A 57,671-nucleotide genomic window follows, 5' to 3' on the forward strand; every position below is an offset into this window, starting at 1 on the left:
AGATTGGAGTAAATATGAAAATCAATTAAAATCTCGTCTTTCTAATGTTCTCAGCACGCTGAATTTACTATCTTCACATATGTAATTTATTGGATAAAGTTAAAAGTGATAAACCAATCCAAACTCTAAGCCATATATGCCAAACCTATTGGTAATGGTTGCAGTTGTTGATTCAACACGTGCAGTTTCATCAACTTTACTTCCTCCACCGGCAGGAATATATCCTTCACCAGCTAGTATCTTTATTCCTGGTACAATATCTTTAAATTGGTTATCAAGGATACCAAAATAGCGTAAACCAGCAAATGCTTGAGTTTGTGCTGTAAGTTGGTGATTGATACCAAGTTTTGCTTGGTAAGCCAAGGCATATCTGGTTTTTCCTAGAAATTTAACCCTAGTTACACCTGCACCAATACCAACATATGGGGTGAATGGCATTTTTGCTATATTAAAATCACGATATACATTGACCATTCCAGCTAAGTTATTAAAACCTTCATTTTTCATCTTAAATGCAGCTCTGAACTCTGCCTCAACACTACAATTTTCTTGAATGTGAATATCAACCTTTCCACTTCTTCAAGGTGAATTGCATTCCGCTCCAGTAGACGCATCATTGTGACGACGAAGTTCAATATATCTTGCTTTTTTCTTATCTGAATAATCTTCATCATATAAGTTAGTCTGAGAATATAAGCCTTCAAACTCAACTCTCATATTTTTGAATAAATACCCTATTGCAGCACTACCGGCAAACCCTGGAACATATTTAGGACTGTATCCAGCTTCAATTCGCTCCTTCTTATTAAAACTAAAAACCCCTCTGTTATATTATCACCTGCATCTTCTTTTCCTTCTAGAGAACCTATTGCATTGAAGAATGCTCCAAAATAGTTAGCTTTGATGTAAACATTCTCTAAGTTATTTATTTTATCATCGTAAGATAAGCACCCAAATGAAAAAGTTAGCAAAACCAATAGATATGTGAATTTAAATCTTTCGCCCACCACAAAGCCTCCCTGCATAATTTGTCATTCCATTATTATAGTATGCTTCTATTTTTTATGATAGCAACTTTTTATTGCGCTCAATCGTTTTAGATTTATAATGAAAGTATTGTAATTTAAAGCAAATCAATGACTATTGCAATTCACGAATTAGAGAGGATCATCAAACAATCGTTCCCCGACGCTGATATAAAGATTCATGATCTTGCTGGAGATGATGACCATTATCATTTAAAAATAAACTCCAAGTGTTTTCTTGGAAAGACAAAAATAGAACAGCATAAAATGGTATATAAAGCTCTGGAAGGTCAGTCTATACACGCCTTGCAACTGGAAACTAATACTTAAAAATAAGGTGAATTTATGAGCAATTTTGAACAAATAAAAAAAGATATAACAGAAAATGATGTGGTATTGTATATGAAAGGCACTTCTGATTTTCCTCAATGCGGATTCTCTGGACTCGTCGTGTCAATCCTAAAAAAATTGAACGTGAAGTTTAAGTATATTAACGTGTTGGAGAATGATGAAATACGTGAATCTATAAAAAAGTTTTCTGATTGGCCAACAATTCCACAATTATATATAAAGGAAGAGTTTATTGGTGGTTGCGACATCACTCGCGAGATGTACGAAAAAGGCGAACTGCAAAGTTTATTGAAGGAAAAAAATTATTGCGGAATAAGTACCAAGAAACCAGTGCCCAGACGCTGGATAACGTAGTATAGCTATGAAAAAGGATCTTATGTCTTAAACCGTATCCGTTCAGGGGAGCGGCAAAATAAGGTAGACAAAGCAAGATAATAATGTTGATGTTAACACTATTGTCAAGTTTACTGGCCTTTCTATTAGTGAGATTGAAGAATTAAGTGTGAGCGGTTACAAATAATTTACCATTTCTTCTGGTTTCACTATCCTTTCAAACTCTTCCTCAGTGAGCAGTTGAAGTTTTGCTGCTGCTTCTTTTAGAGTGATATTTTCTTTATAAGCAAGCTTCGCTATTTTTGCTGCATTGTCGTACCCTATATGCGTATTTAATATAGTGACCAACATCAACGACTGATTCAGTAAATCTTTTATCCTCTCTTCATTTGCTTTAATACCAACTACACATTTTTCTGTAAAATTTAAACTTGCGTCAGCTAAAAGTCTTATAGACTGCAAAACATTGTAAATTATCACTGGCTTAAACACATTCAATTCAAAATGACCGTTTGAACCACTAATGGTTACAGCAACATGATTTCCCATAACTTGAGTGCATACCATAGTCACCGCTTCACACTGAGTTGGATTCACTTTACCTGGCATAATTGAAGAACCAGGCTCATTTTCCGGTAACATTATTTCCCCAATTCCGCATCTTGGACCAGAACCAAGCAACCTTATATCATTTGCAATTTTCATTAAACTGACTGCTACTGTATTGAGTGTTCCACTGAGCTCAACTAAAGCATCATTTGCTGCTAGCGCTTCAAATTTATTGCCTGCTGAAGTAAATGGAAGGTTAGTAATTTCTGCAACTTGGCTTGAAAAATCTTCAGCAAAACCCTTTTTAGTATTGAGTCCCGTGCCAACTGCAGTGCCACCTTGTGCAAGCTCATATATATCACTTAAAGTTGATTTTACTCTCTCTATCCCCTTTTTAATCTGGACTGCATAGCCAGAGAACTCCTGTCCTAGTGTTAGGGGCGTTGCATCTTGCAGATGAGTACGTCCTACTTTTATTATATCTTTAAATTCCTGAACCTTATTATCCAGCACCTTATGCAATTTTTCAAGATTTGGAATAAGCAAGCAGTTTATTTGCTCTGCTGCTGCTATATGCATTGCTGTTGGAAAGGTGTCATTTGACGACTGACCATAATTCACATGATCATTTGGATGTATTGGAGATTTACTACCCAAATTACCACCTAAAATCTCTATTGCACGATTGCTGATCACTTCATTCATATTCATATTAGTCTGCGTTCCGGATCCGGTTTGCCAAACAACAAGCGGAAATTCATTATTAAATTTGCCATCTATTACTTCCCTCGCGGCTGTGCAAATTGCGTCCCCTACCCTATCATCTATAACACCATGTTTCATATTAACACGCGCTGCTGCAAGTTTTACTATTGCTAATGCTTTAATCAGAGGCTCTGGCATTTTTTCTGTGCCAATCTTAAAATTTTCTAAAGAACGCTGAGTCTGCGCTCCCCAGTAATGTTCACTTGGTACTTTTACTTCCCCTAAGCTGTCTGATTCTATTCTCGTCTTTCTATCCATATTTTCCTCCTGGTGTTATGCAAACTGGTTCACTACATAATTTTTTCATGCCTACTTCTTAGTTAATTAAATCATACTAGATCCAAGTAGTCAAGTGTACGAACATTGCAATTTTCAGGTAACTTGCATGGTAGATGTACAACTGTACGAACATTGTCTAGCAGGAGGGTGTCATCCCAGCGCCCCATAAGTGTTGAAAGTAACACAAAAAAGACATAAAGAACTATTATTGCAAGAAAATGGAGGCAATAATGGATCAAATAGAAAGAGTACTAAATTTAATAAAAGATGAGGATTTAGAAAGGCTAGGAAAATTAAGTGAAGTAGATAAATGTAATACTAAATTGTTGGGCAAGATTATATTTAAAGGTCTAATGAAGTTAATATTAATGGGGCAAAAAACAAGCCTAAGAGCGCTAGAAATGGTAATAGACAGGTGTATAATGGATAAGAATAGCGATAAAAGTACAGTAACATACAGTGATTTGTCAAAAAGGTTAAAAGTTATAAATCCAGAATATTTTAAGGGAGTATATATTGATTTGATGAGCAAGATTAAAAAGCTATTACCCCAAAAAACATCAAATAACTTACATAAGTTTGATTCGACGATCATAAATTTATCGGGATATCTCATAAAAGATGGGCTAAAAATAGGCGGTAAAAGTAACGACAGTCAAGTTAAAGTGAGTGTAGGATTAAAGGATCAATTGCCGACAAGTATAAGATTTTGTAAAGGACAAGAAGAAAGTAGTGAAGATATGGCATTAGTGAGAGCAATTAATGAAGCTAAAGTTGAAAAAGAGGATATTTTATTATTTGATAGAGGAATCAGAAAAGTTGGAACTTTTGCCGAATTTGATGAAAAGGAGTACAAATTTATCACAAGAGTTAAAGTAGGAAGAAAACATGATGTTATAAGCAGGAACAAAGTTATAAGAGAACAAAAATCGGATGGATCAGAGATTTTAGAAGATATAATAGTTAATCTTTATCGTGCACGAGGTAAAGTGGCAGAAAAGCATGATCTACGGCTAATAAAAATCAGAAATAAAATTGGAGATGAAATATGGTTTTTGACAAACTTGTTTGAAATGCCAGCTTATGAAGTAACAGAGCTATATAGGCGCAGATGGATATAGAAGTGTTCTTTAAATTTATAAAGCAAAATCTTGGATATAAGCACTTTTTAAGCCATACTATGAATGGCATGAAGGTGTATATTTACATGATTATTATTACGGCTTTGTTATTTCTTGTTTATAAAATCAAAAATAATCTACATGGGTTCAAAATAGCATTACTGCAATTCACATTGGATCTAAATGACTCTTTTATACGTTCGATTGTTTTACTGTCGGGAGGTAATTTACATGCCGTTGATCATCTCATATCACGTTATTTTTGATACTTTCAACACTTATGCCCAGCACCCCTATGATGTCATCCGAGTAGCCAACACTGGTTTCCATCCAAGACGGTGTCATTCCAGTGCTTGACACTGGAATCCAGACTTTAATTGTTATACTTGTAAATAATCTGGTGAAAATAAACGTTCATCTCAAAATGCAGTATTTTTGTTGAAATAGCTCAACTGGATCCCAGTGTCTGGGCACTGGGATGACACCATAGGAGGCTACTTGGATGACAAAAAAAGGAGCACTGACCTCTCTTGGGCTCTTTTAGCTACAAACGTTAAGAAATTTACCAAATGAAAAAAAAGGCAAAAGAAGCCCTGGGGTTATTATCCGCTTTAAAATATTGGCGTTTTTTATGTTTTAAACGCTTGACAAGCGGAATTCAGCTGCTTTTAATTGCAACTAACCTACGCTGCAAATGTTTAAGAAGTTTACTAAGCAGAAAAAAAGACAAAGAATCCCCGAGTTAGCTAGTCTTTTACTATCTCTGTCGAGTATTGGCATTTTTTGATGTCTTGTAACGCTTTATAAGCGCGTTCAGCTTATTTAGATAAAAATCTAGATGTAGATGAAGTTTTGTAAAGACATACAGTATCTATATACTGCAAAAAATTGAACATAAGACGCCGATACATTAAGTAATCCTTACCTTTTAATCTGCAGATTGGCGAAAGCAAATACAATAGCTTCAGTTTCATGATAAGGGGGCTGGCGAAGGGTGTCAAGTAAGTTTTTCGTTTCTGACAGCTGTTAACGTGCTGCCAAAAGCTATGCAAAAAGTCTATTGACAAGTGATTAAACTATAATGTAGCCTATCGCCATATATCCTGGGGTGGGTTATTGTGAGGCTTTTTCACTTTTTATTCTTATTAATGTGTTTTTCTCTGTATTACTATGCGGGTTTTATATTTTCGCCCTGCCCAAAAGCTACGGTTTGCTTTTCACCTGGAGAAGATTGTGCTGTGCCGATAATCAGCGTAATAGATCAGTCTAAAAAATCTATCCTAGTTCAAGAATATACATTTACTCTTGAAACAATTGCAAAATCTTTGATCAATGCTAAAGAACGTGGCGTTGATGTTAAAGTCATCTTAGATCAATCGCAACTCTACTCAAAATATAGTGTTATAAATGAATTATTTTCAGGTGGAGTACCAGTTTGGATCGATGATAAGCCAAAAATTGCTCATAATAAGATAATGATTGTTGATAATCAAAAAGTTATCACAGGGTCGTTTAACCTGAGTAAGACAGCTAAAAAAGGAAATGCTGAAAATTTATTAATTATTACAGATTATCCTGAATTGATTCAGCAGTATGTGAAAAACTGGGAGGCACGAATGTCACAGTCTTATAAATATGCTCCCAACTAATCAAAAGTACTTGCTTAAAATCAGTTCTAAAAACAGCAAGAGAGAGAGCTTTTTTGATTGACTGGCATAATGATTATGATATAATAAACCAAAAGTTTAAGGAATAAAGTAATGGATTATACAAATGATGCTGCCGGTAGCTACACTGCCGTTCATGATTTTTTTCAAAACAATGGTGTTGGAGATTACAAAGTTCAATGCAGTTATGGTGGGGTACCGTATGCTACTGATGAGTACGTGCATTCTGGCGATAAATTTTGGAGTAATAATTTTATAGACTCACATTTTGGAAGGGAAATAAAAATGTATCCTCGAAGTGAACTTTTAGCTAAAGAATATGATGGAAGTACGCTGCCAGTTTCAATATCACTAGATAAGGATTTAATAAAAATAAAGGAATGTCAGAAAAAAACGAAATTTGTGGAACTAGAAAGGGAGTCAGGCAATTTAGTGTATGATAAGCAACAGCATGTAAAGTGTTACACAACGAAGCTATCATATGATGATGTGCATATTTACAATAACGATAAAGTTTCAACATTTAGCATAAAATACGACGTGCCAAATGATCCGAAATACAGTTTAAATATAACATTTACAAAGGTTAATGATAATAAATCAGGATTTTGGCAAAAATTTAAAAACATGTTTTAACGTGACCATTCACTGGTTTTTACTCAATCAACCAACAACAGTTAATATCAAATTTTTATAATTAAAAAATATGCTATTTTTTAAAACTTTCATTCTCCTTGACTCTGTCAACTTCACAAAACAACTCTTGGACCAAATGTATCTGGCATAACACCTTTTGGTAACTTGCTACTTCTTTTTTCCCCGCATCTCCGACAACGGCCATTGATATTCCACTACATAAGGCTTGATTTTTGGTAGATCAACTTTTTTATGAATAATACTATGCTTCTCCTTAAGTTGACCATTTCCCCTAAACGCTATTAGCTTCCTTAAAACTTACATTAATGCCTATTTTGCCTAAACTGAAGCGTCTTTTCCAATTTTTTCTAGCATCAACTCAGCAGCTTTTTGTTCAGCAATCTTTTTACTAGAAGCGCATGCAGAAACTTTACCATAATCTTCTATGCAAACTGATATAGTAAATTCAGGATTGTGCGCTGGTCCAGTTTGTTTTACAAGCTCATACTCTGGTAAAGGCAATTTGTTTTTCTGAGTCCACTCTTGCAGTGAGGTTTTAGGATCTTGAGGGGGGTCAAGCATGCCTTTAGCTAACTTTTCCCAATATTGGATAATAAATTTTTCAACATTTTCAAGCCCGCCATCAATATAAATTGCACCTATTAGTGCTTCAAGCGAGTTTTCTAAATTTTTTAAGTTACATCTCCCTCCATTGCAGCGTTCACTATTATTCATGATGATAAAGCTGCCTAATTTTATTTCTTTAGCAACATTAGCAATGGTGTTGCCACAAACTAAATCCGTCTTTCTTTTTGCCAATGCTCCTTCTTTTTCTTCAGGAAATAGTTTAAACAGTGTGGCAGATACGACCATATTCAAAACACTATCGCCCAAAAACTCTAGTCTTTCGTAGCTTACAATCTGGTTTTTGCTATTCCTTTTATTTACGCTTGGGTGAGTTAGCGCCTCTTCTAATATTGCATAATTTGTAAATTTATAATCAATGATCTTAGATATTGCATCATTCAAACTCTTCATACCCATTATTTAAAAGAAAAACACTTCCTACCACACCTTTATACCAAAGAATTAGTTTTGTTTTATTAAAATAATACCAATAACTTCCAAAATATACAGTTTAATAGAGCTCTTGCATAGCCATTATTTGAGTAATGATTCATCGATGTTATTCCAGTGTCGGCTACTTAGGTGACAGAGAAGATGTTTAATGTATACAACCCACCACCTCACTAATGTTACTAAATCCATCTCTCCTTATTAGTTCTGCAAGTTCTAGATTAATTTTGTTTACAACTTGAGGTCCGTGGTATATGAGAGCAGTGTACAACTGCACCAAAGAAGCTCCTGCCTTTATTTTTTTATATGCATCAGCACCACTTGAGATTCCTCCGCACCCTATCAACAATATTTTGCCCTTAGTAAATTTGTACATATCGCCCAATAACTCGGTTGAAAGTTTGAACAGTGGTTTGCCACTCAACCCGCCACTCTCGTTGTGGTGGGAATGCAGATTATCTCTACTTACCGTAGTGTTGCTTACTGTTAAACCGTCAATTTTATATTCCAATGCAAGCTCAGCGATATTTTCTTTCGTTTGCTGATCTATATCTGGAGAAATTTTTAATATTATTGGTATGGATTTAGAATTATCAATTGATTTCCGGATGGATTTCAACAATTCCGATAATTCTTGCTTATTGTGCAGATTGCGTAAATTAGGCGTGTTTGGGGATGAGATGTTCAGCACTATATAATTGCTCTTTCCATATACTATCTTTATTAGGTCAACATAATCGCTGATTTGGTCCTTTGATGTACTGTTTTTTCCTATATTGATGCCAAAAATGCAGTCATCAAGCTTGGTTTTATCTATTTGTTTAAGAAAGTAGTCTATTCCTTTATTGTTAAATCCCAATCTGTTAATTACCCCTTGATCTTTAATTAACCGAAAAATTCTTGGTTTTTTGTTTCCATATTGTGGATTACGAGTTACAGTACCAGTTTCAATAAATCCAAAACCAAATGAAAGCATAGGCCTTATAACTTCTGCATTCTTGTCAAAACCTGCAGCCAGACCCACGGTGCTTCTGAGCTTATTACCAAAAAAATTCACACTCAAAGATTCTGGTAGCTCTATAGGATTCTTATAAGGTATTTTCTTTAATGCCATAATTGCCAAAGAGTGAGCAACTTCGGGCGGCAGTAAAAACAATAAATCACGTAATATCATTTTGTAAAACACTTTGCTTATTTTTAGTTTATTTTTTACCATGAAACGCTATAAGAGTATAACCATAACTTGAAAAGAAATTGATTTTACTTATGAATAATTTTCTCTATAGGTTACACACTTAAAGCTACTGTTGAATTGAGCAACTTTTACAAGATATAGAAAATGAAAGAGGCCGGGACCGGAATTGAACCGGTATAAAAGGATTTGCAGTCCTCTGCATAAGCCATTCTGCCACCCAGCCGTTTTTTATGTGTAGATATCCATTATATCTTTTAGCATAGATAAAGCTTCCTCCCTTTTGCGTTGGAAAGTGTTACGTCCAATGATTGAACCATTACCACCACCCTGCTTAATTTCTTTCGCTTCATTGCATATGTCATTCACTGATTTCGACTCGCCACCAGAAAAAACTACTATTCTTTTTCCTGCAAAACAAGATCTTTTAACATATTCAATTCTTTTAGATAATGATTCAATATTTTCTGTTTCTATTTTCTCCCTTTCCAAATATTTAGTTGGAAGTTTTACTTTTATTATATTAGCGCCAAGCAAAGCTGCCATGTGTGCAGCATAGGCAATAACATCAACCGCTGTTTCACCTTCTTTGGAAATTCCTTCACCGCGTGGATAAGACCATAGCACTACTGCAAGCCCATAAGATTTGGCTTCAGCTACGATTTCACGGGCTTCTTCCATCATATCGAAACACTTAGCAGAACCAGGATATATAGTAAATCCAACAGCCAAGCAGCCCAAACGCAGTGCATCTTTCACAGAAGAGGTTATTGCTTGATCAGAAGTCAGATTCTTCGAATGTAAGGAGTTGGAACTATTAAGTTTCAAAATAAGTGGGAGCATTCCAGCATAAGTTGAAGCACCAGCTTCAATCATACCAAGTGGAGCAGCATATGCACTTACTCCCGAATCAACTGCAAGCTGAAAATGATAATGTGGGTCATAAGCATCAGGGTTAACTTCAAAACTTTTTATTGGCCCGTGTTCAAACCCTTGGTCTACAGGGAGAATTACTAATTTGCCAGTGCCGCCAAGCTTTCCATGCATGAGAATACGAGTAAGATTTGCTTTTACCCCGGGGTTTTCACTTTCGTAGTGGTTTAAGATTTGTCTTATTTCTTTACTCATTAACGCTATGAAGTTCATTTAAAGTATAGCAAAAACCACAGTTGAAGCAAAGATCTTTTTACATTCTTTCTCCTGCAGCCATACCTATATTTAAAGGTGTAACGTTAGGATTGGTGGTGTGCTGTCGTGGCTTTTCTTGGATTAAATCTCCAAAATACATTTTGACAATAGGAAGAACAAGTGGCATAAGCACTAGCTTGTAGTCATACCATGCAAATTTTTCTTTATAACGCGAATTCTGGATTAAAGGAGAATAGAAAAGGCAGAAAACAGGGTAAACTCAGCAATTATAAAAAAATAGATGAGGTTACCCATGGAAGATATAACAAAACTGTTTTGTTTGGTCGATGATTTTTGCAGAGATATAGAGAAAAATTTTGCAGGCAAACTACTGCCAAATGGTAAAAAACCCACAAGAACAACGGAAATTGAGCACTCTGAAATCATGACAATAATCCTGCTATATCAACAATCTCCGTGTAAAAATTTCAAAACTTTCTATCTACACTACCTAACGTTGCTCTACAAATCAGAGTTTCCAAAGTTGCCTTCATATACCAGGTTTGTTGCTCTAAAGCCTAGGGTTTTGTGGCATTTAGCAATGTTGTTGCATTGGCTTTGTGGACAGTCAGAAAACACTGGAATTTCATATATAGACACAACTCCCATTGCAGTTTGTCATGCAAAAAGAATATCCAAAAACAAAGTTTTTGCTGGAATTGCAAAATTAAGCAAGAGTACTTACGGCTGGTTTTTTGGTTTCAAATTACATATGGTAATCAATGAAAATGGTGAAATTCATGCACTTACGCTAACAAAAGACAATGTTGATGATAGGATACCTGTGCCAAATTTGACGGAAAAATTAACCGGCCTTTTGTTTGGTGACAAAGGTTATATTGCAAAAGAGCTTTTTCAGAAGCTGTTTGACCGAGGTTTGAAACTTGTTACCAAGGTGAAAAAAGGTATGAAAAATACATTAATTTCGCTAAATGAGAAGATTTTACTGAGAAAAAGGTCTATCATTGAGACTGTTTTTGGTTACCTAAAAAATAGACTAGAAATTGAACACACTCGCCATAGATCCCCTGTTGATTTCTTGGTTCATATCTTTTCTACTCTCATCTCCTATTCCATCAAATCCAAAAAGCCTTCTATTTCCTATACTTCCTTCCTTAATCCAGAATTCGCGTTTAAAAAGGGCTTGAAAGTTTTTTGGCGCAATAAGTACCTGATAGAGTTTCTGCCTCATTACACCAAATAAAACTGAAAAATTTAAACGATACTCAGTAATTTGATCTGGGTTCCAAGGCCCTTGTGCATCACACATATGAAGCGATAATATATTGCACATGACCAAGTTTGCCCAAAATTCTTGTAATACAGCCTCTCCAGAAAAATTCTCTAACTCTGCCCCTACTTTGAGTCGTTTCCTCTATGTGCCACCTTAACACATAAGCTTTGCTCCAAAGTCTCGGTCAAAAACTCTGTTTCTCAGTTGGCTAATGTCAGCACTATAACTCTTACTTTCTGTCCTTTCATTTTATTTTTTAGCTTTAGAAAAAGCTTGCTTTGAGGGTACATGTCAATGGCTCCATAAGTTCACATTCTATTCCCAAACTTTTTTTAACTAACTTTAAAATCATAGAAAATACTGTCGAAAAAGGAAGTTTTCTTGTTCGTGTAAAACTCAACACAATGGATTTTCTGAAAAGTTTTCGAGTATATTGCATTTTTAATTTGTAAGATAAGATCTTTTCCTTTTTGCATGCCTCACCTAAAAAAGACACATTTTAAACTTTTTTGTTGCAATAAAATAGAAACAAAAGTGCTGTCCCTTGCACTCTTTGGATAATTTAATGATAAAAAATTTAGAGAGAAATTTTATACACTATCGCTGATATTTTTCCTTAAGTTGACACCATTGCCTGAACGGATACAACTTAATTTTTAATCTGCAGGAGTCAAGTTGAGAATGTCCAATTTTCCACTTTCTTTATAGCATAACATACTTCAGCGCCTCTTGCTCCTCTTGAAGTCCAATGGGCTCACCACTTATGTGTAAATTAATCGTTAATGTTGTACACGTTCTTTTCTTTTTCTACTCTCTCTTGCTCTTCAATACAATATATAGCAAGCGGATTAGCTTTAAGTCTTTCGACTCCTATTTCTTCTCCTGTTCCATCGCAGTAACCATAAGTGCCTAATTTTATTTTTTCTAACGCCTCCTTAATTTTTTCTTTTCTATCTTTTCGACGCTTGATTAATTCCTCGTTTCCACTATCTCCATCAGAATAGTATGTATCAATACTATTCTCTTCTAGTTCTTGTTTCTCCAGCTCAGCGAGTATTGACTGTAACTTTAAGCTGAAGTATTCCAGTTGTTTTACGCTCATATATTCTTCATCTTCTGAAGGAGTGTAATCTTCTGGTGACTTTATTTTTGGTAACTTTTCCATAATTGCATTATCAAAAAAATAATAAAACCTATATAATTTATGAACAAAAAATTATACTACCTCAAAGTAAACACTATAATTTATAATAAACATTTAAAAGCCTAGTATGATCGACTCAGTAAAAAAATTAGTAATAGATGATAAGAACTTTACCTATATAGTATGTATTTTTATCATAATGTTAAGTTTATCTTCATTTACACTTGAAAACAACAATAAACAAGAAGTTATGTTAATATTAACATGGATATGTGCTACATTTGTTTTGCAGATTTCTACAAATAATTTGTTTACATCTGATTATCATGATGGAATATTAGAGCAAATCTTTGTACAGCCACTCTCTTCTAGGCTTATAGTTGCTTATAAAATTTTCGCTCACTGGTTATTATTTGGGTTACCGATTTCAGTAATTTCTTCCATATTCAGCTTTGCAATTCTAGGCAATAGTATTGAACACTCAATAGCAGTTGGAGTGTCTTTATTATTTAATACGCTGATAATCATTAATATTTCAGCTACTGGAAATGCATTGATGATTGGTCAAAACAACTTAGCATCAGGAGTATCGCAAGTTCTTGTTTTGCCAATGATAATGCCAACCTTTGTATATTTTAAAATGCTAACTCAATTTGAAAATTTATCCTTGAATATTTATACACTACTAATCACCTTCTTAGTTTTTGTTATTTTGATTGTTAACAGCACCATAACTACTCACATGGCACTAAAATTTGCTGTGGAACAGGATTGAAAAATCTTACTGTTATTCAGTAGACTTCTTGCATAACCTAGAAAAAAGGCAAATAGTTATTATAGATTTAGGTTTATCGACAATTTGAAAAACCTTCATTCCAGCATCCTTCCCTGTCATCCAAGTAGCCCTTCGTTGTCATCCCAGTGTCAAAAACTGGGATAACAGCTAACCTGACAACCGTCATCCCGCTACTTGTTAGCGGCTAAGAGATACCGTGACGGTATGACGGTTCGCGGTGGCATGACGATAAGCCTCATCATCCCGCTACGTGTTAGCGCCGCGGCGGTATGACGATTCGCAGCGGCATGACGAGAAAGGGGCTACTTACGCAAATTCTGGATTAAGGAAGGAAGTATAGGAAATAGAAGGCTTTTTGGATTTGATGGAATAGGAGATGAGAGTAGAAAAGATATGAACCAAGAAATCAACAGGGGATCTATGGCGAGTGTGTTCAATTTCTAGTCTATTTTTTAGGTAACCAAAAACAGTCTCAATGATAGACCTTTTTCTCAGTAAAATCTTCTCATTTAGCGAAATTAATGTATTTTTCATACCTTTTTTCACCTTGGTAACAAGTTTCAAACCTCGGTCAAACAGCTTCTGAAAAAGCTCTTTTGCAATATAACCTTTGTCACCAAACAAAAGGCCGGTTAATTTTTCCGTCAAATTTGGCACAGGTATCCTATCATCAACATTGCCTTTTGTTAGCGTAAGTGCATGAATTTCACCATTTTCATTGATTACCATATGTAATTTGAAACCAAAAAACCAGCCGTAAGTACTCTTGCTTAATTTTGCAATTCCAGCAAAAACTTTGTTTTTGGATATTCTTTTTGCATGACAAACTGCAATGGGAGTTGTGTCTATATATGAGATTCCAGTGTTTTCTGACTGTCCACAAAGCCAATGCAACAACATTGCTAAATGCCACAAAACCCTAGGCTTTAGAGCAACAAACCTGGTATATGAAGGCAACTTTGGAAACTCTGATTTGTAGAGCAACGTTAGGTAATGTAGATAGAAAGTTTTGAAATTTTTACACGGAGATTGTTGATATAGCAGGATTATTGTCATGATTTCAGAGTGCTCAATTTCCGTTGTTCTTGTGGGTTTTTTACCATTTGGCAGTAGTTTGCCTGCAAAATTTTTCTCTATATCTCTGCAAAAATCATCGACCAAACAAAACAGTTTTGTTATATCTTCCATGGGTAACCTCATCTATTTTTTTATAATTGCTGAGTTTACCCTGTTTTCTGCCTTTTCTATTCTCCTTTAATCCAGAATCGCGTTTATAGGAGATGCTGCTGCTTGTTGACCTTCAGACTGGTTTATGGTTACGTAATTTGAGTTTATATCCGTCTTTTGCAGATTAACATTTAATAACTCTGATATTTTTTTTCCTTAGCTGGGGATCTTCACTAGCAAAATCTTTAATTTCTTTCTTTTTTTCCTCAACCTGAGCCATAATGTGAGTGAAAGAGTCATCGGTTATTTTGCTATCATTATTGTAATGATGACGTGATTCAGTATAAAAAACTTCACTTTTTTCAATTACCCTATCGCCTTGTTCTCTTATTGCACTAATTACTTTCTCTTTAAATAAACTACAAATAACATCTATTGCTTCTTTGGAAAAATGATCTTTTTGAAGAGAGTCGCGCAGTCTTTGCATAGGAGTTTCTAGATATAGTTTGCTACAGTAAGGAAAATGTACTTCGGTTTCCTTTACTACGGGTACGGAGATGTTTTGAGTATATATTTGTTCTTCATTTTTACCATTGACAGCTACACCACTATCAGTATGTACTTTGTTTAACTTCCTTTTTTTAGGAGGTAATTGTAGTGGCTTTTCTTGAAATGATGATCTCTTAATATCTTGAAGATTTTGGTATATAGGTTCTTCTTTCTTCGAATTTTCATAAATTGGTTCTTGTACTAAATTAGGACTAATAAATTCTTGTACTTTTTTTAGATAATCAACACCTTCTACTATTTTGCTATTTTTTTCTTTAGGTACTTTCACACCTTCAAATTCAATATTATTTATATCTTTTATATTAAGACCATTTTCTTTAAGCCATCCCTCTCTTTTGCTCATTGATACAACAAACTCCTTAATCTTTTTAATATTTGTTATATCATCATCAACCAACATCACAGTTTTTGGTAACTGACCATGCTTGTCTTTATATTCCACAATTGCCTTACAAATATGCAAATTCTTTCCAACCTCACTTTTTTGTTTTTCAACTGACCCTTGCAACCGAGTATCATAATCTTGTGGAAATCCACAAAACACAGAAATATTCTCTGCTTGTTTTTCAGATAAGCCCAAATGATTCTTTATAACCCTTCTCACAGCATTTGGATATCCTGTGTATGATGCAATATTCACTTCTATTCCTTTTGAAATTGCAAATTGTAATACAGGTTTTAGCTCCTTTTCATTTTTTATCCCGCCTTTATCCTCTATAAATTTTCTTATGTCGGCATCAGTCACTGCATTACTTTGAGTAGGATTAAAGTCAACTTTTCCTAACCAGCGAAAAGTATTATGCATGTGCGCATTAGTAATAGTTTGATCGAAGTCAAATATTAATAGAGCATTATTTCCTTTAGCCATACCTTTACCTCTAACCCTTATAAATTAAGGATAAAGGATAACATTAACAGACTAACTATTGATTAAGATACTTGAATTACTTTTTCAATTTTTCAACTTCGCTGATGGGTAATCCTGTTAATCTAGCAATAGTGGTAGTGTCCATTTTATCAGCAAGCATTTCCTTTGCCACTGCTATTTTAGCCTGTTTTTCGCCCTCTTCTCTGCCTTCTTGTCTACCTTTATCTCTAGCATCATCAAGACGTTGTTCCCAAATAGCAGCTTCTTTCTGTACACTCAAAACTCTTTCTTCGTATGCTGCTAGATCCTCTTCTTCCCAACTAAACTTGTCTAATTCATCATATGCTAGCTTTATTATTGGTGATTTTTCTGCAATATCTTTTAGGTCTTCATCTGTAGTATCTTCTGCGTACTTGAAAAAAAAGCACCAGCGCTCTATTGTACTCTCTAGCTGCTCTACTTTATTTTTTGCAAATTTAGGCAACTCAATAAAGACAAATTGAAAATCTTTTAAGTAATGTCCGTTAGTCTTTATATCACGTATATTGTGAGTAGAAATATACTCAACCTCTGTAGGAAATAGCGTACTATTGGAAATAGCAATAAAGAATACTTTCTTAAAATCAATGTAATTGCCTGATTGTCTTGAGTAGGCTTTGGCAGCATAAAGTTGGGCACGTTTTTCAAAGCACTTGTCTCTAGCGAGCTGCATCTCCGCAATATATCTATTCCCGAAAGAATCCTTACAGAGGACATCAACAATACTCTGTTTATCAGAAGCAATCTCAGGATCCATAATAGTGCTAAGAAACTTAACATCTTGAATTGTGTTAACACCAGTAAACCCTAAGATGTCATTTAAAAAGTGAATAAGAATATTCTTATTTTTTTCAGTGCCGAACACTCGTTTGAAGGGCAAATCATATTTAGGATCGAGAAATTTAGAAAAAGCCATAAGAAATCAACCTAAAAAGCATTGATAATTATACACAATTCTGAAGAAATATTCAACTCTTTTGTGTTTAAATCTTATTTTTTTAAACTTTGGGTATGTTAGAGAAAAAAACGACTGTCGCAGATGGCCCAAGAATAGCACCCTCTGCTTTAGACGTCCATTTGGTACATCTTTTACAACCTCTTCTGTAAAGCGCCTTATAAGCCCAGCAAATGAATTCATGGATTTAGGAGCTATAAAGAGCTTTAAAAACACTTATTTTTGGTGTGAGAGGTTAACCTCCTAATAAAAATACGAGCCCAAAAGCTCAATTACGATTTACCTAACATCGTGAGGACAGGTTCATTAACCTCCCACACCTTTACATGATAAAGATCTTGAAACTTAATGTCAACATTTCAGTAGCAAATTTATGTTAAATCTATATCCTATTAACGCAAATTCTGGATTAAGGAAGGAAGTATAGGAAATAGAAGGCTTTTTGGATTTGATGGAATAGGAGATGAGAGTAGAAAAGATATGAACCAAGAAATCAACAGGGGATCTATGGCGAGTGTGTTCAATTTCTAGTCTATTTTTTAGGTAACCAAAAACAGTCTCAATGATAGACCTTTTTCTCAGTAAAATCTTCTCATTTAGCGAAATTAATGTATTTTTCATACCTTTTTTCACCTTGGTAACAAGTTTCAAACCTCGGTCAAACAGCTTCTGAAAAAGCTCTTTTGCAATATAACCTTTGTCACCAAACAAAAGGCCGGTTAATTTTTCCGTCAAATTTGGCACAGGTATCCTATCATCAACATTGCCTTTTGTTAGCGTAAGTGCATGAATTTCACCATTTTCATTGATTACCATATGTAATTTGAAACCAAAAAACCAGCCGTAAACGCGAATTCTGGATTAAAGGAGAATAGAAAAGGCAGAAAACAGGGTAAACTCAGCAATTATAAAAAAATAGATGAGGTTACCCATGGAAGATATAACAAAACTGTTTTGTTTGGTCGATGATTTTTGCAGAGATATAGAGAAAAATTTTGCAGGCAAACTACTGCCAAATGGTAAAAAACCCACAAGAACAACGGAAATTGAGCACTCTGAAATCATGACAATAATCCTGCTATATCAACAATCTCCGTGTAAAAATTTCAAAACTTTCTATCTACATTACCTAACGTTGCTCTACAAATCAGAGTTTCCAAAGTTGCCTTCATATACCAGGTTTGTTGCTCTAAAGCCTAGGGTTTTGTGGCATTTAGCAATGTTGTTGCATTGGCTTTGTGGACAGTCAGAAAACACTGGAATTTCATATATAGACACAACTCCCATTGCAGTTTGTCATGCAAAAAGAATATCCAAAAACAAAGTTTTTGCTGGAATTGCAAAATTAAGCAAGAGTACTTACGGCTGGTTTTTTGGTTTCAAATTACATATGGTAATCAATGAAAATGGTGAAATTCATGCACTTACGCTAACAAAAGACAATGTTGATGATAGGATACCTGTGCCAAATTTGACGGAAAAATTAACCGGCCTTTTGTTTGGTGACAAAGGTTATATTGCAAAAGAGCTTTTTCAGAAGCTGTTTGACCGAGGTTTGAAACTTGTTACCAAGGTGAAAAAAGGTATGAAAAATACATTAATTTCGCTAAATGAGAAGATTTTACTGAGAAAAAGGTCTATCATTGAGACTGTTTTTGGTTACCTAAAAAATAGACTAGAAATTGAACACACTCGCCATAGATCCCCTGTTGATTTCTTGGTTCATATCTTTTCTACTCTCATCTCCTATTCCATCAAATCCAAAAAGCCTTCTATTTCCTATACTTCCTTCCTTAATCCAGAATTTGCGTTAGGAGAGGAATACCCACTGCTGCTTGGTGTAGGCAATTGCGATGATAGATCTTGTGTGGGCTCGAGACTGTCCATATCTTGACCTATATCAGTAAAAGCTTGATACAGAGTTTTTCTGTTGATAAAAACTTCTTTATTTTGTCCAACTAACTTTAATACTTCTTCTGAACTCGTTATTCCTCCAAATTTTGGCTCACCAATAACACTCTGTATACCACCAGAATCCAATTTTACGGTCATGCTACAGTCTATGCTGTTACCTTCAGAATCCTTAGCCTGCCAATTAATGGTCATTTCACATGAGCTTGAACCAGTAAAATCATAGTGCCTCTCATTGCCATTTTTCTTGCTTGCGGTTATTTGACTATCTTTCCCTAAAGATATATTATAAACCTTACCTTCACTGCTGGTCCTTAAAATATTGCTAATTTCTATTGGTTTTTCTTCATTTTCAAATCTAATTTTGAAGTCATTATCCTTTGTTGGATACACTAAGAAATTTTGACCAGGCAGAGACGACTTAAGTTCTTTATGCATTGCGTCTATTGATTGCTCAAATTTTTGGAACTCCTTTTCCCACTTTAAATTTATCTGTCCTGTAATGTTCTCATTTTTGCGTAAAGGACCAATAAAGTACCAGATGAGATTTTCTTCCTTTGGTTTTTTTATAAAATCCTGAAGATCGTTGCAAGATTCAATGACACTTAAAATATCATTTTTCTTCTGTTCATCCACATCTAAGCTTTGACTTTCAGCTATAAATACATTTTCGTTTTCCACGGCATAATTTTACATTTTTAGAAAGTATACTATAATATTAACAAATTTCTTTAAAAAGTCAACTAATTGTTTGATAAATAAACTTGTGCATTTGGCCAAAATGTTATATAGTAGTCACTTCAAGAAGTACAGTATGGACAATACCATTATAAGAAAATACGATATTAGAGGTATAATAGGCAAAGATTTGCAGATTAATGATGGGTACGAAATAGGCAGAAAGTTTGGCCAAACCGTAGCTAATGTTTGTGTTGGCTGCGATAGTAGAATAGATTCACCAGGTATAGAAAGAGAATTAATTAGGGGCTTAACTTTATCCGGTGCAAATGTTATACGCGTTGGACTATGCTCTTCACCTATGCTTTACGCTGCAACACAAATCACACAGGCGGATCTTGGTATCATAATAACTGCCTCTCATAACCCCAGCGAATATAATGGCTTTAAATTTTTTAGTAATAAAAAAGTCTTCTCAGATCAAGAGATAAAGGAAATTATAAGCAGTCCAATTAAAAACAGCACAAGAATTGGAAGCTTAATTAACATAAATATATATAGTGAGTACATTCGCATATTAAAAAGTGCAGTGAAGAATAATACTACACAGAAATTAAAAATAGCCTGGGATTGTGGAAATAGTCCAGCAAGTGGAATCATAAGGTATATTGAAAAGATCTTGCCTGGTCATACGCACATCGTAACCAATAATTCTATAGATGGGACATTTCCACTGCATGATCCAGATCCCATAGAGGAAAAAAATCTCGCTCAATTAATTGACGTTGTGAAGGAGTATGGATGTGATCTTGGCATTGCGCTAGATGGCGATAGCGATAGGGTGCGCTTAATTGATAATAAAGGCAACGTTGTTTCCAATGACCATTTATTTATAATTTTTGCACGTGAAGTGTTGGAGGAATATCCAGAAAGCAAAGTTATTGCTAACGTAAAAATGAGTATGAAAGTGCATGATTTTGTTAGCAAGTTAGGAGGGCAAGTTATTACCTGCGCTACTGGACATTCACTAGTTAAGAAGAAGATGGTAGAGGAAGAGGCAAAGTTTGCTGGTGAATTAAGCGGGCACTTCTTCTTTTCTGAGCTAAGTTTTGATGATGGGCTATATTCTGCTGTTAAAGCAGTTGACATTTTGCTTAAGAAAAACCAAAGCCTATCTCAGGTGATTGAGGATTTACCGAAGTTATATATCACTCATGAAGTAAAGATTGTAGTGAAAGATGAGAAAAAATTTCAAATAATTGAATCAATAAAGAAAACACTGGAGAAGCAAAACATTGTATTTTCAGATCTTGATGGTGTTAAGGTAACCGATAATAAAGGTTGGTGGCTTCTTAGGGTATCAAATACGCAAAACTGCATTACAGCAAGATGCGAAGGAGAGACTTTAGAGGGTTTTGAACTTACTAAAAAGGTTTTGTTCCATTACATTGATGAAGCAAGGTCTTTAAATTGTAGCTACTCACAGAAATAAATTTGATTTATAAAATTGACATGAAAGTATAAAGATAAATAGGCTAAATGTACTTATCACCTGGTCAGGCTGCAGCATTATTTCGTGTAACCGTTTGCGGGTCCACTTAATTCTGCAATTCTTTGATCTCACTCATGGAGAGGCCAGTAAACTTAACAATAGTGGTGACATCAACATTATTAGCCAGCATTGTTTTTGCAACTTCAATTTTTCCTTCCTTTTTAGCATCATCAAGTTTTTGTTCAAGAACAGCCCGTTCATCACGAATACGTTTTATTTCCTGTTCGTAGGCAATAAATTCTTTCTCTGACCAGTTGAATCTATTTAGTTCTTCATATGCCTTTTTAATTATTACATCACTACCTATTATCTTTTCCAATTCTTCTTCGCTAGTTTCATCTGCATATTTAAAATAATAGATCCATTTTTCAACTATACTCTCCAATTGGTCTTCTTTAGTTTTAGGAAATTTTGGTAACTCAATAAATGTAAAATAGAAATCTTTTAGATCATGCTCATTAGTGTCTTCATCTCGAATATTATGCTTTGATTTGTACTCAGATTTATTAGGAAAGAGAATACAATCAGCAATAGCTATAAAAATGATTTCTTTAAGATCCTGATATTGATCACCTTTATCATCTTGCCTTGAATAAGCTTTAGCAGCGTAATATTGAGCGCGTTTTTCAAAGCCTTTAGTTTTGGCAACTTGCATTTCGACTATTACTTGCACCCCATTTTCATCCCTGCAAAGAACTGACCTTACCCAGAAAAAGTGGAGAGAAAGAAAAGAGTTTTTTTGGGTAAAATAAAATTTTGGAGGATTAGAAATGGTAAGAGAATATACAGCAGAATTCAAATTGGAAGCTGTTAAACTGGCAAATGAACAAAGAAAGGCAGGTCAAACAATTACAAAAACAGCAAAGGATTTGGGAATAAAGGGTGGTTTATTAGGAAAATGGATAAAGAAACACAACGAAAAAAGTCGGCAGCAGAAGCATTTCCAGGTAGAGGTAACATGGCTCCTTATACCAATTCCCATTACAGGGCAAACAGATGGACAATGATGGAAGAAAAGCCATACTGAAGCAAGTAAAATAGCGAGGTTTAAATGGCATTAAGATCAAAATTATTGGATGAAAAAGTAGTAGAATCAGCAAAAGAAATGCTGAAGAAAGTAAGGAATAATGCATATGTTTCAAAAAAAACTAAATGCTGTAATTGCAGCAAAAAAGCACAGTATAACGGCTGTAGCAAAAATATATTGCATTTCAAGAAGCGCACTAACTTCGTGGGTAAAACTCTTGAAAATTGGCAGAGAAGAAAAACTGTTTGCTCCTTCACAACGTCGTAGAAAAACTAAATTAAATCAGGCTCAACTACAGCAAATTGAAGAGTGGATAGAAGAAAATCCTAATATCACCATTAAAGAAATGAGAATAAGAATCCAGGAAAAGTTCGGATTAAATATCAGCAAATCTACAGTACACCGCCATATGCAAAAGATGAAATTCTCATATATTACACCAAGACCAGTTCATAATGGACAAGATAAAAGCAAACAAGAGGAATTCAAAAAAAAATCTCAATGGAGCTATTAGCAAGTATCCAGAAAAGAGCTATTTTTCTTTGATGAATCACAGTTTGGCACACATTCAAAAGTTGGACATGGGTGGTTTAAAAAGGGGATTAGAACACAGGTTAAAACAAAATTAGGTAGGCAAAATTTCTATCTCTATAGTGCAGTTAATCCTAGAAATGGAGAGAGTTCTAGCTCAAATGTCAACACTGATTGCATGAACATATTTCTTGAGCAAATTTCGCAATATCTAGAAACACGAGAGGCTTTTCTCGTTATGGATTGTGCTAGTTGGAAAAAATTTAAAGGTACCTAAAAATATCGATATTATATACCTACCTCCGTACTCACCTGAGCTAAATCCTGTTGAGAGACTTTGGTTATATATAAAACAGAACATTTTGCGCAATAAAATATACGATACAATTGCTCTACTTGAGGGTGCTTTGTGCAAATTTATTACTTCTCTTGCCAGCTCCACAATTAAACAACTCTGCAATGTTTCCTATTTGACTGGACAACAATGAGAATTGGTATTAGAAATTTTTTATAACAAACAACGTCACTATTAACTATTGCATTCCAGAACAATTTGATGCATCATTCTTTTTGTAAAAAACATTCCAAACTTTCTCTCCACTTTTTCTGGGTAAGGTCAAAAAAAGGCTTTGCTAAAAAATGAAATAGATGTTTTTAGATTTGCCAGACGTGCCAGAAAATTGCGAAAACGTACATGGTATTACTTGAAACGCGAATTCTGGATTAAGGAAGGAAGTATAGGAAATAGAAGGCTTTTTGGATTTGATGGAATAGGAGATGAGAGTAGAAAAGATATGAACCAAGAAATCAACAGGGGATCTATGGCGAGTGTGTTCAATTTCTAGTCTATTTTTTAGGTAACCAAAAACAGTCTCAATGATAGACCTTTTTCTCAGTAAAATCTTCTCATTTAGCGAAATTAATGTATTTTTCATACCTTTTTTCACCTTGGTAACAAGTTTCAAACCTCGGTCAAACAGCTTCTGAAAAAGCTCTTTTGCAATATAACCTTTGTCACCAAACAAAAGGCCGGTTAATTTTTCCGTCAAATTTGGCACAGGTATCCTATCATCAACATTGCCTTTTGTTAGCGTAAGTGCATGAATTTCACCATTTTCATTGATTACCATATGTAATTTGAAACCAAAAAACCAGCCGTAAACGCGAATTCTGGATTAAAGGAGAATAGAAAAGGCAGAAAACAGGGTAAACTCAGCAGTTATAAAAAAATAGATGAGGTTACCCATGGAAGATATAACAAAACTGTTTTGTTTGGTCGATGATTTTTGCAGAGATATAGAGAAAATTTTGCAGGCAAACTACTGCCAAATGGTAAAAAACCCACAAGAACAACGGAAATTGAGCACTCTGAAATCATGACAATAATCCTGCTATATCAACAATCTCCGTGTAAAAATTTCAAAACTTTCTATCTACATTACCTAACGTTGCTCTACAAATCAGAGTTTCCAAAGTTGCCTTCATATACCAGGTTTGTTGCTCTAAAGCCTAGGGTTTTGTGGCATTTAGCAATGTTGTTGCATTGGCTTTGTGGACAGTCAGAAAACACTGGAATTTCATATATAGACACAACTCCCATTGCAGTTTGTCATGCAAAAAGAATATCCAAAAACAAAGTTTTTGCTGGAATTGCAAAATTAAGCAAGAGTACTTACGGCTGGTTTTTTGGTTTCAAATTACATATGGTAATCAATGAAAATGGTGAAATTCATGCACTTACGCTAACAAAAGGCAATGTTGATGATAGGATACCTGTGCCAAATTTGACGGAAAAATTAACCGGCCTTTTGTTTGGTGACAAAGGTTATATTGCAAAAGAGCTTTTTCAGAAGCTGTTTGACCGAGGTTTGAAACTTGTTACCAAGGTGAAAAAAGGTATGAAAAATACATTAATTTCGCTAAATGAGAAGATTTTACTGAGAAAAAGGTCTATCATTGAGACTGTTTTTGGTTACCTAAAAAATAGACTAGAAATTGAACACACTCGCCATAGATCCCCTGTTGATTTCTTGGTTCATATCTTTTCTACTCTCATCTCCTATTCCATCAAATCCAAAAAGCCTTCTATTTCCTATACTTCCTTCCTTAATCCAGAATTCGCGTTTATAGTGCAGGCCAGACGTCATACCGCCGCGAACCGTCATACCGCGATTCATTCCACAACTGTACGAACGTTGTGATTTGAGAGCAATTCCCACCAGTGGGGTGTCATCCCAGTGCCCAGACACTGGGATCCAGGAATTTTATTAAGTTGGTAAGCATAAAAGTAGCCATTTTATGTAAAAATACAACATTTTGATGATTATGAAAAAGCTGGATCCCAGTGTCAAGGACTGGGATGACATCATAGAGGCACTGGAATGACACCTTCCTAGTGGAAATTGCTCTCAAATCACAACGTTCGTACAGTTGTGGATTCATTCGCGGTATAGATCCCGCTAACAAGCAGCGGGATGACGGTTGTCGGTAAATCTTTTAGCTGTAGAAGTTAACTTTGCAGTTAACTTCTACAGCGTTTCAAGATATAGTTTTGATAATAAAGTGCTCGAATATACATGAAAACCATTTTAGCTGTTGAAACAAGCTGCGACGAAACTGCAGTAGCGATTGTAAATAGTGACAAGCAAGTCCTTGCTCACGAAATTCTCTCCCAAGCAGAACACAAAAAACGTGGTGGGGTGATCCCTGAAATAGCTTCACGTGCTCATATGAAGCATTTAAGTGGTCTAATAAAAAGCGTAGTGGAAAAATCTAACCTTAACTTTTGTGACCTCAATGCAATTGCAGCAACGTCAGGACCAGGACTCATAGGTGGATTAATAGTTGGTACAATGATGGCTAAAGCAATTGCGCATGTAGCACAAAAACCGTTCATTGCAGTGAATCACTTAGAAGCGCATACATTGGTTATTAGGTTACTGCATGAGGTAAAATTTCCATTTTTAGTCCTACTAATATCAGGTGGTCACTGTCAATTTTTAATTGCACAGGATGTAGGTAAATACATTAAACTTGGAGAAACGCTCGATGATTCACTAGGAGAAGCATTTGATAAAGTTGCTAAGATGCTGGGTTTAAGCTATCCCGGAGGGCCACTAATTGAAAAGTTAGCTAAAAAAGGCAATGGTGCAAGATTTAAATTGCCAAGGGCAATGATAAAACGTTCTGGATGTAACTTTTCGTTTTCTGGAATTAAAACAGCAGTAAAAAACTTAGTGCAAGAACTTAAAATGAGCGAGCAAGATGTGTGTGATGTATGTGCTTCGTTTCAAGAGTGTATTAGTGACATACTGCTGGACAGGGTTAGTAATGCGATTATTATGGCCGAATCTTTAAATATCAAAATCAATGACTTTGTGATTACCGGAGGAGTTGCAGCAAATAATTTCTTGAGAGAAAAATTAAAACAACACATAAACTTAAACATATTTTTTCCTCCCAACAACCTATGTACAGATAATGCAATAATGGTTGGATGGGCAGGAATTGAAATGTTACAGAAAAGCTATATAGATTCTCTCAATTTTGCACCAAGACCTAAGTGGGAGTTAGAGAGTTATTAAAAGCTCTCAATTCTGAATTATAGCTAAAGTGACTTAGGTTCTCTAATTGCACATAAGTCAACAATAATTTTCACACAAATCAAAACAGCATATCTTCTCCATAATCCTTGGTAATTCCACGTAAGTTAAAAGTAGCATATGGTTCTCTCCGCGGTCTGAGATGACAATAAATTTGTCAAGCCGCATTATACTTGTTAGGCGGAAGTGGACGGCAACATGTTTACCACGAAGTCTAACTAAGTTCTTGCTTGTCCCTTCCATCGGCATTGCTATCTTTATTTTCAATAAAATTATCGTCCTATGCTCTTTTGATGTTTATTGATAATAAAATTCTGTTTTATCAACCAACATCCTATGCATAATTACAGCTAATTTTCTTGCTACTGCTACAATTGCTTTTTTCATTCCTTTTTTCTTCGCAACTCCAGTTTTTTAATTTAAATGTCCTCTTGGTAACTGTAAGCATTGTTTGTGCAGCTTCATATAACATACTTCTACATTCCGCTGGTCCCATCTTTGATATGCTGCCATGCCGATCAACTTCTCCAGAAGAATATTGCCTTGGTGTCAACCATATATATGCTCCAACTGTATCAGATTTCTCAAACCTATGTGGGTTATCAATTGCAGCTTTATACATCATTGCTACTATAATCCCCACTCCTGGAACAGTAGTTAACAATTTACAATCATCGTCTTTTTCACCTTGTTCTGAAAGCATTTTGTCAAGCTTTCTTAATGACTTTTCTATTGCTTCCAAACTACAAACTAACGCTTCAATTGAACTCCTACTGATTTCATCCAAATTATTTATTGCCTCTTGTATTCTTAAAGCGAAAGTTTCAAATTTTGATCCTTTATCGACCATGTATCTTCAACAACCCTCTTATTGTTCCAATAACCTGCTGTTTGCTACACATTAGCTGTCTTCTGCTTCCAAGCGCTATTTTAATTTGACAACTGATTTTACTAACACTTCTCATCATCTGCACTATACCCCTCGCATCGTTTTTATCATTCTTATTGATTCTTTCAGACAACGCTGCTGCCATATGCCTTGCATCTACACAAATTACTGGTAATCCAAAACTCCTTAACTCTTTGCACATTGATATTGACAACTGTCCACTTTCTATTCCTATGGATTCGTATTTTTTGCCTTGGCTAATCTGCTATTGCCTTACTTTCTCTTGCAACAACTTCTTCCTTAACAATTTTTCCTTTCTCATCAACGATACTTATAAGACGCGAATTCTGGATTAAAGGAGAATAGAAAAGGCAGAAAACAGGGTAAACTCAGCAATTATAAAAAAATAGATGAGGTTACCCATGGAAGATATAACAAAACTGTTTTGTTTGGTCGATGATTTTTGCAGAGATATAGAGAAAAATTTTGCAGGCAAACTACTGCCAAATGGTAAAAAACCCACAAGAACAACGGAAATTGAGCACTCTGAAATCATGACAATAATCCTGCTATATCAACAATCTCCGTGTAAAAATTTCAAAACTTTCTATCTACACTACCTAACGTTGCTCTACAAATCAGAGTTTCCAAAGTTGCCTTCATATACCAGGTTTGTTGCTCTAAAGCCTAGGGTTTTGTGGCATTTAGCAATGTTGTTGCATTGGCTTTGTGGACAGTCAGAAAACACTGGAATTTCATATATAGACACAACTCCCATTGCAGTTTGTCATGCAAAAAGAATATCCAAAAACAAAGTTTTTGCTGGAATTGCAAAATTAAGCAAGAGTACTTACGGCTGGTTTTTTGGTTTCAAATTACATATGGTAATCAATGAAAATGGTGAAATTCATGCACTTACGCTAACAAAAGGCAATGTTGATGATAGGATACCTGTGCCAAATTTGACGGAAAAATTAACCGGCCTTTTGTTTGGTGACAAAGGTTATATTGCAAAAGAGCTTTTTCAGAAGCTGTTTGACCGAGGTTTGAAACTTGTTACCAAGGTGAAAAAAGGTATGAAAAATACATTAATTTCGCTAAATGAGAAGATTTTACTGAGAAAAAGGTCTATCATTGAGACTGTTTTTGGTTACCTAAAAAATAGACTAGAAATTGAACACACTCGCCATAGATCCCCTGTTGATTTCTTGGTTCATATCTTTTCTACTCTCATCTCCTATTCCATCAAATCCAAAAAGCCTTCTATTTCCTATACTTCCTTCCTTAATCCAGAATTCGCGTTATAAATATAGAATACTTCTTAGCTGTATCTATCTATATTTATTATAACATAACATTGATTATAATTCTAACATAGACAGATAGAGATTTCAATTACGTTAGTGTTATGGGTGTTAATAAATTTTTAATATACACCTTTACAAAAGAAGAAATCAAATGGCATCTTTTTTTAATAAAGTGCTAATAAAAGGAACGGTCACATTCGACCCTATAGATTCATTATCTATCTTCTCTATAATTTTATCAATGCTATAGAAAGAACGTTCTATTCTTGCTAAAATATAATTAATCACTTTTAAATCAATTTTTAACTGTTTATCTGAAAATCGTTTTATTAGCATAATTCTTAATAATTCCTCGCTTGCAGGCAAAATTTTTACGCTGATAGTTGATAATATTCGAGAACTTAAATCTCTTAATTTGAAGTTAAGCTTTTTTGGTGAAATTGAAGAAGTGATTAGCAGCCTCTTGTCACTTTCTTTCATGTAATTGTAACAATGTAATAACATTGCTTCATCTTTAATGTTTTGCACGTCTTCTAAAATAAAAGTATCGCTATATCTAATCTCGCTTACGAAGTTATTCACATTGATAAAAATTGCATCGTTTATTGATTGCCAAATATGAGCAAGATGAGTTTTACCGGAGCTTTTAGGTCCAAAAAGAATCAGACATTTCCAAGATAAATCATCAATTACTGAATTATATATGTGCTTATTTTCATCTAAGATGATGTAATTTTGCCGACTATAATCAGCTTGATTGTTGTTAAATAAATTTAATTGCACATTAAACCTCTTACGTAACCTCTTTCTGGTAGTAATTTTTGCACAAAAATTTACTTACACTCCTCAAATGTGTCAGGTATTCTGGATTCATTTCTCCTCTTACCATAAATTGATTATGCAAAAGGTCTGTTAGCCGTTTTTATAAAGCTCACTTTTAAAATATTTATTGATTGCATATTCTACTGATACATTGAACATTGCTATTATTGGAATAAAAAGTAATATACCTGTAAATCCAAAATATGAAGCGCATATAGTAATTCCCAGAATAATTACAGCTGGATGTATATGAACTTTTTTTCCTATTAATAAAGGAACTAATATGTTTGAATCTATTAATTGTCCAACACCAAATAATAGCAAAACAGCAGCACTTTCAAACCATCCACTAAATTGAGTGATAGCACTCAAAAACCCAATAATGGTATATAATAATGGCCCTACGTAAGGTATGAACGTTAACATTCCTGATAAAATTCCAATAACAATAGAGTGTTTCAATCCGATTATGCTCAGGCTTACAGAGTAAAAGATCATCATGACAATACATACATTTACCTGCCCCTTTAGATAATTAGATATAATGAAATCCACTTTGAAAAAATAATCTGCAATTTTTCCCCTGTAAGGAATAGGGATTAATTTATTAGCTTTTTCTATAATTAAAGGCCAATCACGTAATATATAGAAAAACACTACAGGAGTAATCACCATTAATGATACCGTGTTAAAGCTTGAACTTAACACTTGGATTATAAAGTTACTAGCAATATCAAGAGCATTCATGAAATAAGATACATAGTTGCTGTAATTTTCTGCTAGATTTTTAGATAAGTGATCAAATAAGCTATCCTCGATTTTTATATTAAGAAATTCTAATACAGAGGGGATTACTTTAAGCTTTAATGAAGGCACTTTACTCACTAAGAAATTTAATATTGAAGTAATTTGAACATATATAATAGGTAAAACAAATGTTATGACTAGTATAAAAGCTATTAATAAAACAAGTATTATAAAAATTACAGAACATGAACGTGGTATTCTATACTTTTCAAACTTGACTACTAGCGGATTAAACAAATATGCAATAATAATAGATATTAAACATGGAAAAATCATAGGACGCATCAGGAATAACATCCCTATTATAAAAAGCAGTATGAAACAAATAGTTATATGACGTTTTTGCATGTGTTTAGCATAGCTAATTTACTGAAAAATATGCAATTTATTTTTCCTATGTTGAAAGTATTTTACGATTTGTAATACTATCGTTTTTTACTAAAATTTAGTTGTTTAATCCGCAGGCAAAGATAGATTTTGAGCTCTCTAAATATCTCTTTTGCTATTATAATTATGCTAGTTAATAGGGGAAGTAACTTTTATATGATGTCAGAAATTTTATTTTTCGGAAAGAATCTTGGATAGAGAGGAAAGCTTCTACAAAAAGAAATATGTGCGCTAAGAAATACAAAATAGCAGCATTAATAGTTGCAGCGGGAGTAGGCAGTAGATGCAATTCTACGATTCCTAAGCAATATATAAAACTGGCAGGTAAATCTGTTTTATTTCATACAATTAAAAGATTTCTGGCTAACCAATATATAGATTACGTAAGAATAGCAATTAATAGAGACCATGAAAGTTTCTATGAGAAAGCTATATCACTAATTACAGACACTAAATTACTAAGCCCTGTATACGGAGGAGAAAACAGGCAAAGTTCAGTTAAACTAGGGCTTGAAAGCTTACAAAAAGTTAACCCAGATTTTGTAGTTATACACGATGCTTGTAGGCCTTTTGTGTCAGATGTTCTGATAGATAACTTGGTTGAATCTATGATTAATGATCAATATACAGGAGTAGTTCCAGCAATAGAAGTTGAAGACACTATGTCATTGGTGAGTAATAGTTTTATTGAATCTACGATTTCAAGAGGAAAGCTCAGAGCCATACAAACCCCTCAAATTTTTAATTTCAAAGAATTATTATCATGCCATCAATCAGTCAAAGAATTTACTGACGATTCATCACTAATGGTAGAGCACAAAAAACATGTTGCGATTATTAAAGGTGAGAAAAGCAATTTTAAGTTAACCACAAAAGAGGATATCAATATGGCAAAGCTTCTTTTTGAAGAGCCAAAATTTCGTGTCGGAGCCGGTTATGACATACATAAGTTCATTAAAGTTCAAAATGGTGCTGAAAGCTTTATAAAAATTTGCGGTGTGAAAATTGAGCACAACATGGCAATAGAAGCACATTCAGATGGTGATGTTGCAATACATGCAATCGTTGATGCAATACTCGGAGCACTGGGATGTGGCGACATAGGAGAGCACTTTCCTCCTAGTTCCTCTGAATGGAAAGATTGCAATTCATCTCACTTTCTTGACTTTGCTGCTAAAAAAGCAAAGGAAAAAGGGTACAGCGTGTCTAATTTAGATATTACTATAGTTTGTGAAGAGCCTAAAATATCGCCTTACAAAGTAGAAATGAAGAAATTCATATCAAAAGCATTAGAAATTGATGATGAATTTGTAAATATCAAAGCAACCACTGCAGAGAAATTAGGTTATATTGGAAGAAATGAAGGAATAGCAGTGCATGCTTCTGTGTTATTGCATACAAACTTTTATTGGGAATAGAAACGAAAAAACTTACTTGACACCCTTCGCCAGTCCCCTTATCATGAAACTGAAGCTATTTATTTATCTTCGCAATCTGTGCAGGTTAATGACAAAAAACTTAGGGTATTTGGCGTCTCATGTTTAATTTTTCGCACTACGTGCATCGCATGTCTTTAAAAATTTTTAGGTTTTTACCTATATAAGCCGAAACGCGCTTACAAAGCGTTTAAGACAGCAAAAAACGTCAAATTGACAAGAGAGAATTTGAATGCTAGCTACTACGGGGTTTCTTTGCCTTTTTTCCTGCTTAGTAAATTTCTTAAACACTTGCGGTGTAGGTTAGTTGCAAGTTAAAAGCAGCTAAATCGCTCTTAATCAAGCGTTTTAGAATAAAAAAAACGCCGATATTTTAGTACATGGTAAATAGCCAACCACCACGGGGCTTCTTTTGCCTTTTTTTCGTTTGGTAAATTTCTTAATATTTATGGCTAAACGACAATCGTCATCCCGCTACTTGTTAGCGGGATCTAGAGATACCGCGGCGGCATGACGTAGAACTGCTGTCATTCAAGTAGCTGACGCTGGTTTCCATCCAAGAGGGTGTCATCCCAGTGCCCAGACACTGGGATCCAGAAAAGTTTGCTTGTAAGCAAGCAAACTAGCATAGAAAGTGGTTACAACGTTTTCGATGAGATTATATGGAAAACTGGATCCCAGTGTCTGGGCACTGGGATGACACCCTTCCTGGCGGAGATTATTCTCAAATCACAATGTTCGTACAGTTGTGGCGGTATGACGTAGAAAAACTGTTAACTTAAATCTATATTGACATGTCCCATTTTACGCTTATCCCTAACCTCTTTTTTCCCATATATGGTTAAACTAGCTTTTTCGTTGCTCAAATACTTATGAGAATCATATATATCATTACCTATTATATTTTTCGTCATACAAGGAAAGCGTAATACTACTTCCTGCATAGGTAGCCCGCATATTATCCTAACTAGCTGTTCAAATTGACTAACGTTACATGCATCCAAGCTCCAGTGGCAAGAATTGTGAGGTCTGGGAGCTAGTTCATTAACTAACAATTCGTTATCTTTAGTAACAAAAAATTCAATAGCCAGAATTCCTATTACATCGAGCGCATTTGCTATTTTCTTTGCAGCTCGTTGTACCTCTTGAGTTAATTTACTATCTATTTTAGCTGGCACTGTTGAAGTATCAAGTATTCCATCAACGTGGTAATTTTCTGCTATAGGGAAAAAAGCTACTTTACCGTTTTTATCTCTTGCAACGACTATTGAAACCTCTTTCAGTAAATCAACACTTGCTTCAAGAATGTACTCTGTATTCCAATCAAAGGAAGCAAATTGCTTCACTTCAGAATCATTCTCAAGCACATATTGCCCTTTTCCATCATAACCCATTTCTGTTGTTTTCAGCCTTGTTGGATAGCCAAAAGCTCTACTGTTTTTCAGTAGCTCATTATAATTTTGTATACTTTTGTATTCAGCAGTTTTTATACTCAAGCTTCTAATGAAATCTTTCTCTCTAAGCCTATTTTGCGCAATGTGTAACGCTTTTTTACCCGGATAAAAATTTACATCGATATCAATTGCACTACATGGAATATTTTCAGACTCAATAGTGACCAAATCCACACTCTGTGCAAAAGATTCAAGCGCTTTCTTATCAGAGAAATCTGCTATTGTGAAATCATCAGCAACAGAGCAAGCCGGATCGTCTTTAGCACTGGTAAAAACATGTGTTTTTTGTCCAAGTTTTGTTGCAACGATAGCAGTCATTTTACCTAATTGTCCACCACCTATTATTCCTATTACTTTTTTGCTAAGCGCATCTGGTTCGTTCATACTATAAATTGATATTTCCTAATTAAAGTATACTTGAAAAATCTATGAAAAAAGTATATAATTAGAATATTATCTTTTTATCATGAATATTCTATAATGATTCTAGAATACACATTGACTACCAACTTTGTTGAAGTTACAGTTTTACCAATTTACATTGAAGAGCAATCCATTCCTTATGAAAATTGCTATGTATGGATGTATAACGTTAAGATAAAAAACAAAAGCCAATCAACTATTCAATTGTTAAGTCGTCATTGGCAAATAATAGATTATAAGGGCAAAGTAAATGAAATTGCCGGAGTTGGTGTTATCGGAGAACAGCCTGTGATAAAATCTGGAGAGGTATTTAAATACACAAGTGGAACATACTTAAATGTACCGTCAGGAATAATGCAGGGTAAGTATGAATTTCTGAATGAAGAAAGCATAAAAGTTTTTGAAGTTATGATACCACCCTTTTCTTTGGATAGTCCATACATCAAAACTAGACCCCATTAACTGTCAAAATAGTTTATTTGCAACCAGACTGCATTCTGTGATTTTTAGCAAAGCACGATCTTTCATTTGAGCTTTCTTCAATTTAAAATAAATACAGAAACTAGCTATCTTCAAAAATATGGTTGAATAATTGTTAATAATAGTGTATAATTATTAATATTTTCAAGCATTTTTGCCATGGCTCTTTCAAAATTTCTCGATCCTCGCAATGATTTGTGTTTCAAAAAAATCTTTGGAACGGAAAAAAATAAGAATATCCTGATCCACTTTTTGAACGATATTTTAGGGTTTACTGAGATAAATGCAATACAAGAAGTTGAGTTTCTTAGCACTATTATGGATCCCGAAGTTGCCTCTGATAAACAAAGTATTGTTGATGTTCTCTGCAAGGATTCTCACGGAAATAGATATATAGCAGAAATGCAGCTCGCTAGAGACAAGGGCTTCGAAAAACGCGCTCAATTATATGCCGCTAAAGCCTACTCAAGACAATTAGATAAATCTGGCAACTACATTGATTTAAAGAAAGTCTTCTTTATTGCTATATCAAATTGTAACTTACTTCCTGAAGAAGTTGATTATATTTCTACTCACAATATGCGTGATATAAAAACTAACGGCCATTACTTAAAAGATTTTCAGTTTGTCTTTATTGAGTTGCCTAAATTCGCAAAAAATAAAGTAGAGCAGTTAGAAAGTATAGTAGAAAGGTGGTGTTTCTTTTTTAAATACGCAGAAGAAACAACAGAAGAGGACTTAAAAGAGATAGCAGAAAAAGCGCCAATAATAAAGCTAGCATATGATGAATTAGACAAGTTTCGTTGGAACGAAAAAGATTTAGTAGCCTATGAAGAAAGGATAATGGATCTACGCAAAGAAGAAGCTATTCTTGAATACAGACTTGATCTTGCTGAAGAGAAAGGTATACAAAAAGGTATAGAGAAAGGGAAAATTGAAGTCGCAAAAGCAATGCTGGCTAATAATGTTGATGTCAACACTATTGTTAAGTTTACTGGCCTTTCTATTAGTGAGATTGAAGAATTAAGTGGAAATCTGTGAACGGTTAAGTTTATTTTTTATCCTTATCATCAAGTGTAAATAAGGTTATTGTAGAGACTAAGCCTATTATAACTATTATTAACGAAAATGGGGCAGCTTCTCTATAGCGCTCATCACTTACAAGTTCATATATTCTAGTTGATATAGTTTCAAAATTAAATGGTCTTATAATAAGTGTTGCTGTGAGCTCTTTGATAGTATCCATAAATACGAGCAAAAATCCCGATAATATACTCTTCTTGATGAGAGGGATATGAACATTCAAACATGTGGAAATAGGTCCATGACCCATAGTATATGCAGTCCACTCAATTTCATTTGGTGTTTTTTTGAGCCCTGACTCTACCGCCTTGAAAGATATAGCAAAAAAACGAAATAAATATGAGTAAACTAATGCGCCAATAGTTCCTACCAAGCTAATTTCCACAATATATTGAGTAATGAAAGAGGATATTCTGCTTAAAAATATTATTATGCTAATTGCGATAATTGCATTTGGAATTGCGTAGCCTAAAGAAATGAGACGTGCTACATTATTGATTACCTTATTTTTACGCGCCGTATATCCAATCATTATTGCAATGCTAATTGAGATTAGTGCGGTAATAACTGATAAACTAATGCTATTTGCTATTATGTTATAGAATCTTGCTTCGTATATGAACAACCCCTTCTCTATGCTCCAATATATAAGTGGGATCACTGGCAAAGCAAAACCTATCAATATTGGTAATGCACACATAATATAAGTGCAAATTAACGGTATAGCACCACTCACACTCCGTTTATTGTGATAATCTGAATTGGTATTGATTGAAGAGTAGGATATTCCTTTTTTTTGTAGTTTTTTTTCGATAGCTATTAGTGTTACAACGAAAATCAATTCTGCAACTGCTAAAACAGTAGTTGAATATTTGTCATGCAGTAAAAACCAGGTGCGATATATTCCTGTCGTGAAAGTATCAATAGCAAGAAACTGTGGTGTGCCGAAATCCGTAATTACTTCCATTAGTACCAAGGACAACCCTGCTATAATTGATGGACGTATGGAGGGTATGATGACAGAAAACAGGCTCTTCAATGAGGAGAACCCAAGCGTTGACGCAATAGTGACTGAGTTACTAACATTCTTTAGACTTGAGCGGACTAACATATAAACGTATGGATATAGGCTGAATCCCATTACTAATATTCCACCACCTAGAGATTTTATTTCAGGAAACCAATAGTCACCTTTGCTCCAATCTAAAATGTCTCTTAATAAGCTCTGCACCGGACCTGAAAACTCTAGCGTATTTACATAGACGAACGCTACTATATATCCAGGAATCGATATCGGAAAGAACAAAGCAATCTCAAAAATTTTACTTCCAGGAAATGAAAAAAATGTAGTGAGCCAAGCTGGAATTACTCCAAATATGAAGGATATTCCCCCCACTCCTATCATCAAAATTAACGTATTCAGTATATATTCAGGGAAAAGTGTGCTGATTACCCATCCGGAATTTGCTGTATCTGTAAATAAGATTGATATTAATGATAATATTGGGCAGACGAATAATATGCTTACTAAAAATAAGAATATATTTTTAAATACTCTTAAAAACATTAATTTGAATCTATATTTTATATTAAAATGTTATATGTAAAAACTGAAGATATCCAGTAATTATAGCTAACCCAAGAAAGGTTTCCCTACGTCATACCGCCCACAACTGTACGAACATTCGTTTGTGAAAGCAGTATGTTAAATGTTATAGCAGGTTTTGCCTCAAACACAAAGGCAGTGCCCAGACTACTTGGATCCAGAAAAATTGATTGTAAACAAACGACTATACAACATTTTCAATAAAATTACAAAAAAGCTGGATCCCAGTGTCAGCTACTTGGATGACAAAAAAAGGAGCACTGGGATGACATCCTCCCTTGTGGAAATTGCTCTCAAATCACAATGTTCGTACAGCTATGGATTCATTTGCGGTATAGATTCCGCTAACGAGTAGCGGAATGACGGTTTTTCAAATTGTAGAGCCACTTTAGCTATAACAGCCGTACTATTGAATATCTTTATAATTTTGTATATCATGTTTTTAGTTGATAAGTGAATAATCATGAGCTTCGTCATTGCAACTTTCTATCATTTTGTAGAACTTTCTAATTATTATGACATGAAAGACGAAATAAAAGCTACATGCAACAACGTTGAGTTAAAGGGCACTATACTCCTTGCAGAAGAGGGTGTTAATGCAACAATATCTGGTGAAAGAAACGCAATTGATAAAATATTCGATTTTCTACGTTCTGATTATAGGCTAAGGGATCTTACATGGAAAGAGAGTGCAGCAGAATATCAACCATTTAGCAAGATGAAGGTAAAATTAAAAAGAGAGATTGTGAATCTTGGTGTAAGCAATCTTGATATTTCCCTTAAGGGTAAATATGTTGATCCAGAGCATTGGGATGATTTTACTTCTCAACCTGACGTTTTAGTAATAGACACACGAAATGAGTATGAAGTGAAGTTAGGCAAGTTTAAAAATGCAATCAACCCCCATACTCAGCGTTTTCGTGACTTTCCTCAGTGGGCGGAGTCATTTTCTGAGAGTAAAGACCTGAAAGTGGCTATGTACTGCACTGGTGGGATTAGATGCGAAAAATCTACAGCGTACATGAAAAATCTTGGGTTTAACGATGTGTACCACCTGAAAGGCGGCATTCTTTCTTACCTTGAAAAAACTTATAATAAAAATGGTAATTGGGAAGGTGAGTGTTTTGTTTTTGATGATAGAGTTGCTGTTGATAACTCACTTACTCCAAGCAACACAATAAAATGCATATTCTGCTCAAATCAAGTTTCAACTGATAAACTGAAATCAGTTCCACGTGGCCAGGTGGTTTGTTCTGATTGTAAACTTCAGTGTTATAGATATAATAAATAAAACATCATACTGCTGCAGTTGTATGCATGTTGTGATTTGAGAGCAACCTCTACCAGAAAGGGTGTCATGCCAGTGCCCAGACACTGGCATCCAGGTTCTTTTTTTCTAGATTCCAGCGTCACACGCTGGAATGACAAAAAAGCTGATTTTTAACGTAGATAATGGTTATGCAAGAAGTCTACTTCTTACCCTTAATCAACTCTAAAGCCTTCTTCAAATCTATGCTTTCAATATCTGCACTCTTGCCCAAAGCAACGTTTGTTTTACCGCACTTTATATAGAATCCGTACCTACCGTTGCAGATAAAAACTTCTTTTCCTTTTTCATTAAGCCCGAGAGATTTTAACTCTTTGCGTGGACTGTTTGCAATAATTTGTACAGCTTCGCTCAATTCTGTATTCAGCACCTCTTTGGAGCTTTTCTTAAGAGAAAAGTATCTACCATCATAGAAAATATAGTATCCAAATCGTCCAAGGCCTATTTTTACTTCCTTTCCGGTTTCAGGGTGTTCTCCGATTACTTTCGGCAAGGAAAGTAACTGAGTAGCGGTGCTCAGATCAATATCATTAACATTTATATCTTTTGGTATAGAAACCGCCTTTTTCTTTTCTGACTCATTATTAAACTGCAGGTAAAGCCCAAAAGGACCTTTTTTAATTACTACCTCTTGTCCTGTTATATCATCTATACCTAAACTTTTTGGATATTCTGAATTGTCGTCACTGCCCGTAATTTCTTTTGTATGGTTGCATTCAGGATAGTTAGAACATCCAAGGAACACCCCGGCTTTTCCAAAGTTCAATTTCAATATGCCACCTAAGCAAGCAGGGCATTTCGTATTCACCTCTTTTCTTCCTTCTTCTGAACAAAACCAATCGATTACCAAATCGTGAATGCCGCTGAAAACTTCATCATGCGTCATTTGCTTAACAGAGTTTACATGACCAAAAAATGGCACCCAAAAGTGGCCTAATTCTTTTTTCCAATCTGCATGTCCATTTGAAATTAAATCAAGCTTTTCTTCCATTTGTGCTGTGAAATCATACTCTACACAACGCTGAAAAAAAGTTTCTAAAAATATAGTAACGATTTTACCACGACTGCTTGGAATAAACCTTTTGCTATCCAATGAAACGTACTCACGATCTTGTAATACCGAAATAATTGTTGCATAAGTTGATGGTCGACCTATACCGATTTCTTCCATTTTTTTTACGATACTTGCTTCACTATAACGAGGTGGCGGTTGAGTGAAATGTTGTTTTGGCTCAACTGAAATCAGCTTGCATGCTTCCCCTTCCTTCATGGCAGGTAGCAGGCCTTCATTTTCGGCTTCCATGTTATCTTGGTAGACTCTATAAAAACCATCAAAGAATATACTCGACCCACTTGCTCGCAGAATCACTTTCTGATCAGTAGAACTAATTTCAACTACCACTTGATCAAGAATCGCCGACTCCATTTGACTTGCAATGGTCCTTTTCCAGATTAAATCATACAATTTAAATTGCTCTGGCGTTAAGTAATCCTTAATACTACCCGGCGTTCTATTGATATCAGTTGGACGAATTGCTTCATGTGCTTCTTGAGCATTTTTGACCTTTTTTACATATTTACGAGGAGACTGCGGTAAATATTTATCACCATATAATGACTTAATTGACCCTCTAATTGAGTTTATAGCCTCATCTGCAATATGAAACCCATCTGTACGCATGTAAGTTATCAACCCTACAGTTTCACCACCAATATCGATACCTTCATATAAATTTTGCGCTATGCGCATAACACTTTTCACATTAAAATACAGTTTATTCACTGCATCTTGCTGAAGACTTGAAGTAATAAACGGAGGAAGCGGGTTTCTCTTAACTTGCTTGCGTTCTACTGTGCTTACAGCATATTGCCTTGATTCAATCTCCCTGACTAAGTTCTTTGCTTCTTCTTCATTCTTAATATCAAATTTTTCTAGCTTTTTATTGTCATAGTGGCTTAGCATAGCAAAAAAAGCCTCATCTTTGCTATTTTGCATTTCTGCTTTTATGCTCCAATACTCCTGTGTTATAAATTTACTAATTTCATCTTCTCGTTCGCATATAATCTTTAATGCAACAGACTGCACTCGCCCTGCAGACTTGCTTCCCGACAATTTTGTCCACAGCAGTGGTGACAAACTAAATCCAACTAGATAATCCAAAGCTCTACGTGCTTGTTGTGCACGCACTAAATCCATATTAATTTCACGTGGATTTTTTATTGCTTCTTGTACTGCTCTTTTTGTTATCTCATTAAAGACTACTCTATAAATGTTGTTTTCATTACTGATTGCTTTCTTTTCTTTTAATGTCTCTATCACATGCCAAGCCATTGCTTCCCCTTCTCTGTCTGGGTCTGTTGCAAGATATATATCTGATGTTTTGCTTGCGGCTTTTACTAACTCTTTTATATACTTTTCTGCTTTTTCAATGGTCTCATACTTTATAGCAAAATCATTATCCGGATCGACGGAGCCGTTTTTTGCTGGAAGATCCCTCACATGTCCAAAGGATGCAGCTACTTTGAACTCTTTACCCAAATATTTACCTATTGTCTTTGCTTTCGCAGGTGATTCAACTATTAATAATGCCATATTGTTAATTATTTTAGTACTTAAAGATAATATGTTGAGAAATATACGATGAAAAGTAAAAAAATATTTTAATAGGTCTTGTGAATTTTACAAAGTAGGTTGTTCAAGGTTTCCAGAAAACCCTTGGACGTTGCTATTTTCAAGTGACTTTGAAGGCTGATTACAATAGTATATGATCGCAGCAGCAACCAGACAACAAGCTCCAACCACTATTCCCACCGCTAACATTTCTAAGTGAACTGCAATAGCTACTCCTAAAGCAACTCCAGCCACTGCCAGTACAGAGGCAGTTACAATAGGCAGTTTTCTCCTCTTTTCATTTTGTGGACTTGGTTGTATATTATTGTTCTGGATGTCATTTTCTTGATCTGAAACTAGTATTTTAGTACTGCCACCTTCAGAAACTTTACCATGCTCACTATCACTTGCACTTATGTGTTCAATAGTGCCGGTTGTTTCACTTACAGGCTGAGAAACTTGCTCATCAACACTGGAAGAACAAGCTTGATCAATTGTTTGATGTTTTGAGCTGCTATTGCTTTCGTTTATTATTTTATTCTTTATGACTCCTGCAAATGCATATAGCTTCAACCTAGGAAACGCGAATTCTGGATTAAAGGAGAATAGAAAAGGCAGAAAACAGGGTAAACTCAGCAATTATAAAAAAATAGATGAGGTTACCCATGGAAGACATAACAAAACTGTTTTGTTTGGTCGATGATTTTTGCAGAGATATAGAGAAAAATTTTGCAGGCAAACTACTGCCAAATGGTAAAAAACCCACAAGAACAACGGAAATTGAGCACTCTGAAATCATGACAATAATCCTGCTATATCAACAATCTCCGTGTAAAAATTTCAAAACTTTCTATCTACATTACCTAACGTTGCTCTACAAATCAGAGTTTCCAAAGTTGCCTTCATATACCAGGTTTGTTGCTCTAAAGCCTAGGGTTTTGTGGCATTTAGCAATGTTGTTGCATTGGCTTTGTGGACAGTCAGAAAACACTGGAATTTCATATATAGACACAACTCCCATTGCAGTTTGTCATGCAAAAAGAATATCCAAAAACAAAGTTTTTGCTGGAATTGCAAAATTAAGCAAGAGTACTTACGGCTGGTTTTTTGGTTTCAAATTACATATGGTAATCAATGAAAATGGTGAAATTCATGCACTTACGCTAACAAAAGGCAATGTTGATGATAGGATACCTGTGCCAAATTTGACGGAAAAATTAACCGGCCTTTTGTTTGGTGACAAAGGTTATATTGCAAAAGAGCTTTTTCAGAAGCTGTTTGACCGAGGTTTGAAACTTGTTACCAAGGTGAAAAAAGGTATGAAAAATACATTAATTTCGCTAAATGAGAAGATTTTACTGAGAAAAAGGTCTATCATTGAGACTGTTTTTGGTTACCTAAAAAATAGACTAGAAATTGAACACACTCGCCATAGATCCCCTGTTGATTTCTTGGTTCATATCTTTTCTACTCTCATCTCCTATTCCATCAAATCCAAAAAGCCTTCTATTTCCTATACTTCCTTCCTTAATCCAGAATTCGCGTTTATTATACACAGCGATCATGTTATTAAACGACATATCAAAGTGCAAAAAACCAGATCTCCATATGATGGTGATTGGGTTTATTGGGGTAAACGTCTGAGAAAGATACCAGATAAGCCATTAAGAGTAATAAAACTATTGAAGTTACAACAAAGTAAATGTGATAATTGTAGACTATGGTTTAAAAGTGATGATACAATAGAAATACATCACAAGGACCGGAATAGACGAAACAATATGATCAAAAACTTATCTTTGTTACATGGACATTGTCACGATGAATTACACAGGAGGTGTGCATGAAAAGCACCAAATTGGAGAGAAGCCGTATGAGGCGCAAAGTCTCACGTACGGTTTTGAAGTCGAGTGAGGAGGGGCGACCTTCTTCACTTAGACAACAGTATGTAGATGAAACTACAGATGAAGACCTAAGGAATATAGCAGAAAAATCACCAATAGTAAAGCTAGCGTATGATGAGTTAGACAAGTTTTGCTGGAATGAGAAAGATTTAGTAGCTTACGAAGAAAGAATAATGGATCTGCGGAAAGAAGAAGGCATCCTCGCTCAAAAACTTGATGAAGGAAAGATTGAAGTAGCAAAAAACCTACTTAAGGTTGACATCTCTATTGATATTATCTCTCAGACAACCGGCCTTCCTCAAGCTGAGATTAAACGACTTCAGGAAGAAATCACCTAAAAGGCTAATGATCAACGAAAAAATTGTAAGAGAGAGCTTAAAAAAAGTCGTAGAACAAGAAAGTGGTAAAACTCTTGGTATAATATCCTCAATCATTATTAAAGGTGGGGACGTTGGTTTTGCGCTTGAAGTTGCCGGTAACACGCAAGCAAATGAAGAATTAAGAAGAAATTGTGAGCAAGCTGTTAAAGCTATACCGGGGGTGACAAAAGTGACCGTGGTTGCTACTTGTCAAAAACAAACTGGGCAACAAAAAGCTAAATTACATATCGAAGGAGTGAAAAATATAATCGTTGTCGCCTCTGGTAAAGGCGGTGTGGGCAAGTCCACAGTTGCGCTAAATCTTGCTCTCTCATTAGCAAAGTTAAAACACAAAGTTGCGCTGGTTGATGCAGATATATATGGTCCTTCAATTCCTAAAATGCTTGGCGCTGAAAAATTAAAGCCAAAAATACAGGATAGTAAAGCAATGCCTATAGAAAAGTATGGACTGCATACTATTTCAATTGGCTATTTTATCGATAAAGATCGTGCAGCAATATGGCGCGGACCTATGATTACAAAAGCACTTTATAATCTGCTAATGGGAACAAAATGGTCCGATATAGAGTATTTGATAGTTGATACACCACCTGGAACTGGCGATGTGCATTTAAGTCTTATGGAAAATTTTAACTTAACTGGGGCGATAATAGTTTCAACTCCACAGGAGCTCTCTTTAATCGATGCTCGCAAAATTTATGATATGTTTACAAAGCTCAGCGTACCGGTTATTGGCATTGTAGAAAATATGAGTTATTTCATTCAAAGCGGCTCAAAAATATACATATTTGGAAAAGACGGTGCAAAAAAAATGTCTGAGGAGCTGGGCATCAAACTTCTAGGCAGAGTTCCTCTAGATCCACAAATATGCCATGCTTCTGATTGCGGAAATCCTTTAATGTTAAGTGAGGATTTGGCAGAGATTTATGAAGACATTGCTCAAAGTATAGTTAAACAATAGAATAAGCGTGAGAAACATGCGAATCAAAGTCCTCTTTTGTTAGTTACAAAATAGACTGCTTGCATAACCATTATTTACATGAAAAATTAGCAGCTTTTGTCATTCCAGCGCGTGACGCTGGAATCCAGAAAAAAAGAAGAATGGATCCCAGTGTCAAGCACTGGGATGACACCTTTATGTTTGAGGCAAAACCGGCCATAGCATTTAACACACTGCCTTCGCAAAATGTTCGTACAGTTGTTCGTTACGTGCTGGAATGACAAGGTGAAGTGTCTTTAGATGTCATCCAAGTAGCTGACGCTGGGATCTAAAAAATTTAATTTATATATAAAGTTTGTTTAAACTATTTTCAAAACAGATAAAATATAATTTTACAATTAGCGTAAATAAAATGAATTATAATGTAATCATTTCAGGTGGTGGGTTACTTGGTCTTATTATTGCCATTGGCCTCAGTTGTGACTCTGTGTCTGTAGCTGTGATTGAAAAAAATAGTCTACCACGTGTAGTAGATGACAATCGAGCATTTGCTATTTCTCAAGGCTCGAAAAAAATATTGGAAAAGTTAGGGATTTGGCAGTTTGTGGAAAGTGAAGCTGAGCCAATACTTGATATATGCATATTAGATGCGGTTACTGTGCATTACAATCATAAAATGGTTAGCGAAGAGCCAATGGGTTATGTTATCAACAATGCTACTATATGGAATGCAATCAACAATAATTTTCTAAATAAACTGAATATATACTCTCCACATTCCTATAAAACAATTGCTTGTGATTCAGGATATGTGGAAGTGATTCTTGATAATAACCAGGAATTAATATCATCGCTACTTATCTGCGCTGAAGGCAAAAACTCTAAATTACCAGAGTTATTTTCTATACCGACAGTGAAATTTGACTATAAACAAAGTAGCATAGTATTTAATGTAAAGCATGAACTGCATCACCAAAACTTAGCTGTAGAGCGTTTTTTCCCTGGCGGTCCATTTGCAATTCTACCGATGAAGGGTGGCTATACTTCTTCGATAGTTTGGACAGAAAAATCTGAAATTTCAAAAATGCTAATGGATCTGTCTGAAGAAGAATTTATTATAGAGCTTAAAAAAAGATTTGGTTCTTATTTAGGAGAGATAAAATTAGAGGGTAAAAGAAAACTTTATCCTTTAAGTTTTGCTTTCGCAAAAAAGTTATATAAGGGTAGAGTTTTGCTTATCGGCGATGCAGCACATTCAATTCATCCAGTTGCAGGTCAAGGGCTTAATCTTGGAATTAGAGATGTAGAAAGTGTTATAAAGCACGTAGTTGCTGCAAAAGCGGCTGGTACTGATGTTGGCAGTAGTTATTTATTAAAGAAAATTTCACGTAACAGATACTTTGATAATTTTACAATGGCGCTTGCAACTGATGGATTAAATAGGATGTTTTCCAACAGAATATTCTGCGCTAAAGCACTAAGAAATCTTGGCTTGATTGCAGTTGAAAATTCAAATTTCCTCAAAAAACGCTTCATTCGGCATGCCATGGGATTTATATAAATCACTATTTTATAGCTAATGCAAGTCAGGTTTCCCACGGCATACCGCCGCGGTATCTTGGCCGCTAACACGTAGCGGGATGACGAATGTATCTGTTCAGCAGTTGTGTTAAAAGTCAATAGAAAAATTGATGTAGCTGTGGATAAGTACTTTTATACGCGAATTCTGGATTAAAGGAGAATAGAAAAGGCAGAAAACAGGGTAAACTCAGCAGTTATAAAAAAATAGATGAGGTTACCCATGGAAGATATAACAAAACTGTTTTGTTTGGTCGATGATTTTTGCAGAGATATAGAGAAAAATTTTGCAGGCAAACTACTGCCAAATGGTAAAAAACCCACAAGAACAACGGAAATTGAGCACTCTGAAATCATGACAATAATCCTGCTATATCAACAATCTCCGTGTAAAAATTTCAAAACTTTCTATCTACACTACCTAACGTTGCTCTACAAATCAGAGTTTCCAAAGTTGCCTTCATATACCAGGTTTGTTGCTCTAAAGCCTAGGGTTTTGTGGCATTTAGCAATGTTGTTGCATTGGCTTTGTGGACAGTCAGAAAACACTGGAATTTCATATATAGACACAACTCCCATTGCAGTTTGTCATGCAAAAAGAATATCCAAAAACAAAGTTTTTGCTGGAATTGCAAAATTAAGCAAGAGTACTTACGGCTGGTTTTTTGGTTTCAAATTACATATGGTAATCAATGAAAATGGTGAAATTCATGCACTTACGCTAACAAAAGGCAATGTTGATGATAGGATACCTGTGCCAAATTTGACGGAAAAATTAACCGGCCTTTTGTTTGGTGACAAAGGTTATATTGCAAAAGAGCTTTTTCAGAAGCTGTTTGACCGAGGTTTGAAACTTGTTACCAAGGTGAAAAAAGGTATGAAAAATACATTAATTTCGCTAAATGAGAAGATTTTACTGAGAAAAAGGTCTATCATTGAGACTGTTTTTGGTTACCTAAAAAATAGACTAGAAATTGAACACACTCGCCATAGATCCCCTGTTGATTTCTTGGTTCATATCTTTTCTACTCTCATCTCCTATTCCATCAAATCCAAAAAGCCTTCTATTTCCTATACTTCCTTCCTTAATCCAGAATTCGCGTTATAAGTTTTTTCTTAGAAGGCGTAAAAGAAAATGTACGAGCTAGCGTTAATAAGCTCGATAATGCTTATGAACATTTACTCCCTCACCAATTAAATGATGATATCATTAAAAATATTGATAAATTAAAAGATAAGTATAGTAAACAAGTATCTGAAGACGTTATTAATGATAGAGAATTTAAGCAATTTATTAAATATATAAATGATTTATATGAACTTAATTATCTTCAATTTAGTGATGAAGATAAAGGAAGAGTAATCGAATTTTTAGGGGATTTTTGCAAAGATGATCAAAAGCATAGCTCTGGTTTCACAGGTGGGCAAATTTTACTTCTAACGCAAATTCTGGATTAAGGAAGGAAGTATAGGAAATAGAAGGCTTTTTGGATTTGATGGAATAGGAGATGAGAGTAGAAAAGATATGAACCAAGAAATCAACAGGGGATCTATGGCGAGTGTGTTCAATTTCTAGTCTATTTTTTAGGTAACCAAAAACAGTCTCAATGATAGACCTTTTTCTCAGTAAAATCTTCTCATTTAGCGAAATTAATGTATTTTTCATACCTTTTTTCACCTTGGTAACAAGTTTCAAACCTCGGTCAAACAGCTTCTGAAAAAGCTCTTTTGCAATATAACCTTTGTCACCAAACAAAAGGCCGGTTAATTTTTCCGTCAAATTTGGCACAGGTATCCTATCATCAACATTGCCTTTTGTTAGCGTAAGTGCATGAATTTCACCATTTTCATTGATTACCATATGTAATTTGAAACCAAAAAACCAGCCGTAAGTACTCTTGCTTAATTTTGCAATTCCAGCAAAAACTTTGTTTTTGGATATTCTTTTTGCATGACAAACTGCAATGGGAGTTGTGTCTATATATGAAATTCCAGTGTTTTCTGACTGTCCACAAAGCCAATGCAACAACATTGCTAAATGCCACAAAACCCTAGGCTTTAGAGCAACAAACCTGGTATATGAAGGCAACTTTGGAAACTCTGATTTGTAGAGCAACGTTAGGTAATGTAGATAGAAAGTTTTGAAATTTTTACACGGAGATTGTTGATATAGCAGGATTATTGTCATGATTTCAGAGTGCTCAATTTCCGTTGTTCTTGTGGGTTTTTTACCATTTGGCAGTAGTTTGCCTGCAAAATTTTTCTCTATATCTCTGCAAAAATCATCGACCAAACAAAACAGTTTTGTTATATCTTCCATGGGTAACCTCATCTATTTTTTTATAATTGCTGAGTTTACCCTGTTTTCTGCCTTTTCTATTCTCCTTTAATCCAGAATTCGCGTTTTAAGGTAAATGTTCATGTGATTCCGCAGAATAATTCTGTTTTTTGATTCTATCTGTCCATTTATCATTTTCTATATCTTGTTTGTTGGTTGCTTTTTTTTCTTGCTCAACAATTGCCTTATCTATCTCCTTATGAATTGCATCAATTGCACCTCCTTTTTTGTATACTTCGCTTTTCCCTTCAATAATCAACTTAATAAAAGTATTTACAACAGACTGCACTTGATTATGATTAACCTGACTTTTTATCAAAGAAGGTAAAGAGCCTAATTCCATCAATACTTCTGGTGCTGTTTTATCTTGAGTGGAAAGTCCTAAATTATCTGCTACTTTACTTATTAATAACTCTCTGTTTTCTTTATTATCTTCCAGTTTAGCATAATCACTCAATAGATCCATAACGGTAGGTATCTTGGTTGCAACAAAATCATCAACATCTTCTATAGCAGAACCTGATCTCAACAATCTGTTTCTGAGATTTTCGCTTAAAAGATTGATAAACCTTTCATTTGCATCCGATCCTGTGGTTGATATTGTACCATCTAAATAATTACTTTGAGCACCGAAGTTACGCTCTATTTGTATTCTTGTCTCAGGTTTAAATCCTAATTTTGTACAGAATTTCTGAAAATATTCTTTAATAATGTCAAACAAGCTCTTGCCATTATCTTTATAATTTTTTAACTCTTCAGGAATAGTGAGTGATAATTTACCTTCTTTATATATTATACCATCTTTGCCATCTTGAGATTCAAGTGTGAATTCTAATGAGCTGGATAGGTCACATATTTTCTCTTCCGGATTGTCAAACGTGGTTATAGGCATTGCCATATCAGATTTCACTTTTATTCGATTGTGGTCAGTGCAGTAAATGTTTAGCGCTTTTTTAGGACTATGTGGAGTTAAACTACAACTACTGAGTGCTGCATGAGATTCATTAAATATACCAGCTCCATACCCTGCTTGATTACAATTGGTGACCAGCTCTTCTAAAATAGCATCACTTGGAACTTCTGCTTCAGCATATTTAAACATTTCTTTAAAAACTTCCTTTGCAAATGGACGATAATTTTTTTCTCCCTTCTTTAGTAGTAAGTAATTATGTTCCTTTCCTACATTGTAAAATCTCTCAAATTCTTTTTTGTATGTATCAGTTTTTTGATGATCAGCAATGTCAGGATTATTGCAGTGTTTTTCCCAAATTTCAGGTAATCTATTCTGATTAAGCTCTTTCAACACTGAGTCAACAAAGGCTCTGCCCTGATCTGTATCTATTTCTCTCTTTTTTTCGCTCTCAGGATTATAGATGTCGTCTTTTTTACTGAAAAGCTCGCTTTTGTAATCCTGAGCTCCTTCTCTCAGTGTAACAAGAAGATTTTTATCTATTTCTTTTCCGTTAATAATAAAATTCATCCTTTGAAAATCTAAGAACATTGTTTCACCAGAATTTGCTAATTTATTATCTTGACCTGCTTTTAATTTACTAAAATTGAACTCTTTAGCTGTGGCCTTTAATCTAACTACTGGACTCTTATTATTTTTTTCTTTTGCCTCTTTCATAAATAACACCTTACTGTAAATATGTTGTAAGTTGTATCATATAATGATGAATAATTTGGTAATATATTAAGAAAATCGACAGTATATTTCTTTATTTAAGAGGTGTAGAAAAGGCGTAGATTTCTCTTTCCATTTGTAGCGTACTGCATTAATATTTATGTATTAATCTAGAAAATAATGATGAATAACATTGTAATTGTTGGTCTGCAATGGGGTGACGAAGGCAAGGGTAAAATAGTAGATTATCTTTCTGAGAATGCAGATGTAGTTGTGAGATTTCAGGGAGGAAATAATGCAGGGCACACTATAGTAGTAGATGATGAGGTTTATAAATTAAATTTACTGCCCTCTGCTGTTTTGAGGCCAGGCAAAATATCTATCATAGGAAATGGCGTTGCTCTTGATTCACACGCTCTAATCTCAGAAATAGAGTCATTGAAAGTTAAAGGAGTAGACGTAAACTATAACAACTTGATGGTATCTGAGAGCTGTCCATTAATACTTAGCGTACATAAGGACAAGGAAAAGCTATTTGAAGATTTAAATGGAAATCACAAAATTGGTACAACAAATAAAGGGATAGGACCATGTTATGAAGATAAAGTTGGGAGGAGAGCTATACGCTTTTGTGACTTAGAAAACGCAGATGAGCTCAATAAAAGATTGGATACTCTTTTGAATTACCACAATGCTATCAGGAAAGGCCTTAACTACCAGGTAGTTAAAAAAGAAGAAATATTAAAGGAAATTCAAGAGATTTCAGAAAAAATTCTTTCATATAAAAAACCTGTGTGGAAGATATTAAATGACTTGATGAAAGAAGGTAAGAAAATAATATTTGAAGGTGCCCAAGGCGCATTTTTAGATATCGACCACGGAACTTACCCTTTTGTTACTTCAAGTAATACTGTAGCATCGCAAGCAATAACAGGCTCAGGGTTATCCTCCAATGCTTACATTATTGGTGTGGTAAAAGCTTATACAACAAGAGTGGGCAATGGCCCATTTCCTACTGAGCAGAAAAATGAAGTAGGAGATAGCTTGTTTACTATAGGCAAGGAACTTGGAACAGTGAGCAATAGGAGAAGGCGTTGCGGATGGTTCGATGCAGTTTTAGTGCGCCAGGCCGTACAACTCTCTGGAGTTTCAAGCATTGTATTAACCAAATTAGATGTGCTTGATTCTTTTGATACAATTAAAATATGCACTGGTTACAAGTATAGTGGAAAAATATATGATTATTTACCCGCATCGCATTCAATACAAGAGGAATTAGAGCCAATATATGAAGAGTTTTCTGGCTGGAAAGAGAACACTCAAGGTAAAAGGTCGATTGAAACATTGCCTATCAATTTAATAAAATATATAGACAGGTTAGAAAAATTAATAGGTGTACCAATTCATCTAATTTCAACTAGTCCAAAGAGAGAGGATGTTATTAAGCTTAAAGATTTCTGAAAACGTCTTTATATCTTAGAGCCTGTACGTAATCTTAAAAAAGAGATAAAGTGAGAGGATAAAGTATATAAAGTAGGATATGCGAAGTTTATAACCAAGTGACATAAGTCGAGAAAAGTTTGAGATTATTGTAGCAGATCTGGAATCTTGCAGAAAGAAGACAAAACCAAGAACACTTGATTTACATGATGTATTTTGTGGAGTGTTATACGTGTTAAAAAGTGGTTGCCAGTGGAGAATGGTATCAAAAGAGTTCCCAAAATGGCGCAATTGTTACGACTATTTTAAGAAGTGGAGTGAAAAACCAGATGTAAATAAAGAAAGTGTTCTGGAGCTGGTATTAAAAAAAAAATAATTGCGACAAAACAATGGTTGGAAAAGCTTCTGCATAATTGATGCACAGAGTATAAAAAACGCGAATTCTGGATTAAGGAAGGAAGTATAGGAAATAGAAGGCTTTTTGGATTTGATGGAATAGGAGATGAGAGTAGAAAAGATATGAACCAAGAAATCAACAGGGGATCTATGGCGAGTGTGTTCAATTTCTAGTCTATTTTTTAGGTAACCAAAAACAGTCTCAATGATAGACCTTTTTCTCAGTAAAATCTTCTCATTTAGCGAAATTAATGTATTTTTCATACCTTTTTTCACCTTGGTAACAAGTTTCAAACCTCGGTCAAACAGCTTCTGAAAAAGCTCTTTTGCAATATAACCTTTGTCACCAAACAAAAGGCCGGTTAATTTTTCCGTCAAATTTGGCACAGGTATCCTATCATCAACATTGCCTTTTGTTAGCGTAAGTGCATGAATTTCACCATTTTCATTGATTACCATATGTAATTTGAAACCAAAAAACCAGCCGTAAGTACTCTTGCTTAATTTTGCAATTCCAGCAAAAACTTTGTTTTTGGATATTCTTTTTGCATGACAAACTGCAATGGGAGTTGTGTCTATATATGAAATTCCAGTGTTTTCTGACTGTCCACAAAGCCAATGCAACAACATTGCTAAATGCCACAAAACCCTAGGCTTTAGAGCAACAAACCTGGTATATGAAGGCAACTTTGGAAACTCTGATTTGTAGAGCAACGTTAGGTAATGTAGATAGAAAGTTTTGAAATTTTTACACGGAGATTGTTGATATAGCAGGATTATTGTCATGATTTCAGAGTGCTCAATTTCCGTTGTTCTTGTGGGTTTTTTACCATTTGGCAGTAGTTTGCCTGCAAAATTTTCTCTATATCTCTGCAAAAATCATCGACCAAACAAAACAGTTTTGTTATATCTTCCATGGGTAACCTCATCTATTTTTTTATAACTGCTGAGTTTACCCTGTTTTCTGCCTTTTCTATTCTCCTTTAATCCAGAATTCGCGTTTTAAGTTCTATTGAGAAGGTGGCAGAGAGTAGAAACGTAGGTAGGGTATCATTGTGAAGATGGTTGGGGTTAAGTTGCAACTTAAGTGGGGCGCAAAAGGTCTTTTGTGTTGATAATAATTTAAAATCTATAGTAGACTAAAAAAGATTATTAAATTATAATATAACATATGATAAAAGACGAGAAATCGAAAACAATTTTTGAAGTGGAAGGGGCAGTAACTGCTTTACTACCTGCAGCAGAATTTAGAGTGAAACTGGACAATGAACATGAGATTATCTGTCATGTATCAGGGAAAGTGAGAAGAAGTAAAATACGCATCATTATAGGGGATAGGGTGTTAGTTGAGATGAGCATTTACGATAGGAATGCGAGAAAGGGTAGGATCATTAGAAGGCTTAAAGGTACAAGTGACAGAACGATCTCTAAATAATCTTATTCTTGCTTCATCATCGAAAAGGCGTATAGCTTTACTAAAACAAATAAACATTGAGCCAGGTTTAATTTTGCCAGCAGATATAGATGAAGCCCCTTTAAAAAAGGAACTTCCGAAGGATTACTCAATCCGTATGGCAAAAAGTAAAGCGGAGAAAATACAAAGCTCAAATCCAAATTACTTTGTGCTTGGTGTTGATACAGTTGTTGCTTGTGGTAGAAGGATATTGCTCAAAGCTGAAAACGTTGAGCAAGCAGAAAAATGTATCCGCTTGTTATCAGGAAGAAGGCATAGAGTATACACCAGTGTATGTCTATTAACTCTCGATCAATCTAAACAACATATCAGGACTGTGGTTACAATAGTGAAATTTAAACGTCTCAGTGAACAAGAAATTAAGTATTATTTAGCATCAGAAGAGTGGAAAAATAGGGCGGGGGGATGCAATATACAAGGCCTAGCTGGAGTGTTCGTATTGTTCTTACGCGGCTCCTACTCTTCCGTTATAGGGTTACCATTACATGAAACCTATTGTTTGCTAAGCAATTATTTTAACTTCAATTTATGGGAATGTTCAAAAAAGTGTGTCAAACCGAAAAAAAGTAATAAATTGATATAAAAAAATGGAGGTTTGACAATGAGTCAGAAAGTAGTAAACAGAACTACCGGATTGGTAGATTATAAAGAGTTGGAAACAAATATCCTGTCGTCTATACGAGAAGGAAGACCGTTGACAGGAAGGGACGGAGCATTAACACCATTTATAAAAAAGCTGCTGGAGGCAAGTTTGGAAGGTGAAATAGAAAACCACTTGTTGGCTGAAAGCGAAGAAAATAATCGAAGAAATGGGAGAAATGGAAAGACTTTACGGACAAGTGCAGGTTCATTTGAGCTTTTGACGCCAAGAGATAGGGAAGGAAGTTTTGAGCCGTAAATAGTCAAAAAAAGGCAAACAAACCAGAGCTTGAAACGAAGATTTTGAGCACATTTGCCAGTGGTATGAGCTATAGAGATATAGCGTCACACGTTGAGGAAATTTATGATCACAAAATATCGGTTGCAGAGATATCAAGTATTACCGACAAATTACTGCCTATAATAAATGAATGGCGTAGTCGTCCACTGCAATCAGTATACCCGATAGTATTTATGGATGGGATGTTCTTTAAGGTCAAAGAGGATGGACATTGCGTAAGTAAATGTATGTACAATATATTGGGCATAGACCAAAATGGCAGAAAAGAAGTCTTGGGCTTTTATTTTGCTGAAAGTGAAGGAGCTAACTTTTGGTTGGGAGTGCTAAATGACCTCAAAGAAAGAGGAGTAGAAGATATTCTGATTGCATGTGTAGATGGGCTAAAAAGCTTTCCTGCAGCTATAAATAGTGCGTTTCCTAAAGCAGAAGTACAGCTATGTATAGTGCATCAGATAAGGAATTCACTGAAATATGTATCAAGCAAAGATGTGAAAGTTTTCATGAATGATCTGAAAAAATATATCGTGCTGCAAGCAGAGAAATTGCCGAGAATTACTTACTTGAGCTAGAAGAAAAATGGGGAGAAAAGTACCCATTGGTTGTAAAATCGTGGCAGAATAATTGGATCCGGCTATTTTAAGTATTCTGGCCCAATCAGGAGGCTAATTTATACTACCAATCCTATTGAGGGGTTGCATAGACAGATTAGAAAATTCACTAAAACTAAGGGCTCATTTACTAGTACAAATGCCTTGTACAAACAGGTATATTGTGCTATAAAAAAGGTAGAGGAAAAGTGGACGATGCCTATATCTGATTGGGCATTAACTATCTCTCAACTTGATATTTTCTTTCCTGATAGATTGAAAATTGAGTTGAACTAAAAATGCGGTTTGACACACTTTTTTGAACATTCCCAATCTCTTGCCAAATGTGCCCAACATATCTGTCTACTTTCACGATTAAAGTAATTGTATGCATCGTATCTATCGCTTACAACTATGCCATCATATTCTGGCAATAACCCTTTTAATACCTTCTTACCACGAAGCTTCAAAAGTGTCAACGTTTTATTTGTTATTACTCAACCCCAGCCTCTTTTCCCTTGATCTGTTTCATCTATATGCAAATACTTGCTTTCTTGCAACTCTTCCTTCATTTTCTCATATTCAGATGCACACTTCTTCGATACCCTGCGTTCAGTATTTGAGACTAAACCAAGTGAGGTTAAATATACTGCTTAAAATCTGTTGTACTTCTCTTTTTGAGTTAATAAAAAAGCCACTAAGGCTGCTTATGATTGCTTTGGCATTTGCTCCCAATAGATCTCTTGTAACACCTTCAGGTAAATTTGCTGTAATTCTTTTATTACATACTCTACAACGTCCCCTTTGCAACCTGTACTCAGTTACAATTGGCTTAATTTCTGGTAATTCTACCTTTTGATGAACAATTTCATCTTCTAAAACAACCTTACTTCCTCACATACAAATCTTACCAATTGTGCAGCTCACTACCTCGTCTGCAGCCATTAATTCACGCTTATGCGCCTTATGTCCTGGCTGACCTCCTGGGTTTTTATCACTCTTCTTTTTTCCTTTCTTACGATATATATCTCGTGATGGTGGCAGCGATGAATTTTGTGAATTTAAGCCCAATTTGTCTTCTAATTCAATTATTTTTGCTTTCAGGCTATCATTTTCTGTAATCAGCGCTTTTATTTCTTCCTTGAGATTATCGTTTTCTGCTACAATCTCCTTTTGCAGCACAGTTGTCATTTACCCATTCCATATTTAGCTTCCTATTTCTTTACACTTTTATATTTACTTTGTGAACCACCTTATCTCCGTGAACGGTTACCAATAATCTTGCACGTGTGCGTATTACTGCTGCTAGCCCTTGGATATCGTAAACCTTGTGTCCTTATCAAGAAAAGATGTGGAAAAAATGTGTAGCAGGATTTCCTACTATCCAACCTGGTGCTTCTCTTCCATTTTCCCACTTAGCGAATCTGATCTTTTCCTGTAGGTAATACTCCCTATAAACGCAAATTCTGGATTAAGGAAGGAAGTATAGGAAATAGAAGGCTTTTTGGATTTGATGGAATAGGAGATGAGAGTAGAAAAGATATGAACCAAGAAATCAACAGGGGATCTATGGCGAGTGTGTTCAATTTCTAGTCTATTTTTTAGGTAACCAAAAACAGTCTCAATGATAGACCTTTTTCTCAGTAAAATCTTCTCATTTAGCGAAATTAATGTATTTTTCATACCTTTTTTCACCTTGGTAACAAGTTTCAAACCTCGGTCAAACAGCTTCTGAAAAAGCTCTTTTGCAATATAACCTTTGTCACCAAACAAAAGGCCGGTTAATTTTTCCGTCAAATTTGGCACAGGTATCCTATCATCAACATTGCCTTTTGTTAGCGTAAGTGCATGAATTTCACCATTTTCATTGATTACCATATGTAATTTGAAACCAAAAAACCAGCCGTAAGTACTCTTGCTTAATTTTGCAATTCCAGCAAAAACTTTGTTTTTGGATATTCTTTTTGCATGACAAACTGCAATGGGAGTTGTGTCTATATATGAAATTCCAGTGTTTTCTGACTGTCCACAAAGCCAATGCAACAACATTGCTAAATGCCACAAAACCCTAGGCTTTAGAGCAACAAACCTGGTATATGAAGGCAACTTTGGAAACTCTGATTTGTAGAGCAACGTTAGGTAGTGTAGATAGAAAGTTTTGAAATTTTTACACGGAGATTGTTGATATAGCAGGATTATTGTCATGATTTCAGAGTGCTCAATTTCCGTTGTTCTTGTGGGTTTTTTACCATTTGGCAGTAGTTTGCCTGCAAAATTTTTCTCTATATCTCTGCAAAAATCATCGACCAAACAAAACAGTTTTGTTATATCTTCCATGGGTAACCTCATCTATTTTTTTATAATTGCTGAGTTTACCCTGTTTTCTGCCTTTTCTATTCTCCTTTAATCCAGAATTCGCGTTATAAAGGATTTTTATGACTTACAATTTTTCTTCGTATCCACGTATGGATTCATGTACTCCTGTGCGCACAGCTTGCATAACTGACCCACGGTACCATCATAACTTTGACCCACGTTGCCATAACCGCTTTGACTCGCGGCATGATGGACTCGAATTAAATATACAGCTCCCCGAATTCGATTTAAATATACCACCTTGTCCTGCTTGTCCTGATACTGTTTGTCCCCCTGCTCCTGCTTGTCCCCCTTGTCCACAAGTTAAGCCTGAACCTGAATCTAAAACAATCGTTGATCTTTCAAAGCTTGTAATAACGGTCAATCCAATAACTGATGATATTATTGATATTGAGACCCAAAAGCCAACAGGCTACAAGTTTAAAGAATGTGCAGAAATTATTCAGAATGCTAAAAACAACCTTCAGGTTATAGATGGTAAACTTGTGGGCAGTTGTGAAAACAATTCTGTATGTGATAAATGTGTAGAAGTAATAAACTCTTCTATATTAGATGCAAAAAGTGCTGAAGCCTTTTTTTCTACCCACAATATGTCAGTGTTAGAAGGCACTGTTCATATTATATAAAAGTAATACAGTGTGTACATTGTTAGTACACACTTCCATCTTATGGCTAATTTTTTAATAATTTTATTTACTAATGGAGATATTTTATGCCAACGAATACTTTTTCTTGTCCGAATCAAAAAAATGCAAATCATGTACGTATATTGCCACTTGATGCGTGCTATGTCAGTGATATGTTG

General features: G+C 34.9%; 52 protein-coding genes, 1 tRNA gene and 16 pseudogenes (2 of these 69 only partly in view). 38 read left to right on the forward strand and 31 right to left on the reverse strand.

Features of this window, described 5'->3' with window-relative positions:
• Positions 1–85, forward strand: partial view of a malic enzyme-like NAD(P)-binding protein gene (locus OPR17_RS04555; RefSeq protein WP_265021310.1) — the 3' end only. 1,238 nt of this gene lie to the left of the window's left edge; 85 of the gene's 1,323 nt are visible here — the last part of the coding sequence; its start codon lies beyond the left edge, outside the window; the stop codon is at positions 83–85.
• A 14-nt stretch (positions 86–99) separates the two neighbouring features.
• Here OPR17_RS04555 and OPR17_RS04560 read toward each other — a convergent pair.
• Positions 100–792: pseudogene (locus OPR17_RS04560) on the reverse strand (P44/Msp2 family outer membrane protein).
• Entirely contained in the window at positions 735–1,025 is a 291-nt protein-coding gene (locus OPR17_RS04565) for a hypothetical protein (protein ID WP_265021311.1), read from the reverse strand. Before OPR17_RS04565 ends, OPR17_RS04560 begins: the two are co-directional and overlap by 58 nt.
• A 111-nt stretch (positions 1,026–1,136) precedes the next feature.
• Between OPR17_RS04565 and OPR17_RS04570 the strand changes: the two genes are divergently transcribed.
• On the forward strand, positions 1,137–1,355 hold the full coding sequence (locus OPR17_RS04570; RefSeq protein ID WP_006280012.1) for a BolA/IbaG family iron-sulfur metabolism protein: 219 nt from the start codon (positions 1,137–1,139) through the stop codon (positions 1,353–1,355).
• 15 nt (positions 1,356–1,370) lie between these two features.
• Positions 1,371–1,730: a Grx4 family monothiol glutaredoxin gene (gene grxD, locus OPR17_RS04575; RefSeq protein WP_265021312.1), complete on the forward strand. Its 360-nt coding sequence runs from the start codon at positions 1,371–1,373 to the stop codon at positions 1,728–1,730.
• Positions 1,731–1,886: 156 nt separating this feature from the next.
• Here grxD and fumC read toward each other — a convergent pair whose 3' ends face one another.
• Positions 1,887–3,281 (reverse strand): class II fumarate hydratase, encoded by a 1,395-nt coding sequence (gene fumC, locus OPR17_RS04580; protein ID WP_265021313.1) that lies wholly within the window; start codon positions 3,279–3,281, stop codon positions 1,887–1,889.
• Between the two features lie 239 nt (positions 3,282–3,520).
• Here fumC and OPR17_RS04585 point away from each other — a divergent pair, with 239 nt between their 5' ends.
• The 3 genes from OPR17_RS04585 to OPR17_RS04595 all read left to right on the forward strand — a co-directional run bounded on the left by OPR17_RS04585 (position 3,521) and on the right by OPR17_RS04595 (position 6,726).
• Positions 3,521–4,423, forward strand: a complete 903-nt coding sequence (locus OPR17_RS04585; RefSeq protein ID WP_265021314.1) for a transposase — start codon at positions 3,521–3,523, stop codon at positions 4,421–4,423.
• 1,118 nt (positions 4,424–5,541) lie between these two features.
• On the forward strand, positions 5,542–6,072 hold the full coding sequence (locus tag OPR17_RS04590; protein WP_265021315.1) for a phospholipase D family nuclease: 531 nt from the start codon (positions 5,542–5,544) through the stop codon (positions 6,070–6,072).
• Positions 6,073–6,183: 111 nt separating this feature from the next.
• Positions 6,184–6,726 carry a hypothetical protein gene (locus tag OPR17_RS04595; protein ID WP_265021316.1) on the forward strand — a complete coding sequence of 181 codons (543 nt, stop codon included), beginning with the start codon at positions 6,184–6,186 and terminating at the stop codon, positions 6,724–6,726.
• 122 nt (positions 6,727–6,848) lie between these two features.
• On the opposite strand, the pseudogene OPR17_RS07450 reads toward OPR17_RS04595, so the two are convergent.
• The 5 genes and pseudogenes from OPR17_RS07450 to OPR17_RS04615 form a co-directional block, all read right to left on the reverse strand.
• Positions 6,849–6,984 (reverse strand): annotated as a pseudogene (locus tag OPR17_RS07450) (IS66 family transposase); the annotation flags it as partial.
• Between the two features lie 81 nt (positions 6,985–7,065).
• Positions 7,066–7,764 carry a ribonuclease III gene (gene rnc, locus OPR17_RS04600; protein WP_006279914.1) on the reverse strand — a complete coding sequence of 233 codons (699 nt, stop codon included), beginning with the start codon at positions 7,762–7,764 and terminating at the stop codon, positions 7,066–7,068.
• A gap of 187 nt (positions 7,765–7,951) precedes the next feature.
• Entirely contained in the window at positions 7,952–9,019 is a 1,068-nt protein-coding gene (locus OPR17_RS04605) for a quinone-dependent dihydroorotate dehydrogenase (protein ID WP_265021317.1), read from the reverse strand.
• 130 nt (positions 9,020–9,149) lie between these two features.
• Positions 9,150–9,221, reverse strand: a tRNA-Cys gene (locus OPR17_RS04610).
• Positions 9,222–9,226: 5 nt separating this feature from the next.
• Positions 9,227–10,123, reverse strand: coding sequence for a class I fructose-bisphosphate aldolase (locus OPR17_RS04615; protein ID WP_065094425.1), 897 nt, complete (start codon positions 10,121–10,123; stop codon positions 9,227–9,229).
• A gap of 210 nt (positions 10,124–10,333) precedes the next feature.
• On the opposite strand from OPR17_RS04615, the gene OPR17_RS04620 reads away from it, so the two are divergent.
• Both OPR17_RS04620 and OPR17_RS04625 read left to right on the forward strand, forming a co-directional pair.
• Positions 10,334–10,474, forward strand: a complete 141-nt coding sequence (locus tag OPR17_RS04620; RefSeq protein WP_265021318.1) for a hypothetical protein — start codon at positions 10,334–10,336, stop codon at positions 10,472–10,474.
• Positions 10,437–11,300, forward strand: a pseudogene (locus OPR17_RS04625) (IS982 family transposase); the annotation flags it as partial. The gene OPR17_RS04620 and the pseudogene OPR17_RS04625, both read left to right, overlap by 38 nt.
• A 12-nt stretch (positions 11,301–11,312) precedes the next feature.
• On the opposite strand, the pseudogene OPR17_RS04630 reads toward OPR17_RS04625, so the two are convergent.
• Both OPR17_RS04630 and OPR17_RS04635 read right to left on the reverse strand, forming a co-directional pair.
• Positions 11,313–11,893, reverse strand: a pseudogene (locus OPR17_RS04630) (IS4-like element ISWosp8 family transposase); the annotation flags it as partial.
• A 296-nt stretch (positions 11,894–12,189) separates the two neighbouring features.
• Positions 12,190–12,582: a TraR/DksA family transcriptional regulator gene (locus OPR17_RS04635; protein ID WP_064124828.1), complete on the reverse strand. Its 393-nt coding sequence runs from the start codon at positions 12,580–12,582 to the stop codon at positions 12,190–12,192.
• Positions 12,583–12,688: 106 nt separating this feature from the next.
• Here OPR17_RS04635 and OPR17_RS04640 point away from each other — a divergent pair, with 106 nt between their 5' ends.
• Positions 12,689–13,336 (forward strand): heme exporter protein CcmB, encoded by a 648-nt coding sequence (locus OPR17_RS04640; RefSeq protein WP_265021319.1) that lies wholly within the window; start codon positions 12,689–12,691, stop codon positions 13,334–13,336.
• Positions 13,337–13,663: 327 nt separating this feature from the next.
• Here the strand turns inward: OPR17_RS04640 and OPR17_RS04645 are convergent, their stop codons facing one another.
• The 4 genes and pseudogenes from OPR17_RS04645 to OPR17_RS04660 all read right to left on the reverse strand — a co-directional run.
• Positions 13,664–14,545, reverse strand: a complete 882-nt coding sequence (locus OPR17_RS04645; RefSeq protein ID WP_265021320.1) for an IS982 family transposase — start codon at positions 14,543–14,545, stop codon at positions 13,664–13,666.
• Positions 14,546–14,708: 163 nt separating this feature from the next.
• Entirely contained in the window at positions 14,709–15,962 is a 1,254-nt protein-coding gene (locus OPR17_RS04650; protein ID WP_265021321.1) for a hypothetical protein, read from the reverse strand.
• Between the two features lie 76 nt (positions 15,963–16,038).
• Positions 16,039–16,917 (reverse strand): Rpn family recombination-promoting nuclease/putative transposase, encoded by an 879-nt coding sequence (locus tag OPR17_RS04655; RefSeq protein WP_265021322.1) that lies wholly within the window; start codon positions 16,915–16,917, stop codon positions 16,039–16,041.
• Between the two features lie 390 nt (positions 16,918–17,307).
• Positions 17,308–17,802: pseudogene (locus tag OPR17_RS04660) on the reverse strand (IS982 family transposase); the annotation flags it as partial.
• A gap of 85 nt (positions 17,803–17,887) precedes the next feature.
• On the opposite strand from OPR17_RS04660, the pseudogene OPR17_RS04665 reads away from it, so the two are divergent.
• A pseudogene (locus OPR17_RS04665) lies at positions 17,888–18,751 on the forward strand (IS982 family transposase); the annotation flags it as partial.
• Here OPR17_RS04665 and OPR17_RS04670 read toward each other — a convergent pair.
• Positions 18,736–19,548, reverse strand: a complete 813-nt coding sequence (locus tag OPR17_RS04670; RefSeq protein WP_265021323.1) for a hypothetical protein — start codon at positions 19,546–19,548, stop codon at positions 18,736–18,738. The pseudogene OPR17_RS04665 and the gene OPR17_RS04670 overlap by 16 nt on opposite strands.
• A 133-nt stretch (positions 19,549–19,681) precedes the next feature.
• Between OPR17_RS04670 and OPR17_RS04675 the strand changes: the two genes are divergently transcribed.
• Positions 19,682–21,037 carry a phosphomannomutase/phosphoglucomutase gene (locus tag OPR17_RS04675; protein WP_265021324.1) on the forward strand — a complete coding sequence of 452 codons (1,356 nt, stop codon included), beginning with the start codon at positions 19,682–19,684 and terminating at the stop codon, positions 21,035–21,037.
• 106 nt (positions 21,038–21,143) lie between these two features.
• Here OPR17_RS04675 and OPR17_RS04680 read toward each other — a convergent pair.
• Positions 21,144–21,794: pseudogene (locus OPR17_RS04680) on the reverse strand (Rpn family recombination-promoting nuclease/putative transposase); the annotation flags it as partial.
• Positions 21,795–21,867: 73 nt separating this feature from the next.
• On the opposite strand from OPR17_RS04680, the gene OPR17_RS04685 reads away from it, so the two are divergent.
• Positions 21,868–22,104 carry a transposase gene (locus OPR17_RS04685; RefSeq protein WP_265021325.1) on the forward strand — a complete coding sequence of 79 codons (237 nt, stop codon included), beginning with the start codon at positions 21,868–21,870 and terminating at the stop codon, positions 22,102–22,104.
• A gap of 44 nt (positions 22,105–22,148) precedes the next feature.
• Positions 22,149–23,143 (forward strand): annotated as a pseudogene (locus tag OPR17_RS04690) (IS630 family transposase).
• A 237-nt stretch (positions 23,144–23,380) separates the two neighbouring features.
• On the opposite strand, the pseudogene OPR17_RS04695 reads toward OPR17_RS04690, so the two are convergent.
• A pseudogene (locus OPR17_RS04695) lies at positions 23,381–23,815 on the reverse strand (IS982 family transposase); the annotation flags it as partial.
• 85 nt (positions 23,816–23,900) lie between these two features.
• Between OPR17_RS04695 and OPR17_RS04700 the strand changes: the two are divergent.
• Together OPR17_RS04700 and tsaD are read left to right on the forward strand one after the other, a co-directional pair.
• Positions 23,901–24,763: pseudogene (locus OPR17_RS04700) on the forward strand (IS982 family transposase); the annotation flags it as partial.
• A gap of 468 nt (positions 24,764–25,231) precedes the next feature.
• On the forward strand, positions 25,232–26,239 hold the full coding sequence (tsaD, locus tag OPR17_RS04705; RefSeq protein ID WP_265021326.1) for a tRNA (adenosine(37)-N6)-threonylcarbamoyltransferase complex transferase subunit TsaD: 1,008 nt from the start codon (positions 25,232–25,234) through the stop codon (positions 26,237–26,239).
• A 352-nt stretch (positions 26,240–26,591) separates the two neighbouring features.
• Here the strand turns inward: tsaD and OPR17_RS04710 are convergent, their stop codons facing one another.
• The gene (locus OPR17_RS04710) at positions 26,592–26,999 is read right to left on the reverse strand and encodes a transposase (protein ID WP_265021327.1); all 408 of its coding nucleotides are present in this window, start codon (positions 26,997–26,999) and stop codon (positions 26,592–26,594) included.
• Between the two features lie 97 nt (positions 27,000–27,096).
• Positions 27,097–27,360 (reverse strand): hypothetical protein, encoded by a 264-nt coding sequence (locus tag OPR17_RS04715; protein WP_265021328.1) that lies wholly within the window; start codon positions 27,358–27,360, stop codon positions 27,097–27,099.
• A 208-nt stretch (positions 27,361–27,568) separates the two neighbouring features.
• Here OPR17_RS04715 and OPR17_RS04720 point away from each other — a divergent pair, with 208 nt between their 5' ends.
• Complete coding sequence (locus OPR17_RS04720; RefSeq protein ID WP_265021329.1) at positions 27,569–28,453, forward strand: IS982 family transposase; 885 nt, start codon at positions 27,569–27,571, stop codon at positions 28,451–28,453.
• Between the two features lie 147 nt (positions 28,454–28,600).
• Here OPR17_RS04720 and OPR17_RS04725 read toward each other — a convergent pair whose 3' ends face one another.
• Complete coding sequence (locus OPR17_RS04725) at positions 28,601–29,236, reverse strand: DnaA ATPase domain-containing protein (RefSeq protein WP_265021330.1); 636 nt, start codon at positions 29,234–29,236, stop codon at positions 28,601–28,603.
• Between the two features lie 129 nt (positions 29,237–29,365).
• Complete coding sequence (locus OPR17_RS04730) at positions 29,366–30,430, reverse strand: AI-2E family transporter (RefSeq protein ID WP_320109847.1); 1,065 nt, start codon at positions 30,428–30,430, stop codon at positions 29,366–29,368.
• Between the two features lie 263 nt (positions 30,431–30,693).
• On the opposite strand from OPR17_RS04730, the gene OPR17_RS04735 reads away from it, so the two are divergent.
• Positions 30,694–31,887, forward strand: a complete 1,194-nt coding sequence (locus OPR17_RS04735) for a bifunctional 2-C-methyl-D-erythritol 4-phosphate cytidylyltransferase/2-C-methyl-D-erythritol 2,4-cyclodiphosphate synthase (protein ID WP_265021331.1) — start codon at positions 30,694–30,696, stop codon at positions 31,885–31,887.
• A 582-nt stretch (positions 31,888–32,469) separates the two neighbouring features.
• Complete coding sequence (locus OPR17_RS04740) at positions 32,470–32,670, forward strand: hypothetical protein (protein ID WP_265021332.1); 201 nt, start codon at positions 32,470–32,472, stop codon at positions 32,668–32,670.
• 8 nt (positions 32,671–32,678) lie between these two features.
• Here the strand turns inward: OPR17_RS04740 and OPR17_RS04745 are convergent, their stop codons facing one another.
• Entirely contained in the window at positions 32,679–33,743 is a 1,065-nt protein-coding gene (locus OPR17_RS04745; RefSeq protein WP_265021333.1) for a 5-(carboxyamino)imidazole ribonucleotide synthase, read from the reverse strand.
• Positions 33,744–33,842: 99 nt separating this feature from the next.
• Here OPR17_RS04745 and apaG point away from each other — a divergent pair, with 99 nt between their 5' ends.
• Positions 33,843–34,244, forward strand: a complete 402-nt coding sequence (gene apaG, locus OPR17_RS04750) for a Co2+/Mg2+ efflux protein ApaG (protein WP_179951370.1) — start codon at positions 33,843–33,845, stop codon at positions 34,242–34,244.
• 177 nt (positions 34,245–34,421) lie between these two features.
• On the forward strand, positions 34,422–35,303 hold the full coding sequence (locus OPR17_RS04755; protein ID WP_265021334.1) for an Rpn family recombination-promoting nuclease/putative transposase: 882 nt from the start codon (positions 34,422–34,424) through the stop codon (positions 35,301–35,303).
• Positions 35,304–35,313: 10 nt separating this feature from the next.
• Here OPR17_RS04755 and OPR17_RS04760 read toward each other — a convergent pair whose 3' ends face one another.
• A complete protein-coding gene (locus OPR17_RS04760) occupies positions 35,314–36,912 on the reverse strand; it encodes an ABC transporter permease (RefSeq protein WP_265021335.1) in 1,599 nt (532 codons plus the stop codon).
• 157 nt (positions 36,913–37,069) lie between these two features.
• Here OPR17_RS04760 and OPR17_RS07560 point away from each other — a divergent pair, with 157 nt between their 5' ends.
• Both OPR17_RS07560 and trhO read left to right on the forward strand, forming a co-directional pair.
• Positions 37,070–37,306: a hypothetical protein gene (locus OPR17_RS07560; RefSeq protein WP_265021336.1), complete on the forward strand. Its 237-nt coding sequence runs from the start codon at positions 37,070–37,072 to the stop codon at positions 37,304–37,306.
• 108 nt (positions 37,307–37,414) lie between these two features.
• A complete protein-coding gene (gene trhO / locus OPR17_RS04770) occupies positions 37,415–38,242 on the forward strand; it encodes an oxygen-dependent tRNA uridine(34) hydroxylase TrhO (RefSeq protein WP_265021337.1) in 828 nt (275 codons plus the stop codon).
• A gap of 178 nt (positions 38,243–38,420) precedes the next feature.
• Here trhO and topA read toward each other — a convergent pair whose 3' ends face one another.
• Both topA and OPR17_RS04780 read right to left on the reverse strand, forming a co-directional pair.
• Positions 38,421–40,871 carry a type I DNA topoisomerase gene (topA, locus tag OPR17_RS04775; protein ID WP_265021338.1) on the reverse strand — a complete coding sequence of 817 codons (2,451 nt, stop codon included), beginning with the start codon at positions 40,869–40,871 and terminating at the stop codon, positions 38,421–38,423.
• 87 nt (positions 40,872–40,958) lie between these two features.
• Positions 40,959–41,462, reverse strand: coding sequence for a TomO hydrophobic C-terminal domain-containing protein (locus OPR17_RS04780; protein ID WP_265021339.1), 504 nt, complete (start codon positions 41,460–41,462; stop codon positions 40,959–40,961).
• Here OPR17_RS04780 and OPR17_RS04785 point away from each other — a divergent pair.
• From OPR17_RS04785 to OPR17_RS07645, 8 genes and pseudogenes are all read left to right on the forward strand, one after another.
• A complete protein-coding gene (locus OPR17_RS04785; protein ID WP_265021340.1) occupies positions 41,434–41,592 on the forward strand; it encodes a hypothetical protein in 159 nt (52 codons plus the stop codon). The genes OPR17_RS04780 and OPR17_RS04785 overlap by 29 nt on opposite strands.
• A pseudogene (locus OPR17_RS04790) lies at positions 41,555–42,418 on the forward strand (IS982 family transposase); the annotation flags it as partial. The gene OPR17_RS04785 and the pseudogene OPR17_RS04790, both read left to right, overlap by 38 nt.
• A 413-nt stretch (positions 42,419–42,831) precedes the next feature.
• Positions 42,832–43,131, forward strand: a pseudogene (locus OPR17_RS04795) (hypothetical protein); the annotation flags it as partial.
• 7 nt (positions 43,132–43,138) lie between these two features.
• Positions 43,139–44,134, forward strand: a complete 996-nt coding sequence (locus tag OPR17_RS04800) for an Mrp/NBP35 family ATP-binding protein (RefSeq protein ID WP_265021342.1) — start codon at positions 43,139–43,141, stop codon at positions 44,132–44,134.
• A gap of 59 nt (positions 44,135–44,193) precedes the next feature.
• A complete protein-coding gene (locus OPR17_RS07460; RefSeq protein ID WP_406828459.1) occupies positions 44,194–44,394 on the forward strand; it encodes a hypothetical protein in 201 nt (66 codons plus the stop codon).
• A gap of 131 nt (positions 44,395–44,525) precedes the next feature.
• Entirely contained in the window at positions 44,526–45,674 is a 1,149-nt protein-coding gene (gene ubiH, locus OPR17_RS04810; protein WP_265021343.1) for a 2-octaprenyl-6-methoxyphenyl hydroxylase, read from the forward strand.
• Between the two features lie 240 nt (positions 45,675–45,914).
• Complete coding sequence (locus OPR17_RS04815; protein ID WP_265021329.1) at positions 45,915–46,799, forward strand: IS982 family transposase; 885 nt, start codon at positions 45,915–45,917, stop codon at positions 46,797–46,799.
• Positions 46,796–47,131: pseudogene (locus OPR17_RS07645) on the forward strand (hypothetical protein); the annotation flags it as partial. The gene OPR17_RS04815 and the pseudogene OPR17_RS07645, both read left to right, overlap by 4 nt.
• On the opposite strand, the gene OPR17_RS04820 reads toward OPR17_RS07645, so the two are convergent.
• Together OPR17_RS04820 and OPR17_RS04825 are read right to left on the reverse strand one after the other, a co-directional pair.
• Complete coding sequence (locus tag OPR17_RS04820) at positions 47,106–48,011, reverse strand: IS982 family transposase (RefSeq protein WP_265021344.1); 906 nt, start codon at positions 48,009–48,011, stop codon at positions 47,106–47,108. The pseudogene OPR17_RS07645 and the gene OPR17_RS04820 sit on opposite strands and share 26 nt — an antisense overlap.
• A gap of 85 nt (positions 48,012–48,096) precedes the next feature.
• Entirely contained in the window at positions 48,097–49,656 is a 1,560-nt protein-coding gene (locus OPR17_RS04825; RefSeq protein ID WP_265021345.1) for a hypothetical protein, read from the reverse strand.
• A gap of 180 nt (positions 49,657–49,836) precedes the next feature.
• Here OPR17_RS04825 and OPR17_RS04830 point away from each other — a divergent pair, with 180 nt between their 5' ends.
• Both OPR17_RS04830 and OPR17_RS07465 read left to right on the forward strand, forming a co-directional pair.
• Entirely contained in the window at positions 49,837–51,114 is a 1,278-nt protein-coding gene (locus OPR17_RS04830) for an adenylosuccinate synthase (protein ID WP_265021346.1), read from the forward strand.
• A 139-nt stretch (positions 51,115–51,253) separates the two neighbouring features.
• Complete coding sequence (locus tag OPR17_RS07465; RefSeq protein ID WP_406828690.1) at positions 51,254–51,469, forward strand: transposase; 216 nt, start codon at positions 51,254–51,256, stop codon at positions 51,467–51,469.
• 74 nt (positions 51,470–51,543) lie between these two features.
• Here OPR17_RS07465 and OPR17_RS04835 read toward each other — a convergent pair.
• Positions 51,544–52,406, reverse strand: a pseudogene (locus tag OPR17_RS04835) (IS982 family transposase); the annotation flags it as partial.
• Between the two features lie 254 nt (positions 52,407–52,660).
• On the opposite strand from OPR17_RS04835, the gene infA reads away from it, so the two are divergent.
• The 4 genes and pseudogenes from infA (at position 52,661) to OPR17_RS04855 (ending at position 54,787) form a co-directional block, all read left to right on the forward strand.
• The gene (gene infA, locus OPR17_RS04840; RefSeq protein WP_007550159.1) at positions 52,661–52,924 is read left to right on the forward strand and encodes a translation initiation factor IF-1; all 264 of its coding nucleotides are present in this window, start codon (positions 52,661–52,663) and stop codon (positions 52,922–52,924) included.
• Positions 52,902–53,546 carry a Maf family nucleotide pyrophosphatase gene (locus tag OPR17_RS04845; protein ID WP_265022173.1) on the forward strand — a complete coding sequence of 215 codons (645 nt, stop codon included), beginning with the start codon at positions 52,902–52,904 and terminating at the stop codon, positions 53,544–53,546. The genes infA and OPR17_RS04845 overlap by 23 nt, the downstream gene beginning before the upstream one ends.
• A gap of 18 nt (positions 53,547–53,564) precedes the next feature.
• Positions 53,565–53,861: a transposase gene (locus OPR17_RS04850; protein ID WP_265021288.1), complete on the forward strand. Its 297-nt coding sequence runs from the start codon at positions 53,565–53,567 to the stop codon at positions 53,859–53,861.
• Positions 53,862–53,926: 65 nt separating this feature from the next.
• A pseudogene (locus OPR17_RS04855) lies at positions 53,927–54,787 on the forward strand (IS256 family transposase).
• On the opposite strand, the gene OPR17_RS04860 reads toward OPR17_RS04855, so the two are convergent.
• The 3 genes and pseudogenes from OPR17_RS04860 to OPR17_RS04870 form a co-directional block, all read right to left on the reverse strand.
• A complete protein-coding gene (locus OPR17_RS04860; protein WP_320109848.1) occupies positions 54,784–54,969 on the reverse strand; it encodes an IS66 family transposase in 186 nt (61 codons plus the stop codon). The pseudogene OPR17_RS04855 and the gene OPR17_RS04860 sit on opposite strands and share 4 nt — an antisense overlap.
• A gap of 415 nt (positions 54,970–55,384) precedes the next feature.
• Entirely contained in the window at positions 55,385–55,681 is a 297-nt protein-coding gene (locus OPR17_RS04865) for a DUF6444 domain-containing protein (protein ID WP_265021347.1), read from the reverse strand.
• A gap of 282 nt (positions 55,682–55,963) precedes the next feature.
• Positions 55,964–56,827: pseudogene (locus OPR17_RS04870) on the reverse strand (IS982 family transposase); the annotation flags it as partial.
• A 98-nt stretch (positions 56,828–56,925) separates the two neighbouring features.
• On the opposite strand from OPR17_RS04870, the gene OPR17_RS04875 reads away from it, so the two are divergent.
• Positions 56,926–57,492: a hypothetical protein gene (locus tag OPR17_RS04875; protein WP_265021348.1), complete on the forward strand. Its 567-nt coding sequence runs from the start codon at positions 56,926–56,928 to the stop codon at positions 57,490–57,492.
• Between the two features lie 86 nt (positions 57,493–57,578).
• Positions 57,579–57,671: the 5' portion of a hypothetical protein gene (locus tag OPR17_RS04880; protein ID WP_265021349.1), read on the forward strand. Its footprint extends 393 nt past the window's final position; only the first 93 of its 486 coding nucleotides appear in the window; it begins with the start codon at positions 57,579–57,581; its stop codon lies beyond the right edge, outside the window.

The sequence above is a fragment of the Wolbachia endosymbiont (group A) of Icerya purchasi genome (assembly GCF_947251635.1).
Classification (GTDB): domain Bacteria; phylum Pseudomonadota; class Alphaproteobacteria; order Rickettsiales; family Anaplasmataceae; genus Wolbachia; species Wolbachia pipientis.

Coding starts and splice junctions, on each gene's coding strand:
- OPR17_RS04565 (WP_265021311.1), bottom strand. CDS start 1,025: ATGCAGGGAGGCTTTGTGGTGGGCGAAAGATTTAAATTCACATATCTA.
- OPR17_RS04570 (WP_006280012.1), top strand. CDS start 1,137: ATGACTATTGCAATTCACGAATTAGAGAGGATCATCAAACAATCGTTC.
- grxD (WP_265021312.1), top strand. CDS start 1,371: ATGAGCAATTTTGAACAAATAAAAAAAGATATAACAGAAAATGATGTG.
- fumC (WP_265021313.1), bottom strand. CDS start 3,281: ATGGATAGAAAGACGAGAATAGAATCAGACAGCTTAGGGGAAGTAAAA.
- OPR17_RS04585 (WP_265021314.1), top strand. CDS start 3,521: ATGGAGGCAATAATGGATCAAATAGAAAGAGTACTAAATTTAATAAAA.
- OPR17_RS04595 (WP_265021316.1), top strand. CDS start 6,184: ATGGATTATACAAATGATGCTGCCGGTAGCTACACTGCCGTTCATGAT.
- rnc (WP_006279914.1), bottom strand. CDS start 7,764: ATGAAGAGTTTGAATGATGCAATATCTAAGATCATTGATTATAAATTT.
- OPR17_RS04605 (WP_265021317.1), bottom strand. CDS start 9,019: ATGGTAAAAAATAAACTAAAAATAAGCAAAGTGTTTTACAAAATGATA.
- OPR17_RS04615 (WP_065094425.1), bottom strand. CDS start 10,123: ATGAGTAAAGAAATAAGACAAATCTTAAACCACTACGAAAGTGAAAAC.
- OPR17_RS04620 (WP_265021318.1), top strand. CDS start 10,334: ATGCAAATTTTTCTTTATAACGCGAATTCTGGATTAAAGGAGAATAGA.
- OPR17_RS04635 (WP_064124828.1), bottom strand. CDS start 12,582: ATGGAAAAGTTACCAAAAATAAAGTCACCAGAAGATTACACTCCTTCA.
- OPR17_RS04640 (WP_265021319.1), top strand. CDS start 12,689: ATGATCGACTCAGTAAAAAAATTAGTAATAGATGATAAGAACTTTACC.
- OPR17_RS04645 (WP_265021320.1), bottom strand. CDS start 14,545: ATGGAAGATATAACAAAACTGTTTTGTTTGGTCGATGATTTTTGCAGA.
- OPR17_RS04650 (WP_265021321.1), bottom strand. CDS start 15,962: ATGGCTAAAGGAAATAATGCTCTATTAATATTTGACTTCGATCAAACT.
- OPR17_RS04655 (WP_265021322.1), bottom strand. CDS start 16,917: ATGGCTTTTTCTAAATTTCTCGATCCTAAATATGATTTGCCCTTCAAA.
- OPR17_RS04675 (WP_265021324.1), top strand. CDS start 19,682: ATGGACAATACCATTATAAGAAAATACGATATTAGAGGTATAATAGGC.
- OPR17_RS04685 (WP_265021325.1), top strand. CDS start 21,868: ATGGTAAGAGAATATACAGCAGAATTCAAATTGGAAGCTGTTAAACTG.
- tsaD (WP_265021326.1), top strand. CDS start 25,232: ATGAAAACCATTTTAGCTGTTGAAACAAGCTGCGACGAAACTGCAGTA.
- OPR17_RS04720 (WP_265021329.1), top strand. CDS start 27,569: ATGGAAGATATAACAAAACTGTTTTGTTTGGTCGATGATTTTTGCAGA.
- OPR17_RS04730 (WP_320109847.1), bottom strand. CDS start 30,430: ATGCAAAAACGTCATATAACTATTTGTTTCATACTGCTTTTTATAATA.
- OPR17_RS04735 (WP_265021331.1), top strand. CDS start 30,694: ATGTGCGCTAAGAAATACAAAATAGCAGCATTAATAGTTGCAGCGGGA.
- OPR17_RS04745 (WP_265021333.1), bottom strand. CDS start 33,743: ATGAACGAACCAGATGCGCTTAGCAAAAAAGTAATAGGAATAATAGGT.
- OPR17_RS04755 (WP_265021334.1), top strand. CDS start 34,422: ATGGCTCTTTCAAAATTTCTCGATCCTCGCAATGATTTGTGTTTCAAA.
- OPR17_RS04760 (WP_265021335.1), bottom strand. CDS start 36,912: ATGTTTTTAAGAGTATTTAAAAATATATTCTTATTTTTAGTAAGCATA.
- trhO (WP_265021337.1), top strand. CDS start 37,415: ATGAGCTTCGTCATTGCAACTTTCTATCATTTTGTAGAACTTTCTAAT.
- topA (WP_265021338.1), bottom strand. CDS start 40,871: ATGGCATTATTAATAGTTGAATCACCTGCGAAAGCAAAGACAATAGGT.
- OPR17_RS04785 (WP_265021340.1), top strand. CDS start 41,434: ATGACTCCTGCAAATGCATATAGCTTCAACCTAGGAAACGCGAATTCT.
- OPR17_RS04800 (WP_265021342.1), top strand. CDS start 43,139: ATGATCAACGAAAAAATTGTAAGAGAGAGCTTAAAAAAAGTCGTAGAA.
- ubiH (WP_265021343.1), top strand. CDS start 44,526: ATGAATTATAATGTAATCATTTCAGGTGGTGGGTTACTTGGTCTTATT.
- OPR17_RS04815 (WP_265021329.1), top strand. CDS start 45,915: ATGGAAGATATAACAAAACTGTTTTGTTTGGTCGATGATTTTTGCAGA.
- OPR17_RS04820 (WP_265021344.1), bottom strand. CDS start 48,011: ATGGAAGATATAACAAAACTGTTTTGTTTGGTCGATGATTTTTGCAGA.
- OPR17_RS04825 (WP_265021345.1), bottom strand. CDS start 49,656: ATGAAAGAGGCAAAAGAAAAAAATAATAAGAGTCCAGTAGTTAGATTA.
- OPR17_RS04830 (WP_265021346.1), top strand. CDS start 49,837: ATGAATAACATTGTAATTGTTGGTCTGCAATGGGGTGACGAAGGCAAG.
- infA (WP_007550159.1), top strand. CDS start 52,661: ATGATAAAAGACGAGAAATCGAAAACAATTTTTGAAGTGGAAGGGGCA.
- OPR17_RS04850 (WP_265021288.1), top strand. CDS start 53,565: ATGAGTCAGAAAGTAGTAAACAGAACTACCGGATTGGTAGATTATAAA.
- OPR17_RS04865 (WP_265021347.1), bottom strand. CDS start 55,681: ATGACAACTGTGCTGCAAAAGGAGATTGTAGCAGAAAACGATAATCTC.
- OPR17_RS04875 (WP_265021348.1), top strand. CDS start 56,926: ATGACTTACAATTTTTCTTCGTATCCACGTATGGATTCATGTACTCCT.